Source organism: Pantoea sp. 9140 (assembly GCF_000745295.1).
Classification (GTDB): Bacteria; Pseudomonadota; Gammaproteobacteria; order Enterobacterales; family Enterobacteriaceae; genus Pantoea; species Pantoea vagans.
In genome coordinates, this window is the sequence record NZ_JQNO01000001.1 from 3,903,452 (window position 1) to 3,961,122 (window position 57,671).

Sequence of the window (57,671 nt, forward strand, 5' to 3'; positions counted from 1 at the left end):
AAACAGAAAGCCTGAGCGCTAACGACCTCAGAAACAGGCTTAAAGCAGAACACAGGAAGGTGACCGGGGAGGAGTGATGGTTTACAGGGTGGTCTTTGCACCGGAAGCGCAGGAACAACTGGCAGAGCTTTACCGTTATATCTTGCAAGAGGCAACACCCTATACCGCTCTGAACTTTACAGAAAACATCATCAGTTATTGTGAGTCTCTTTCACAGTTTCCACAGAGAGGAAACTGTCGTGATGATCTTCTGCCAGGACTGAGAATCACAAATTACCGCAGGCGGACAATAATCGCCTTCATGCTCTCTGATAAAGAAGTAACAGTATTAGGCATATGGCATGGCGGCCAGGAGTATGAAAATGACCTGTCCGGAGACGAAACTGCCTGAAATGTCAGAGCAGCCAGTCGGGGCGATCGGGTTCTATCATTAGATCGTTCCAATTATTGAGGGCAAATCAATGGTCAATTTTGGAGAGGCTATAGAAAAAGCGACAGAATATCTAAAAAATACAGATATTCCTGTTGTTATTACCCTTCAGGGACGTTTTTCTGAAGGATGATTTTTTGTTTTTGAATCTCGAGAATATCTTGAAACGGGGGAATTTACTGCTCAACTCGCCATTTATGGTTGATAAGGATACAGGTGAAATACATGAATTTGGAACGGCGTATCCTATTGAAAAATACTTACAGGATTATGAAGAAAAGAAAAATAATCTAAGTTAAACGAATCCCGACCTTATTGTCGGGATTTTGCATTATAAGTCAGTCTCTTACCCTTTATTAGCCGGGCTGATAATCAGCTGACCCTGTTTGGCAATGATGCTGACCGGCTGGCCTTTAATAAATCCCCACTGTTCCAGCCATCGTCCTTTAATGGTCAGTTGCGGCAAGGGGTTCGGTCTGCCGCCGTTAGGGCGGTAACCAACGATGCTTTTGCGTGCTTGGGGTACAGCGGGTTCTGACGTAGAATCTTTTCCAGCCATAATTAACTCCTACCTAGTTAGTTGTGGTCAGCGGGCTGTTGGTGTTCCACCACCTTCAGCCCGCGCTAATAATCTCTCGTTACGCGCTTCCTTTCCTGTTTTCTCCTGTTCAAATATACATCGTCCGCTTTGTAAACTCGCTGAAAGCTAAGTAATAGATTGCGAGGCGTCTCTGAAAAACAGATTGTTTTTCCGTTTACCATTTCGTTTGCATCCTCTTCCCAATATGCTCTTCAGCATCCGTAATCGGCTATTTAGTTCTATTAGCGTGGCGATTTCCGGCATCGCATAAGAGTGAAATGGAGATGACAGAGAAAGGGATGACAGGCATGATGACACCACAAACGACACCACGCGAGAGTCAGGCTATGAGCACTATCCATTTCAGGATTGATGACGACGTTAAACGACTTGCCATGCAGGCAGCCGAGCGCCAGAAGAAGACGCTGACTGAGGTTATGCGTCAGCGAGCGGAAGAGCTGGCTGCTGAAGAGCGGCACTATCAGGACAGTAAACATGATGCATGGCTGGAAGAGCAGATAGCGGCTGCATTCAGTCGTTATGATGCCGGTGAAAGTGAATTCATCAGTAACGATGAAATGGATACCCGCATGGAAGAGCTTAAAGCGCAGGCCGCGCAGGGAAAATTGTGATAGCAGCCGTTCAATGGGAAGAACAGGCGCAGGCGGACAGGGAAACAATATTTCGTTATCTGTATCGCGAGGCTGGCCTGCTGGTAGCCAGTGCAACAGACGATAAGTTTACCCGGTTGGCCAGTCTGCTTAGCGAAAACCCGCGGGCTGGCACTAAAGTCGGAACAGAAAAACAGCTTAAACTGGTGGTGCCACGCTTACCGTTCATCATCATCTATGTAGCTGAAACAGATGCGGTTCGCATCCTGCGTATACTGCACACGTCCCGAAAAATATCGGGCCGCTATCAAAGATAGTCCGCCACTTCAGCCTGTGTCAGATTGTCAGAATCATGAGCTACGGCAGAGAGTGCGGTGCCCTCAGGAGGCCGATGAAATCATCAGCCCCAGCCACCGCATCCATCACCCCGCAGGCGGCGTCGTCCGCGCAAAGCTCTCGCGCTCAAACAGCGTTTCCGCCAGCTTAACCAATGCCGGACGTTCGACACACCAGTTGGGCACCACGCGACGAAAATTGAGGTAGCCGATCATGCAGCCGGTGGCGATATCCGCCAGATTAAGCTGACCGTTGTTAAGCCATTTGCCCTCGGCGGCCTTTGCTTCCAGCATATCGAGACTACGCTGAATCTTTTCACGATTACGCAGCAGCACCTCTTCCGACTGCAAATCACCCGGTCGCATCTGCTCACGCACGATCACCAGCGCGGCATCACAAACTCCATCCGCCAGCTTTTCCAGCTGACGGATGTTAAGTGACTCAAGCGGATCGGCAGGCAGCAGAGCCGGCTCCGCGCCGCGCAGTTCCAGAAATTCGGCGATGATGCTGGAGTCGAACCAGATTTGCTTATCGTCAGCGACCAGCGCCGGGACTTTGCCCAGCGGATTGTAGTGCGGCACATGGCTGTCATCGCTGTAAGGCGATGCGTTAACGAATTCAAACGTAATGCCTTTTTCCAGCATGATAATCGAAATCTTACGCACAAACGGGCTGGTATAGCTGCCAATCAGTTTCATCGGGTTCTCCGGATTCAGTGACTATTCGCCAGGAAACATAAAGGGATTGAGACTGCTGCGTGCGAAGCCTTCCTGCTCCATTTTTGCATCGAGTATCAGCGACGCCAGGTCATCGGCCACCGGTTCAATAGCCGGATCTTTCTCCTGATAGAGCATCTTCAGGTAGGTGCCGCAGTCGCCGCAGCTCTCTGCCTTCACCGCCGCATGCTCGCTGTCGAGCGACCAGTAATGCAGATCGCGGGACTGTTCGCACTGGGTACATTTGCTGCGCACCACGTGCCATTCACTTTCGCACAGATTGCAGTGCAGATAGCGCGCACCTTCATGACTGCCCATATGCACTACGCTGGCGACCGGCATGCTGGCGCAGACCGGACAGAACTGGCGCTGATCGCCCATCTCTGCGCGTGCTTTGCCCGGGATCAGGGCTGCCATCTGCGCCCAGTAGAGCGAAAGTGCCGCCCAGACAAAGGGGGCTTTATCGCTGCTGACTTGGGCATATTCGCCGGTAAACAGCGCGCTGGCCAGGGTTTCCAGCTCGGTGGCGGACGCCTTCTCCAGATTCTCCAGCACCGCCAGCGCCTGACCGCTCATCTCCGGCTTCAGCTCGGCAATCAGCGAGTGCAGCAGCCGTTGCCAGTGTGCATCGCGCGGCAGGGTATGGATGTTCAGCGGCGGCTTGCCCTCGCTGGCGCTCTGCGTCAGTCGGGCATGCAGGTCGATGTGCAGCGGATGGTCATACAGCACAATCTCCTGCGCTTCAGCGATCACCGCCGCAAAGCGCAGATAGTCGCCGAGTGGATTTTTCGCCGCCAGGTCGCGCAGTCGCGCGGCACGACGGCTGTATAAATTTTTCAGCCGTGGAAAAAGTAACGGCGGAATCATCTCCGCCGTTGTCTTTTCGCCTTTCTCCAGCTGGTCCTGCGGGATTATGCGAATACTCATCAGGGGCGTTTTTCCTGTTTTATTGGCGGATTACGCTGCTCACGGTACCATCGAGGATGATGCTGTCTGGCCCATTCGGCGCTGACCCAGCCTTCCACCATCGCGGTCAGTGTGCCTTTGACCCACAATGCAGCATAAATATGCACCATAATGACGATGATCAGCGCCACCGCCGACACCGAATGCACAACCAGCGCCAGACGAATCAGCGGAATGACAAAGGCATCAGCAAAGTAGGGTCGCCAGATCACAATGCCGCTGGCAAGCAGCAATACTAAGCTGATGATAGCAGCCCAGAACACACACTTCTGACCAAAGTTATATTTACCGGTATCACCGACCTCTTCGTTCAGCGCAATCCGGTGAATATTTCTGGCCCAGTAAAGGTCATCGCGATTAATCAGGTTGTGTTTCCAGTAACGTAAAAACATCAGCATAAAAGCGACAAACATCACCACGCCGACAAAAGGATGCAGAATACGCGCCAGTTGTGGCGTGCCAAAGATCTGCATCAGCCAGTTAAACGACGGAAAGAAAAACCCTAATCCGCTTAACGCGGCCATGACAAAGCAAATCGCGACGATCCAGTGATTGATGCGTTCAGGTGCGCGATAGCGCACCAGATGATCGGGTTTCTTCATTATTGATGCTCCTCAGGCTGATCGTCGTTGTCGTCGTGCTCTTCAGTGACGCGATTCGGGCCAACGCCAACATAGTGGAAGATTGAGGCGGCAAACGTCGCGGCAAAACTGACCGCTGCCAGCGGTTTCCAGATCCCCTTCCAGAAGGTCACGGTCGGGCTGATGCCCGGATTCGCAGGCAGGCCGTGATAGAGCTGAGGCTTGTCCGCATGATGCAGCACATACATCACGTGGGTGCCGCCCACGCCTTCCGGGTTGTAGAGGCCAGCCTGCGCAAACCCGCGTGACTTCAGCTCCGCCACACGTTCCTCCGCCAGCGTCAGCATGTCGCTTTTGCTGCCGAAATGAATGGCACCGGTCGGGCAGGTCTTCACACAGGCGGGTTCCTGACCGACGCTGACGCGATCCACGCACAGGGTGCATTTGTAGGCGCGGTTATCCTCTTTATTCAGCCGTGGCACGTTGAACGGGCATCCCGCGATGCAGTAGCCGCAGCCGATGCACTGCTCCGACTGAAAATCGACGATGCCGTTGGCATACTGAATGATGGCGCCTGCCGACGGGCAGGCTTTCAGGCAGCCGGGATCGGCGCAGTGCATGCAGCCATCTTTGCGAATCAGCCAGGCCAGCTTGCCGTTCTCTTCGACTTCGGAAAAGCGCATCACCGTCCAGGATTTGGCGGTCAGGTCGGTGGGATTGTCATAAACCCCGATGTTGTGGCCGACCTCATCGCGGATGTCGTTCCACTCAGAGCAGGCGACCTGGCAGCCTTTGCAGCCGATACAGGTGGTGACATCGATAAGTTTCGCCACTTCGCGCTGGTGATCGCGCGCCTGCGGCGGTGGGGTAAAGCCATTGGTCGCAGAGCGACGGATAATATCTTGTGATTGATAAGCCATAGTCATCTGCCGTTACGCTTTTTCCACTTTCACTAAAAATCCCTTGTACTCCGGGGTCTGCGAGTTGGCGTCGCCAACCGAAGGCGTCAGCGTATTGGCGAGGAAACCTTTACGCGTGGTGCCTTCAAAGCCCCAGTGACAGGGAATGCCCACGGTATCAACCGGCCTGCCGTCAATCATCAGACGCTGCAGACGACGTGTGACCACTGCTTTGGCTTTGATATAGCCTCGACGTGACGTGACTTTGACGCTGTCTCCGGCCTGAATGCCTTTCTCCTCTGCCAGCTCAGTGCCGATCTCGACAAACTGCTCCGGCTGCGCGATTGCATTCAGCAGGGCATGCTTGGTCCAGTGGCGGAACAGCTCGGTGATGGAGTAGGTGGTGGCGACGCAGGGATAGTCGGCGGCCTCACCCAGTTGCGCGGCGTCGCTACTGAACAGACGGACCACCGGACTGTGACGCTGCTGCGGATGCAGGGGATTGTCGGCGAGCGGACTTTCCATCGGTTCGTAGTGTGCCGGGAACGGGCCGTCGGCCATTTTATCGAGTGCAAACAGGTGGCCTAGACCATCGGGCTGCATGATAAACGGACCGGCCTGCTTCTGCGGCGACAGCGTCACCGGGTAATCCGGTACGTCGATGCCGTGCCAGCGTGTGCCATCCCATTCAATCAGGCGGCGCTGCGGATCCCAGGCTTTACCCTGTGCATCCGCGGAGGCACGGTTATAAAGAATGCGGCGGTTAGCGGGCCAGGCCCAGGCCCAGCCTGAGACGGCCCCCAGTCCCGACGGATCGGCGTTGTCGCGTCGTGCCATCTGGTTGCCTTCCGGCGTCCAGCTGCCGCTGTAGATCCAGCAGGAGCTGGCAGTGGTGCCATCGTTACGCAGCTCAGAGAAGCCGTTGAGCTGCTGACCTTTTTTCAGCAGCAGTTTGCCGCTGGCGTCATAAATGTCGGCCAGCGCCTGCCCGTTGTTCTCCTTCGCCACCTCTTCCGGCTCAGGATTGAACGGGTCGTGGTAGTCCCAGCGCATCGCCATCAGCGGCTCAGGGGCTGCACCGCCTTCAAGGCGGTAGAGCGCGCGCAGACGCATAAACAGGTTGCCGAGGATTTTACCGTCGTGCAGCGCTTCAGCAGGTGGCTCGGCGGCTGCCCAGTGCCACTGCAGCCAGCGCGACGAGTTCGCCACCGATCCCGACTCTTCCGCGAAGCAGGAGGAGGGCAGGCGGAACACTTCGGTCTGAATGGCCGACGGATCGACGTCGTTGAACGCGTCATGATGCTGCCAGAAGCTGGCGGTTTCGGTACGCAGCGGATCGATCACCACCATATATTTGAGGCGGGAAAGGGCCCGCACCGCTTTGTTTTTGTCCGGGAAGGCGGCCAGCAGGTTGAAGCCCTGGATCAGGCAGCCGTTCAGAGCACCCTGCTCCATCATCTCCGCCTGCGCCATGCAGTCATAGGCCTTGTCCCACTTCGGCAGCCAGTCGTAGCCCCACTGATTCTCCGCCGTGGCGTTATCACCATAGAAACTCTTCATCAGGCTGACGAAAAACTTGTCGGTGTTCTGCCAGTAGTTGACCTGGTCCGGCAGCGCCGCCACCGGCGTGGCCTGTTGCAGGTAAGTCGCCAGCGTGGTCATCTTCTCGGACGGCAGCGGCAGATAGCCCGGCAGGCTCTGCGCCAGCAGGCCGAGGTCGGTGTAACCCTGCACGTTGGAGTGACCGCGCAGCGCATTGATACCGCCACCTGGCATACCGATGTTGCCCAGCAGCAGCTGGATCATCGCCGCCGTGCGGATAATCTGCGAACCGTTGGTGTGGTGGGTCCAGCCCAGCGCATAGAGGATGGTTGCGGTGCGATTAGGCACGCAGGTGGAGGCGAGCTGCTCGCACACCGTAATAAAGGCGTCCTGCGAAGTGCCGCACATCCGCGTCACCATTTCCGGGGTGTAACGGCTGGCGTGGGTTTTCAGCAGGTTCAGTACACAGCGTGGATGGCTGAAGCTCTCATCGCGTCGCGCATGGCCGTTTTCATCCAGCTCATAGTGCCAGCTCTGGCGATCGTACTGACGGGTTTCCGCATCGTAGCCGCTGAACAAACCGTCGCTGAAGCTGAAGCCTTCGCTGACAATCAGCGCTGCGTTGGTAAAGGCGCGAACATACTCCTGCTGAATCTGATTGTGCTGCAGCAGATAGTTGATCACCCCCATCAGGAACACCACGTCGCTGCCTGCTCGCAGGGGTGCATAGAAGTCGGCGACCGCTGCAGATCGGTTAAAGCGCGGATCGACCACGATAACCTGTGCATTATTATGGATCTTGGCTTCAATCACCCATTTAAAGCCAACCGGATGCGCCTCGGCGGGGTTGCCGCCCATGATCATCACCACGTTGGCGTTTTTGATGTCATTCCAGTTGTTGGTCATCGCTCCGCGACCAAAGCTCGGGGCCAGCGCCGCTACGGTCGGGCCGTGACACAGGCGCGCCTGGTTTTCCAGCGCCAGAATACCCAGCGCGCGGGCAAATTTCTGATCGAGCAGGCCGGTTTCATTACTGGCGGCGGAGGAGCAGAGCATCGACGTGGTCGGCCAGCGGTTTACCGTTACGCCAGCGGCGTTGGTCGTCTGGAAATGAGTATCGCGATCCTGCTTCATCAGGCGGGCAATGCGGTCAAATGCCTCATCCCAGCTGATGCGCTGCCATTTATCGGAACCCGGAGCGCGGTATTCCGGGTATTTCAGGCGCTGTTCGCTGTGAATAAAGTCGAGCACGCCTGCGCCTTTCGGGCAGAGCGATCCGCGACTGACCGGATGGTCAGGATCGCCTTCGATATGGTAAATTGAGGCACGGGCATTTTTTGCACCATCGCCCAGGCTGTAGATCAGCATGCCGCAACCGACTGAACAGTAGGTGCAGTTATTGCGTGTTTCTCTGGCACGAATGAGTTTGAATTCTCTGACGCTGGCTAACGCTGTGGTGGGGGCAAAACCGAGTAATGCCGCGCTGGTGCCCGCCAGCCCGCCAGCACAGATTTTGAAAAAACTCCGTCTGTTAATCTGCATTTTATCGTTCTTCTTTATTGGCTCCATTGCGAAGCCTTGCAAAATAGCAGTCCTGGTTGACTGTAAGTTGACCAGGGTCAACACGTTAGTCATTAGTAATTCTTTTTCTCAATTTTGTTAAAAATCCTCGACGGTGAATTTACGCTGCAAGCAGATTTTCAGACGGCGCAGATAATTACTGTTGTTTTATGCTTACTGATGTTAACGCGTAAAAGAGAACTATTCGCATTGTGTCCGTCAGCAGGCGCGGCTACGCCTTTTGGGGGAGAAAACCGCATGAATTGCCCCGCTGTTTATTTGCGCTGAATGGGGCTAAAAGGCAGAATCAGAGCGCGTCAGTGCTCTGCCGACTCGGGCACTGAATTACATAATTTATTAACAACAGGTCATACTTTTTGAAAGCTATCCAGCCTGACTCAGGCGAAGATTTAACAATTCAGGCCGGCGTCAGCAGGACGCAGGTGTGGCAGCGTAAAGACCTGACTGATGCGCAGGATGACTGGCTGGCGGATGAAGTGCCGGTGGCGCTGGTCTATAACGGCATCTCGCACGTGGTGATGATGACTACGCCCAAAGATCTGGAGGCGTTTGCGCTGGGCTTCTCGCTGTCAGAGGGCATTATCGACGCGCCGGGCGACATTTTCGGCATGGACATCGTGCCGGGCTGTGACGGCATTGAGGTTCAGATTGAGCTTTCCAGCCGCCGTTTTATGGCGCTGAAAGCGCAGCGTCGCGCGCTGGCAGGCCGGACCGGCTGCGGTGTGTGTGGCGTTGAACAGCTGGATCAGATTGGCAAGCCGCTCTCTCCGCTGCCGTTTACCCAGACCTTCGCGCTGGAGCAACTGGATCGGGCGCTGGGCCAGCTGAAAGATTATCAGCCGGTCGGACTGAAAACCGGCTGCACCCATGCGGCCGCGTGGATTCAGCCCGATGGCCAGCTGGCCGGTGGGTGTGAAGATGTGGGTCGCCATGTGGCGCTGGATAAGCTGCTGGGGTATCGCAGTCAGGCTGAGTGGGGACCGGGCGCGGTGCTGGTCTCCAGCCGCGCCAGCTATGAAATGGTGCAGAAGTCCGCCATGTGCGGCGTCGAGATCCTGTTCGCGGTTTCAGCCGCGACCCGCCTGGCGGTTGAGGTGGCTGAGCGCTGCAATCTGACGCTGGTCGGCTTCAGTAAACCTGGCCGCGCCACGGTCTACAGCCATCCTCAGCGACTGCGTTAAACCACCATCACTTCTGGGAGCGTCTGCTGCAATGCTTCAAGGGCGGCACCGTTGTCGCCGCCGCTGTCGGTAATCAGCAGAGAGATTGTCTGCGGCGGCGCGTAAACCGTGCGGCTGACCACGCCCAGTTTGGTGTGATCGGCCAGCAGATAGCAGGCTGCAGATTGCTGCACCATCGCTCTGGCAATGGCCGCTTCGTGCGGATGAAAACTGCTGGCACCCCGATTTGCCTCAATGCCGACCGGCGACAGCAGCGCGACGTCGGCGCGATAGCGGACGATCTCGCCTACGGTGATTTCGCCGCGCGTCTGGTGCGCACCCGCTGACATCATCCCGCCCAGCAAAATAATCTGGTTATTCAGCGGCCGATCTTCTTCTCCGGCGCTCAGCGCCAGCGCGGCCTGCAGGCTATTGGTGATTATCGTCAGGCCGGAAAGGGCGTGCAGCTCCTCTGCCAGCAGGGTAGTAGTGCTGCCCGCATCCAGAAACAGCGTCTGTCCCGGCTGCAGCAACTGTGCAGCGGCGCGGGCGATGGCGCGCTTCTCGCGGGTCTGCTTACTGCGGCGTTGTGTCAGCGGCGGTTCAGCCGCCGTTTCAATCGCCACTAATCCGCCGTGAACGCGACGCGCCAGACCCAACGCTTCCAGCTCAATGATATCGCGGCGCGCGGTTTCGCGAGACACCCCCAGCTCCCTGATGATGCGTTCGGTACTGACCTGATTAAGCCGGGTCAGTAAGGCACGGATGCGATGAAGGCGCGTTTCCTGCAGCATAGAGATTTCCTTATAAAGCGCGAAGAGCACGGATGATACGCCACTGACGCGAAAGATGCCGTCTGAATCAGAGGGAAGCTTAGCGCGGGGATCGGCCAGCGTCATGTGTATTTTATTGTATTTGTGTATTTGGTTGCATTTTAGATTCAGGCAGGCATGATACAGGGGTCAGCTCTTCCTCCTTTATCCTTGTCACGGGAGTCATTATGGCCACGCGTTCCACCATTATGGATACCAACAGTTTCCGCGCCGAACATGCTGATGCGCTCGACAGCGAAACGCGCAAACTGACCGATAAACGCAGCAAAGTGCTTGGCGAATCCTATCGCCTCTTCTATCGCAAACCGGTTCATCTGGTGCGGGGTGAAGGGCAATATCTGTGGGACGCGGCGGGCGATAAATATCTCGACGTCTACAACAACGTGGCGAGCATCGGCCATTGCCATCCGGCCGTGATTGAGGCGGTGACGCAGCAGATGAAAATGCTGAACACCCACACCCGTTACCTGCATGAAAATATACTCGACTACAGCGAAGCGCTGCTGGCGACCACGCCTGCGGCGATCGATCGCGCGATGTACATGTGCACCGGGTCGGAAGCCAATGACCTGGCGATCCGCGTGGCGCGCGCTTTCAGCGGCGGTACCGGAATTATCGTCAGTAAAGAGGCCTATCATGGCACCAGTGAGCTGACCTCTGGCGCTTCTCCGGCGCTGGGTAGTGGACAGCCGCTGGCACCTACCACGCGGCTGGTGATGCCACCGGATGCGTATCGTGTGGATGCGCCGGACCTGGGTGACTGGTTCGCTGATCAGATTCAGCAGCAGATTGATGATATGGCGGCGCATGGCATTAAATTTGCTGGTTTCCTGGCGGACTCGATCTTCTCTTCGGACGGGGTGCTGCCGAATCCGCGCGGCTTCCTGAAAAAGGCGGTCGATGTGGTGCATGCCAACGGCGGTATCTTTATTGCTGATGAAGTCCAGCCTGGCTTTGGCCGTACCGGCGATGCGTTCTGGGGCTTTGGCCGCCACGATGTGGTGCCTGATGTGATTACCACCGGTAAGCCGATGGGCAATGGTATTCCGGTGTCCGGGCTGCTGGCAAAAAGCGACGTGCTGGCCGCCTTCAGTGACTCGATTCCCTACTTCAATACTTTTGGTGGTAATCCGGTGGCGATGGCGGCGGCGCAGGCAGTGCTGAACGTGATCACCGAAGAGGGATTACAGGAACACAGCCGCGTGGTCGGCGCGAAGCTGCTGGCGGAGTTGCAGACCCTGATGGATCGCTATGAGTGCGTGGGCGACGTGCGCGGTGCCGGACTGTTTATCGGCTTTGAACTGGTCACCGATCGTCACAGCAAAACGCCGGATAAAACCCTGGCGCTGAACCTGATCGAGAAGCTGCGTGAACATCGTGTGCTGACCTCGGTCGCTGGCCCGTATGGGAATGTACTGAAACTGCGTCCGCCATTGGCTTTCCAGGAAAGCGACATCGACTGGCTGGTTGGCGCACTCGACAACTCACTGCGCGAGCTGGGTCAGTAAGGCACAGGGCAGGGCAGACGCGGCATCCGGGCAGGCAGCGTGCTTGCTGCTGCCCTGGCTTAAGCGCGCCGCGTGCGCTGTCGGATAAGTCAGAAAAGCCTGAGTCAGCAGCAGCACACTGAAAAAACAATGGGTTGCTTTTGCCGGGTTTCGCAAATCCTTATGGTTAATAGGGCATTGATTACCCTTTTACGCTACATGAATTTAACTATAATGATTCGACTGCTTACGCGGCACGTCCCGAATTCGTCGTGCTGCTCACACTAAATGGAGAGGAAGAACATGAGTTATTCACTGCCATCCCTGCCTTACGCATACGACGCACTGGAACCGCATTTCGACAAGCAGACGATGGAGATCCATCACACTAAACACCACCAGACCTACGTGAACAACGCGAACGCAGCGCTGGAAGGTACTGAATTTGCTAATCTGCCGGTAGACGAGCTGATCACCAAACTGGATCAGCTGCCAGCAGACAAAAAAGGCCCACTGCGTAACAATGCTGGCGGCCACGCTAACCACAGCCTGTTCTGGAAAGGCCTGAAAACCGGCACCACGCTGCAGGGCGACCTGAAAGCGGCTATCGAGAAAGATTTCGGTAGCGTGGAAAAATTCCAGGAAGAGTTTGAGAAAGCTGCCGCCACCCGTTTCGGTTCTGGCTGGGCATGGCTGGTTAAGAAAGGCGACAAACTGGCTGTGGTTTCAACCGCAAACCAGGACAACCCACTGATGGGTGAAGCGGTTGCCGGCGTTTCTGGCTTCCCGATCATCGGTCTGGATGTGTGGGAACACGCTTACTATCTGAAATATCAGAACAAGCGCCCTGACTACATCAAAGCGTTCTGGAACGTGGTTAACTGGGACGAAGCGGCAGCCCGCTTCGCATCTGCTAAATAAGTTAACCAAACGTAAACGTAATGAAGATAAAACCGGTGAAATCTATTTCGCCGGTTTTTTTTGTCCTTATTTTGTGCATTGCCAAAATGAAATGAAAATCGTCAATTATCGGTTTTAATGTTATTCCACATTAACTTTCTGTTGATATTGACTATGTTATGTTCAGTGACATTCCTGCTTAACTCACTGTGTGTCGCTGACTATGTCAATTATAACTACTCACGAAAATACGACCGAATCCTCTGCTTCACTTTTTTTCCAGTTAATCAGTGGCAAATACATTCCGGATAAACTCTGGAACAGTAAACGTTTTCGTCTGAAATTTGTGTTAAGAACCTTAATATCGCCGCTGACCACGCTGCATTATCTGGATGCACTGTCGCATCTGCCGCAACTCCCGTTGCTGATGAGCACTCAGGGATTGCTGCCAGCCAAGCTGCACCGGCCCTATCTGCGTTCAGGCATGAGCATTGCTGCGCGTGCGCAGGCGATTCTCGACCACTACACGCTGATGAACAATCTCGACAATCCTGTGCTGCGTCAGCTGCTGCAGAGCGCTTCAGAAAATCCGCTGGCCGCGCTGACCGGAAAAAATGGCGAAGCTTTTTTACTCTCCTGCAGTTCCGGTTATTTTGATCGTGAAGGGGAAGTGACGCTGGTATTGCGTTATAACGACGAAATTATTGCTTCACTCTCATTTTCGATTCTTAACGAGAATAACCAGCGCACCTTATTAATTGGCGGATTACAGGGGCCGCGGAAACATATTAATAATGAGATGATCCGCGAGGCGACCAAAGCGGCTCACGGTCTCTTCCCGAAACGCCTGTTAATGGAAGCGGTATTTATTGTGGCGAAGCAGTGCGGCGTGGAAAGTATTCAGGCAGTAGGCGATGAGACCCATGTATTTCGCAGCCTGCGTTATCGCCACAGCAAAGGGGATAAATTCTTTGCCAGCTACAGTGAATTCTGGCTGTCGCTGAGTGGTGAAGCGCGCAGGGATGGGATGTTTACGCTGCCGCTGAGCCTGCCGCGTAAAACGCTGGAGGAGATTGCCAGTAAGAAGCGGGCAGAGTATCGCCGCCGTTATGAACTGCTGGATGCGCTGGCGGAGCAGGTTTATGCCGCCGCCGGCGAACGCAAAGCCGATGTCGATCAGGCTGCTGCCTGATCGACCCGTCAGAATGCGGTTTTAGCGAAGCCCGTCATCGCTTTAAGACCCATCTCACGTCCCAGCGCGGTCATTGGATGCACCACCACCAGGCCGCGCACGCTTTTCTTCAGCGCACCCAGATTTGCCTGCTCTTTTTTAGTAATTTCGCGGCTGAAGCCCATCTTCTGCAGCTTCTGCGCTTCGGCACTCAGTTTTTCAACCCGCTGACCGCGCAGACGCTCGATCTCAATGACCAGCGCTTCTTTCTCTTTCAGCAACGCGCCCAGTTTCTCGACATCACCTGATTCCAGTAACTGCGGCTCTTTGCGGTTCAGTGCGTCCAGCTTATCGCTGAGAAGTTTAATTTCGTTCTTTTCTTGCTCTTTCATGACAACAACTCGTTGAGGAAAACAGGCCAAGGATACACCAAATCTGACGTATATTCCCGGCCAGGTTAAGACGAAAAAGGCGTCGTGATGACGCCTGACAGGATTAGCTACCGGACTTTTTAAACGCCTGCTTCATACTGATGCGGGCGATCAGCTCGGTGAGCGACAGGACCATGGTGGATCGCACCATCTGCAGATAGCGCTGCTGCTGCATGCTGCGCAGCTCAGCATCGTCGGTGTGAAACACCGGCGCAGGTGGCCAGGCGGTGACGCAGTGCAGCTCACCAAACGGGCCCAGGATCTCATCGTCGGTAAAACGATAATCGCCGCTGTCGTGATTCAGCTCTTCGCGCAGCGCCAGCAGCAGTTCACCATCTTCATATTCGTGGCGACTGATGACGCCAAGTCCGTAAATCAGCTTCAGGCGAACCGAGAGTTCGCCCAGAGGACCATCGCCCAGCAGCAGCGGTTCTACCGCATATTTCACCGCATAGTCATCTTTACGAAACACTTGCAGCACCAGCAGATTGACGGCCTCAGCCAATAGCTCAACGGCGGCGATCAGAAAGCTTCTCACCGAACGACCGGCGTTCAGGCGCTCAAGCACCCGGTTCTCAAAAGCCTGCTTCTCTTCCATTATTGCCTGCATGGGTTCAATACCGCCGTCGGGCGCAGGTGAACTGCGCCCGGCTTGCATCACTAACACGCGCGCATTATGCCATAGCGTGCCAGGCGCTCACCACAGAAGCCACCACTTCGCTGTCAGCATCCAGCCCTGAAATCTCAGCCAGGGTCGCCTGTGGGCCTTTTTCAGCCAGCAGTGTAGCCAGCTCCTGCGCCTGGGGGTCCTGATCGCTGCGATAGTGCATTGCGGCGGCAATGCCCTGCACCAGGCTGGCGTGCGGCAAACCATACTCCAGCGTGCCCAGCGTCGGCTTGATCAGGCGATCGCCCGCGCTGAGTTTACGCAGCGGCTGACGGCCCACGCGCTCCACATCATCTTTCAGATACGGATTCTCAAAACGACCCAGAATCTTCCGGATGTAGGCCGCATGCTTCTCCGCGTCAAAACCGTAACGCTTGATCAGCACCGCGCCGCTCTCTTCCATTGCGCCTTTCACCACGGCCCGGATTTTTTCGTCGAGGATGGCGTCGCGAATGGTCTGGTGACCGGCCAGCTGGCCGAGGTAGGCGGTAATGGCGTGACCGGTGTTCAGGGTAAAGAGTTTACGCTCAACAAAGGCCATCAGATTATCAGTCAGCTCCATGCCCGGAATGGTCGGCAGGTCGCCTTTAAACTGAGTTTTATCGACGATCCATTCGCTGAAGGTCTCAACGGTCACTTCCAACGGATCGGTGCTGCCTGCTTCAGACGGGGGCACGATGCGATCGACAGCGGAATCCACAAAGCCGACATGCTGCTCCAGCCAGGCGTGATACTGCTCCGGCAAGGCTTTCAGCACGTGCTGTTTCAGCTGGCTGGTGCCGCGCACCATATTTTCACAGGCGATGATATTTAACGGACGGGTGTTGCCGTTGTCGCTGCGTTTTGTCAGCCCTTTAGCCACACTGCCGGCAATACGCTCCAGAATCTGCGGACCCACGGCGGTGGTGACCAGATCGACTTCAGACACCAGGGTGATGATCTCATCGCTGGTGCTGTTGACCGCACTGACGCCTTTAACGGTTTCCACTTTGGCCTGCTCGCCAACCACATGAACGGGATACTCATGACGCGCGTTCAGTGCATCCAGCACCGTCTGATTCACATCAGCAAAAACCAGTTCGATACCTGCATCAGCCAGTAATTTGCCGATAAAGCCGCGACCAATGTTTCCTGCTCCGAAATGTAACGCTTTCATAATTTTTGACCCATATCAAATGACGATGGGGCGGGCAAACCCGCCCCAGGAAATCGGGACGGGCATGACCGCCCCAGGGAAAATAATTGCTATAAATTACGCGATTACAGGCTTACCTGACAGCAAATCCAGCACTTCCTGGACGCTGGTGGTATTCGCCAGCTTCTCAATCACGCTGTCATCATCCAGCGCGTTGGTCAGGCTGGTGATCACCTGGATGTGCTCGTTGTTGCGGGCCGCAATACCAATCACCAGGCGCGCCACATCGTCCGGCTCTTCGCCGAACAGAACGCCTGCCGGATACTGACAGAACACTACGCCGGTTTTCAGCACGCGATCTTTCGCTTCAACCGTGCCGTGTGGTACTGCGATCGACTCACCGAGATAGGTCGGCGTCAGTTTTTCACGCGCCAGCATCGCATCAATATATTCAGGTTCAACGTAACCACCTTTGACCAGCTGTTCGCCGGCAAAGCGAATCGCCTGCTCTTTGTTGCTGGCGGTCAGACCGAGGAAGACATTATCCGCGCCCAGTTTAAACAGGTGCGCATTGCCTTCATCGTAGCTGTCTGAGAGCGCGGTATTCACCGTCTCACGATGTACGTCGCTGCGGTTCGCCGCCACCAGACGTTCGGTCAGGGTGCTGTAGAGCGCGCTGTCGAGGAAGTTATTCAGCGAGATATGCTGGGCATGTGGCGCCTGGCGAATCGCGCGTTCAGTCAGGTCACGATGCGTAATCACCAGATCGACATCACCCGGCAGGGCGTTGATGGCGGTGTTGGTTACCGACACATTGCTCAGACCGGCGTCCTGCACTTTCTTGCGCAGCACGCCTGCACCCATGGCGCTGGAACCCATACCGGCGTCACAGGCCACGATGATTTTACGCACGTGATGCAGCTCGACGCTCATGGCATCGCTGGCGACGGCGCCGCCCGTTGTGCTCTGGCCTTTAGACTGCGCTTTCATCTCATGCATGCGCTGGGTCGCGGCTTCAATATCGTCATCTTCTTTGACTTTGCTGGTTTTCAGCAGGATAGCGGAAACCACGAAGGAGACGGCGAAGGCTGCAGCGATAGCGGCGATGTTGGCGAAGTAGGCACCTTTTGGCGTCATTGCCAGCACGGCCAGGATAGAACCTGGTGAGGCAGGAGAGACCAGGCCACCGTTCAGCACGGTCAGCGTGAAGACACCGGTCATACCGCCCAGGATAACCGCCAGCAGCAGGCGAGGGGCCATCAGCACATACGGGAAGTAGATCTCATGGATGCCGCCGAGGAAGTGGATAATCGCCGCACCGCCCGCAGACTGTTTAGCACTGCCACGGCCAAAGAACATGTAGGCCATCAGTACGCCCATACCCGGACCCGGGTTGGCTTCGATCAGGAAGAAGATCGACTTACCCGCTTCGCTCGCCTGCTGGATACCCAGCGGTGAGAAAATACCGTGGTTAATGGCGTTGTTCAGGAACAGGATTTTCGCCGGTTCCACGAAGATGGAAGTCAGTGGCAGCAGGTTGTTCTGCACCATCAGATTCACGCCCGCGGCGAGAATGTGTGACAGACCTTCAACCAACGGACCGATTGCCAGGAACGCCAGCAGTGCCAGGATCATCCCGATAATACCGGCCGAGAAGTTGTTAACCAGCATCTCGAAGCCGCTTTTGATTTTGCCGTCAATCGCCCGGTCAAACGACTTAATTGCCCAGCCGCCCAGCGGACCGGCAATCATCGCACCGAGGAACATCGGCATATCTGCACCGACAATCACACCCATGGTCGTAATCGCGCCAACCACGCCGCCGCGATCGCCGCCCACCAGACGCCCACCGGTAAAACCGATCAGCAGAGGCAGCAGGTAGGTGATCATCGGGCCAACCAGTTTTGCCAGCGTTTCGTTAGGGATCCAGCCAGTTGGAATAAACAGTGCGGTGATGATACCCCAGGCGATAAACGCCCCGATGTTCGGCATCACCATATTACTCAGAAAGCGACCAAAGCTCTGTACTTTGACCTTCACTGATGAGGACATAAACCCACCCCTTATTGAGACGCGCTGCAATAGGAGAGCGCGCTTGTTTTTGTTTAGCCACCCCGACGCAAAGCCGGTGGTATTACTGTATGCACGCGGACTCTATCACGCGAATTTGACGCTGCGTAGCGCATGGAGCAAGTGTGATCTGTGTCACTGATTGAGGGTGGTGGAAGGGGTGGTTTGCGTGATTTTGATCACATTTTTGTCGGCATTAATGATCGTTTTGCCTGGATTCTGGCCGGACTGGCAGGTTATCTGTGAGATGAATCACACTTATCGGCAGGGTATTTGTTATATAAATGTGACTTAGATCACAAACTATTTTTGGTCGAAAATGCGCCAGATCACACTTCATTATCCAGGTGACAGGAAGAGAGATGAAAAGGGGAATGAGCCGGGCAGACGAATAACGCCTGCCCGTTAAACGGTTTTACTGCAGACCACCCTGGACGGCAGCCTGTGCCTGAGGAAGTGCCTGCGAATTGGCTGATAAAGTGCTCATCAGCGCGTTATATTGTGAAGCCTGATCCTGCGTCGGGAACTGCACGCCACCATCATTGAAGCTGACACGGTTTCCCTGCGTTTGCAGGAAATCGCCGGCCTGTACGGCACCCTGACTCAGCGCCTGGAGTTTTGGCAGCAGCGGAATCAGCTGATTGGCAGGCACCGTCACCACTTTGTTGTAGGCGGTGTCATAGACTTTTTTCAGGTCATCCGGCTGCTTCAGGGCCGCTTTGCTGCTGTCCGCCTGCATTTTTGCGCTTTCAATCTGCTGGGTAACGATCACCAGTGCGCTGTTCGCCTGACGCAGGGAATCACGACGGCTAAGATAATCCTGCGGAACGCGAATGGCCGAAAGCTCATCCACCACCGGACGCATACCCTGCTCAACGGCCTTGTTCGCCTGCTGTGAGAAGCCATACATGATGGCGTAATCGCTGGCGAAGTTGCCAAAGCTCTGCTTCTGATTCTCGCTGAGGCTGGGCAGATGCTCGCCGCTGCGCATGACGGTGTTCTGGAGGAAATCGATAAATGCTTTGCGCTGCTCGCCTTCTTTATCACCGCACGCGGTGAGTTGCAGCACAATCAGCGCGCCAGCGAGCATCATGCCGCCGCGTGCCATAAGGCGTGTAAGTCCTGAAGCCATGGGTTCAACTCCTGTCGGTGATACTGTCGGATGTCCAGGTAAGAATGGCCTAAAGAATAGAACAAACCCGCATCACGGCACAATGTGAAACCACCTGTGAAACAGACGCTTTCTGAAACGCCGGTTAAAGAACGGGATTGTCTGCGTGTCAGGGCAAGCAGCTTTGCCTGCCATTGCGGGCAAAGCGTGTAGCTGAAAGGCACACTTAGCGACATGACGCGCGCTGGCGCGGCCTTAAAACACTACCGCCTGACCATCTTTGCGACTCTCGCTGGCTGCGATATAGAAGCCCTGCGGATCGCGTACGATTACCTGTGCGCCACCAAAGTTGTAGTTACTCAGAGGGTCTTCCAGCACCACATTGTGCCCCATACGGCGCAGCGTGCTCAGGGTATTGCGATCGAGAGTGGATTCAAACACCACCTCACGTCCCTGTACCACGCGCCAGCGCGGCGCATCAATCGCGGCCTGCGGATTCTGCCGGTGCAGCATAATCCGCAGCGCCAGCTGAACGTGTCCCTGCGCCTGCATCGGGCCGCCCATCACGCCAAACGCCATCAGCGGCTGGCCCTGCTGATCCAGCGCAAAGGCCGGAATGATGGTATGGAAAGGCCGTTTACCGCCCGCCACAACGTTGGGATGCTCCGGGTCGAGTGAAAAGCCTGCGCCACGGTTCTGCAGGCTGATGCCGGTATCGGGTACGACCACGCCAGAGCCAAAGCCCATGTAATTGGACTGGATGAAAGAGACCATCATGCCGCTGGCATCCGCTGCCGCGACATACACCGTGCCGCTTTGCTGCGGTGATCCAAAGCGGAAATCTCCTGCTTTATCAGGGTCGATTAATGCTGCCCGCTGGCGGATGTACTCTTTGCTCAGGAGTAATTCAGCCGGAAATTCAAGGTGATCCTCGTCAGTGACATAACGGTCCAGATCAACCAGCGCCAGTTTCATCGCCTCAATAGAAAGATGCAGCCACTGCGGTGAATCGGGTGCATAGCGATTGATCTCCCACGCTTCCAGAATGCCGAGCGCAATTAAGGTCGCGATCCCCTGACCATTCGGCGGCAGCTCCTGCACCGATCCGCCAGCAAACGGATGCGACAGCAGGGTAACCCAGTCAGCACGATGGTTTTTTAAATCCTCCAGCGTCAGCGCCGCGCCATGTTCGCGGGCGAAGGCCGCCATTTTCTGCGCCAGTGCGCCGCGATAAAAACTTTCACCCTCAGTCTCAGCAATCTCCTGCAGGGTGCGGGCCTGCGCCGGGTTGCGGAACAGCTCACCCGTACGCGGTGGACGGCCCTGCGGCGCAAAGCAGCTGCTGAAGCCAGGCTGATCGCGCAGCTTGTCATAGCCACGCTGCCACAGCTGACCAATCAGCGGAGAGACCGGAAAGCCGTCGCGCGCATAGTCAATTGCCGGTTGCGCCAGGGTGGTCAGCGGTAAGGTGCCGAAGCGCTGCGCCAGCGTCACCCACGCCGAGACGGCGCCCGGCACAGTGACAGACTCCCAGCCGGTTTCAGGCATCGCGCTCAGAGCGGCAAAGCGTTCGGGACGCCAGGCGGCGGGCGCCCGACCTGAAGCATTTAAGCCATGCAACTCGCTGCCGTCCCAGACAATCGCAAACGCATCACTGCCGATGCCGTTTCCGGTCGGCTCCAGCACGGTTAAGGCGATGGCGGTGGCGATAGCCGCATCCACGGCGTTCCCACCCTGTTGCAGCATCCGTAAACCCGCCTGTGCCGCCAGCGGTTGCGAGGTTGCGACGGCATTGCGGCCCATCATCGGCACGCGATGAGAGGGATAGCCGACGTTAAAATCTGTTTCACGCATCGCTTTTCCTTAAAGAGGTCAGGAGTGAATTTTCCCGTCATCAGCACGTGATTCCACCGCTGCACGTTTAGCGCGCAAAGGGCTCGTTTTTAGCCGCCAGCTGCACCGTTATGAGGCGCCAGCCGTTTCGTTAGGATGACTGTTGATTCATCTGAAGATACAGGGGCGTTAAGAGTAAAAGATTTCTCCGCACTGCACTGTGAGCCGCCGCGCGCCAGGGTTCAGGCGCTAACCAGGACTATTCTTAAATTAATCAGAACCGTGAATATAAGTGTTCAGGAAGTAAACCATTGGCGTATATTTTGCACTCACAAGGTGAAGAGGTGTAGTGCTTCACAGAAATGACAATATGCCAGAGAAAAGCTTGATGGCATCCACATAAATCGCAAACACCATTTGATTTTTTTGCACGCTATGCCAGCACAAAAATCAACTGCCTCAGCAGGTTAGAGGTGCTGGAACATTTCCGGCAAACCATAGTGAAAAAAATAATTATAAATTGCGCGGCAAATAGTCAGGTCTCTATCCATACTTAGTCTCCCGGCATTTGTTGCATTGACCTGACATCATTAAAGCAGTGCACCGCAGGCTGTGTCCCGTAATGGTTTTTCTCATAACAAAAACAAACCCTTGCGGGATCCAGCCTGAAACAGGCCCGGTTTCAGAGTCCTGACTTCAGGCTCGTACCTCTCTACTTTCACGTGCTTCATAGTGAGTTTTTAAGGAGTTCTCTATGGAATTAAAAGACCCGATGTTTGAATTGCTCAGCAGCCTTGAGCAGATTGTTTTGACACGTGATGATCGCGCCGCCGAGTTACTTATTCAGCGTCAGCAACCCGCCCAGCCAGAGCCGCAGCGTCTGCGTGAAATGACCGGCATGCAGGTTGATGAATTTGCAAAAGTGATGGGCGTGAGCGTCTCTTCCGTGAAAAGCTGGGAAGCGCGGCGTACCCGTCCTTCCGCGACGGCGCAGAAATTAATGAAGTTATTGCATGCCAATCCCTATCTGGGACGGCAGTTGCTTGAATAATCAGGCATCACGAGAAGAACCCGCCGCTGGCGGGTTTTTTTATGCGCGCATTTCGCTGTATTTAGCGGCCTGTTTCACAAACCAGCTCGCTGGCACGTTGTAGGGAGGCTCCCGCAGTTGGGCAAGGCCGCTTTCAATGATCGTTGACGCCTGTTGCCATAACTGCGCATCACCCTCCTTCAGCAGCGCAATCTGTATCTGTTTTTCCACCAGATAGACCCGAGCAAAGTCAGGATCAAAACGCACAATCGCGCGGGTATTGTCGATGATGTCAGCCAGTTTGATCGTCTGCGCCTCAGGACTGGCGCTGGCCGTATGGCGAAAGTGCGCCAGTTTACGGGCCGCCCGATTTTTTGCCGCTGTGGGTGTGCTGTCGGTCAGCATCTCCACCAGGCTGGCCACGTGCGCACCAAACCGGGCTTCGATATCCCCCAGCGTGGCAGAGGTATCTTCTACGGTGTCGTGCAGCCAGGCGGCGGCTAACATGGCATCGTCATGAGTGACGCTGCGCACCAGCTCCACTACCGCAGCCGGATGAACAATGTAAGGCTCATCGGTATATTTGCGGCGCTGACCGGCACCGGCATGTGCCTCAGTGGCGAAACGACGCGCCCGTTCTTCCAGTGAATCCTGCATGCTATTTCTCCTGACAAAAAGTTTGCTTGCAATTATCTAGCGCGCTATCTATATTAATCATCATGAACTGTGATCAAGATGACAAAAAAGTGAAAACGATGCCACTGTTGGTCGATCAGCAACTCTGTTTTGCGCTTTATTCTGCCAATCTGGCGATGAATAAAGTCTATCGACAGTTGCTGAGCCAGCTCGACATTACCTATCCGCAGTATCTGGTGATGCTGGTGTTGTGGCAGAAAGATGATGTCACGGTGTCAGAGATTGGCGAGCAGCTTTTTTTAGACTCGGCAACATTAACGCCACTGCTGAAGCGGCTGGAAAGCGCAGGTCTGATTAACCGACAGCGCACCCGGCAGGATGAACGCCAGGTTGCGGTAACGCTAACAGAGGCTGGCCGCGCGCTGTGCGTTAAGGCTGAAGCGATTCCTGAAGCGGTTAAATGTGCCACAGCCTGTGACGATGATGCCCTGCTGGCGCTGAAATTACAGCTCGATGGGTTGCGTGATAACCTGAATCAATCACGATAAATATTGCCGACGGATGCGCTGCATCCGTTGAACCTCACCGCCTGATTACGGTTAAATAAGTAGCAGGCGATTAAATAGCGTAACGGAGAAATGTCATGTCTTTAGAACAAGTGGTTTACCGCGCCAAAGCCAAAGCAACCGGTGGTCGCGATGGTCGTGCAACCTCTTCTGACGGTGTACTGGACGTTAAACTGGGCGTGCCAAAAGAGATGGGCGGTGCAGGCGGCGAAGTGACTAACCCTGAGCAGCTGTTTGCTGCAGGCTACTCTGCCTGCTTCCTGGGTGCGATGAAGTTTGTTGCTGGCCGCGACAAAATCGCGATGCCAAAAGATGCGTGGATTGAAGGTGAAGTCGGTATCGGTCCTATCCCTGATGGCTTTGGTATCGAAGCGACCCTGAATATTCATCTGCCAGAGATGGATGAAGCAGAAGCGCAGAAGCTGGTTGATGCGGCGCATATCGTTTGTCCTTACTCAAACGCTACCCGCAACAACATCGACGTTACGCTGAACATCATTCGCTAAGCGTGCCGCGGGCCTGAACCATCAGGCCCGCATTTTTCATTCATCACATCCTCTCTCCTGCTGTTTTCTGCGTCAGCCAGCCAACAGTCACTCTCCGCCATGTACAAAAAATGTGCTAATCCGGTCGACAACGATTATTTTCTGGTCTATCAACCGCGGCCATGTTTTACTGAGCCACCTCGCGTTATAGCCAGTAAATCCGTTCAGAATTTTCCTTCATCTTGTCCGGTCCGCTTATTCAGCGAACTCTGCCGCGTTTCGGCAGTCACATAAAAGATTTAGTCAAGCGCTTCACACCGGAGAAACTCCTTTTTTCATGAATTATATTAAAACCCTGACTCAGCAGAAGTTATCGCTACTGCTGGCGCTCTACCTCGGTATCTTACTGAACTTACCGATTTTCTATCGTCGTTTTGACGGTTTTCTCAGGCAATCCACGGTAACGAACTGGCTCACTGCCGTCACCGAGGTCGTGGCCATTGTGCTGCTGACGTTCTTTCTGATGCGTCTGCTGTCGCTGGGCGGAAAGTGGTTTTATCGCGTGCTGGCCACGATGATTGTTCTGATCTCTGTTGCCGCCGCCTATTACATGGCGTTTTTTAACGTTGTAATTGGCTACGGCATTGTGGCGTCGGTGATGACGACCGATACCGATCTTTCTAAAGAAGTGGTTGGCTACCATTTCATCCTGTGGATGGTTCTGGTCAGCGCGCTGCCGCTGCTGATGATCTGGCGCAACAGGCTGAGCATGACACTGAATGAACAGCTGCGTACGCCAGGGCAGCGCCTGAAACCGACCCTGATTATGCTGCTCTGCGTAGCCCTGGTCTGGCTGCCGATCCGTTATTTCGACAAGCTGCAGAAGCATAATGAAGAGATCACTAACATCGATCTGCCGAGCTACGGCGGTGTGGTCGCCCACTCGTATCTTCCTTCCAACTGGCTGGCGGCTGTGGGACTGTTTGCCTGGACCCGCGTGGATGAGTCGCTAAATAGCGAGGAGCTGCTGGATCCGGCGAAGAAGTTTACCTACGTTGCGCCTGCCGGTCTGGACGATACCTATGTGGTGTTTGTGATTGGCGAAACCACCCGCTGGGATCACATGGGAATGCTGGGTTATGAGCGCGACACGACGCCTAAGCTGTCGAAAGAGAAGAACCTGGTCGCGTTCCGCGGCGAGTCCTGTGATACCGCGACGAAGCTGTCGCTGCGCTGCATGTTCGTACGCGAAGGCGGTACCATGGATAACCCTGGCCGCACGCTGAAAGAGCAGAATGTGTTTGCGGTGATGAAAGAGCTGGGCTTCACCTCTGAGCTGTTTGCGATGCAGAGTGAAGTCTGGTTCTACGACAACGTCAATGCCAACAACTTTGCTTTCCGTGAGCAGATTGGTTCAGAGAAACGCAATCAGGGCAAAGCGGTCGATGACATGCTGCTGGTGCCGGAGATGAAAGCGTCACTGGATCGTTTTCCGAAAGGTAAGCATCTGGTGGTGCTGCACACCAAAGGTTCGCACTATCTTTATTCACAGCGTTATCCGCGTAGCTTCGCGAAGTATCAGCCGGAGTGTATGGGCGTCGATGAGACCTGCAGCAAAGCGCAGTTGATTAACGCTTATGACAACTCGGTGCTGTATGTCGATAGCATGCTGGATAGCGTGCTGGATCAGCTGCGTGATAAGAAGGCGATCGTCTTCTATGCTGCTGATCACGGTGAGTCGATCAGCGAAAATATGCACCTGCACGGTACGCCGCGTGAGATGGCACCGCCGGAGCAGTTCCGTGTGCCGATGATGGTCTGGGCGTCAGATAAGTATCTGGAAGATAGTCAGAACCGCAGCAACTTCGAGCGCCTGCAGGCGCAACAACGTGTGGGCCGCACGCATCGTCACGTTGAGTTGTTCGATACCATCCTGGGCTGTCTGGGCTACACCTCGCCAGATGGCGGCATTAACCCGGCCAACAACTGGTGTCAGGCACCGGCTAAAGGTCAGGCTAAAGCGCTGTAATAGTGAGCGAAAAGGGCAGGGCAGGTGGTTAATTTCCGGTAACCGCGTGCTTTCCAGGCGATTGGCGGCAAAAGCATAAAAAGCGGTTGACGCTGATCGGGGGTAGCAGTAACATGCGCCCCCATCGGCGAGTAGCGCAGCTTGGTAGCGCAACTGGTTTGGGACCAGTGGGTCGGAGGTTCGAATCCTCTCTCGCCGACCATATTTAAGAAACCTGTCTGAAAAGACAGGTTTTTTTTCGTCTGTAGAAAAGTGATTTGCAGGCAAAGAATTAGCGCTGTGCGGGCTTCAGGCGGCTGACAGGTTTAAACCCGAGTGAATCTGACCGCAGCACATGAACACAAGGCAGAGGGAACACAGGCAGAGGAGGAAAGCGTCCCACGCCAGGGACGGCGTGGGCCGAGCGTCCAGGGATGGTTTAAGCGCCTTTCCGATCTGCCCGTGTTCCCAAAGCAGATCTCAATTTGACCGCTGAGCATGCCAGGGATGGCGATTACGCACCTCATCCCTGTGGTGCGCCCGTTGCCGGGCCAACGCGTTGCGTTGTTCAAAAACGCTCCCGGCGTTTTTATCCGGGCGGCGCGATGCTTTGCTGCAGGCGTATGCTCCCTTCGCTTCACGTCTGGCAGACGCATTTGAAACTTACAAAGCACTTCAGACGGCTGAAAGATTTAAACCCTGGGAATCTGACCGCAGCGCATAAACACAAGGCGGAGGGAACACGGGCAGAGGAGGAAAGCGTCCCACGCCAGGGACGGCGTGGGACGAGCGTCCAGGGATGGTTTAAGCGCCTTTCCGATCTGCCCGTGTTCCCGAAGCAGATCTCGATCTTAACGCCACTCCCGCTTACCACATTTTGTTTTGTTGCCCGCCTCGCTGCCTTCCAAAAAGTTCCAGTAAACTCCATCCGCCGCGCATTTCGCTTACCCGCCGTTATTATTACCCCTTTCCCGCTGTCAGGCCTTGCCCTGTAAGAGTTACGATCATAATTCGCGACACATTCTTCTTATGACCGAAAGCGGCAACATGCTGATTTCTTATGCTTCTTTCCCAGCATATTCCGCTGGTTGAACGTCATAACGCACGGTGAATCGTTCAGTTATTCAACATTTGCCGGTAAAAGTTTTAAGTTTTTTAGCGGTGAGAATCACTAGCGATAGAGCTGCTATCCAGCACAATGCACGGAATTCAGACCAGCTACGCTGTGTATTGTATGGCTTTCAGACAGAAACGGTTTTTATTACCGTTGCATGCTATTCCTCACACTCTGTGTAAATAAGTAACCGTTGTATTGACGTTCTTTGCAACTGTTGACAAATTGATGCGTCAATAAACGCGCAGTTACGGAATTTTCTGAATGCACAATCTGCGTCAGAAAAAACATAAAAAAACGCAGCGCGCGTTAACCACCTGTTCGGTGGTACGCCTGAACCGCATAAAAAAATCAGAGGTCGGGCAATACACACAACATCACATCACAATGGAGCAAAAGCATGATCAACTCCCTGGCTAAATCCGGGATGCTGAAGGTCGGTCTCAGCCTGATTGCTATGACTGTCGCCGCCGGTGTTCAGGCAAAAACCCTCGTTTACTGTTCAGAAGGTTCTCCGGAAGGCTTTAACCCGCAGTTGTTCACCTCGGGCACCACCTACGATGCCAGCTCACGTCAGATCTACAACCGACTGGTTGAGTTCACTATTGGCACCACCGAACTGCACGCTGCGCTGGCAGAGAAGTGGGATGTCAGTGAAGACGGTAAAACCTACACCTTCCACCTGCGTAAAGGTGTGAAGTGGCAGACCACCAAAGATTTCAAACCGACGCGCGACTTCAATGCGGATGATGTGGTGTTCACCTTTGAGCGCCAGCTGGATAAAAACAACGCCTACCACGGCGTCTCCGGCGGCAGCTACGAATACTTCGAAGGCATGGACATGCCAAAGCTGATCAGCAAAATCGAAAAAGTGGACGAGAATACCGTTCGCTTCGTGCTGACCCGCCCTGAATCTCCGTTCCTTGCTGACCTCGGCATGGACTTCGCCTCGATTCTGTCGAAAGAGTATGCAGACAACATGCTGAAAGCGGGCACCCCGCAAAACGTCGACCTGAACCCGGTCGGTACCGGCCCGTTCCAGCTGCTGCAGTATCAGAAAGATTCGCGCATCCTTTACAAAGCTAACCCGGATTACTGGGGCACCAAGCCAAAAATCGATCGCTTAGTCTTCTCCATTACCCCGGATGCGTCGGTGCGCTACGCCAAGCTGCAGAAGGGCGAATGTCAGGTCATGCCATATCCGAACCCGGCTGACATTGCGCGTATGAAGCAGGACAAAAACATCAACCTGTATGAGCAGGCTGGCCTGAACGTCGGCTATCTGTCGTACAACGTTGAGAAAAAACCGCTGGATAACCTGAAAGTGCGTCAGGCACTGACCATGGCGGTCAACAAAAAAGCGATTATCGACGCCGTTTACCAGGGTGCAGGCCAGCCGGCTAAAAACCTGATCCCACCAACGATGTGGGGCTATAACGACGACGTAAAAGACTACGCCTACGATCCTGAGAAAGCCAAAGCGCTGCTGAAAGAAGCGGGCATGGCAGACGGTTTCTCCATCGACCTGTGGGCAATGCCGGTTCAGCGTCCGTACAACCCGAACGCACGCCGCATGGCTGAGATGATTCAGAGCGACTGGGCGAAGATTGGCGTCAAAGCCAAAATCGTCACCTACGAGTGGGGCGAATATCTGAAGCGTGCCAAAGCGGGTGAGCACCAGACCGTCATGATGGGCTGGACCGGCGATAATGGGGATCCGGATAACTTCCTGGCCACCCTGTTCAGCTGCTCAGCGGCCAAAGATGGCTCTAACTACTCGCGCTGGTGTGATAAATCCTTCGAGGATCAGATTCAGCCCGCTCGCGCCACCGCCGATCAGGCGAAGCGTATCGAGTACTACAAGCAGGCTCAGGTTGTAATGCATGACCAGGCACCGGCGCTGATGATCGCGCACTCAACGGTATACGAACCGGTCAGCAAAAAAGTCTCCGGTTACAAAGTCGATCCGCTGGGCGGACACTACTTTGCTCAGGTAGACATTAAAGAATAATTGTCACCTTTTCCGGGGCGACTGCGCGTCGCCCCGGCTTTATCTCCCTGTTTTACTGGAAACGGTAGAGGCGCAGCCTGTCTGCGTCGCGGTCGGGCCTACCCGATCGTCAGATGTAAGCAATAACAACCCTCGCGGCGACGGTCGCGCGGACAAGAGAGAACCCGGATTATGCTGCAGTTCATACTCCGACGTCTGGGCCTTGTCATCCCAACGTTTATCGGTATTACATTACTCACCTTCGCTTTTGTTCACATGATCCCCGGCGATCCGGTGCTGATCATGGCGGGCGAGCGCGGTATTTCTCCTGAACGTCATGCACAGTTAATGGCGCTGTTAGGTCTGGATCAGCCGCTGTGGAAACAGTACCTGAACTACATTAATGGCGTATTACATGGCGACCTGGGCATTTCACTCAAGAGCCGCATCCCTGTCTGGGATGAGTTTGTTCCGCGCTTCAAAGCGACGCTGGAACTTGGCATCTGCGCCATGATATTTGCCGTGGCTATTGGTATCCCGGTTGGGGTGCTGGCGGCGGTAAAACGCGGTTCAATTTTCGACCACACCGCCGTGGGCATCTCACTGACCGGCTACTCCATGCCAATCTTCTGGTGGGGCATTATGCTGATCATGCTGGTTTCGGTGCAGCTCAACCTGACACCGGTTTCCGGGCGGGTCGGCGACACCGTCTTCCTGGATGACAGCATGCCGCTGACCGGCTTTATGCTGATCGACACCTTCTTCTGGGGTGAGCCGGGCGACTTCCACGATGCGGTGATGCACATGATCCTGCCCGCCATCGTGCTCGGCACCATTCCGCTGGCGGTCATTGTACGAATGACGCGTTCAGCAATGCTCGAAGTACTGGGTGAAGATTACATCCGTACGGCGCGCGCCAAAGGCCTGACGCGGATGCGTGTAATCGTGGTGCATGCACTGCGCAACGCCATGCTGCCGGTGGTGACGGTCATCGGCCTGCAGGTCGGCACGTTGCTGGCCGGGGCGATTCTGACCGAAACCATCTTCTCGTGGCCGGGTCTGGGGCGCTGGCTGATTGAAGCGTTGCAGCGCCGTGACTATCCGGTGGTGCAGGGCGGTGTGCTGCTGACCGCGGTACTGATTATTGTGGTCAACCTGCTGGTTGATCTGTTGTATGGCGTGGTTAACCCGCGCATACGTCACAAGAAATAAGGGGGCATCATGTCTGTTGTTGATCCTGGCAGCGTTACCGTTGCACCCAAGCCGATGACCCCGTTTCAGGAATTCTGGCACTACTTTAAACGTAACAAAGGCGCCGTCGTGGGCCTGGTCTACATCATCATTGTATTGCTGTGTGCCATTTTTGCCGATGTGCTGGCCCCGCATGCGCCTGCTGAGCAGTTCCGCGATGCGCTGCTGCATCCGCCGGTCTGGCAGGAGGGCGGTAACTGGAGCTACATTCTGGGCACCGACGACGTGGGCCGCGATGTGCTGTCGCGTCTGATGTACGGTGCGCGCCTGTCGCTGCTGGTCGGCTGTCTGGTGGTGGTGCTGTCGCTGATTTTCGGCGTGATCTTCGGCCTGCTGGCCGGTTATCTCGGCGGGGTGGTCGATGCCATCATCATGCGCGTGGTCGATATCATGCTGGCGCTGCCAAGCCTGCTGCTGGCGCTGGTGCTGGTCGCCATCTTTGGCCCCTCAATTGTTAACGCCTCTATCGCGCTGACCTTTGTGGCGCTGCCGCACTATATCCGTCTGACCCGCGCGGCAGTGCTGGTGGAGGTGAACCGCGACTATGTGACCGCCTCCGGCGTGGCCGGTGCCGGTATGCTGCGCCAGATGTTTGTGAATATTCTGCCTAACTGCCTTGCACCGCTCATCGTTCAGGCGTCATTAGGTTTCTCCAACGCCATTCTTGATATGGCGGCGTTGGGCTTTCTCGGTATGGGTGCGCAACCGCCAACGCCGGAGTGGGGCACCATGCTCTCCGACGTTCTGCAGTATGCGCAAAGTGCCTGGTGGGTCGTGACCTTCCCTGGATTGGTCATTCTGCTTACCGTGCTGGCATTTAACCTGATGGGCGACGGTTTGCGTGATGCCCTCGACCCGAAACTCAAGCAGTAAAGAGGCACCGAGATGGCGTTATTAAATGTAGACAAACTATCGGTGCATTTCGGCGACGATAAAGCACCGTTCCGTGCGGTTGACCGCATCAGTTATCAGGTTGAGCAGGGCCAGGTCGTTGGTATCGTGGGCGAGTCCGGCTCTGGCAAATCGGTCAGTTCACTGGCGATCATGGGGCTGATCGACTTCCCCGGCAAAGTGATGGCGGAGAAGCTGGAGTTCAACCAGCGCGATCTGAAACGCATCTCCGAACGCGAGCGCCGCCAGCTGGTAGGCGCAGAAGTGGCGATGATTTTTCAGGACCCCATGACCAGCCTGAATCCCTGCTACACCGTGGGCTTCCAGATTATGGAAGCGATCAAGGTGCATCAGGGCGGCAACAAACGCACCCGGCGTCAGCGGGCAATCGACCTGCTGAATCAGGTCGGTATTCCCGATCCGGCGTCACGGCTTGATGTCTATCCGCACCAGCTGTCGGGCGGGATGAGCCAGCGCGTGATGATTGCCATGGCAATCGCCTGCCGGCCAAAGCTGCTGATCGCCGATGAGCCGACGACGGCGCTCGACGTGACCATTCAGGCGCAGATCATCGAACTGCTGCTGGATCTGCAGCGGCAGGAGAACATGGCGCTGATCCTGATTACGCACGATCTGGCGTTAGTGGCAGAAGCGGCGCACCACATTATCGTGATGTATGCCGGACAGGTGGTGGAGAGCGGGAAAGCGACCGATATCTTCAAAGCGCCGCGCCATCCTTATACCCAGGCGCTGCTGCGCGCGCTGCCGGAGTTTGCGGCCGATAAAGCCCGCCTGGCGTCACTGCCAGGTGTGGTGCCGGGCAAATATGACCGCCCGGCTGGCTGTCTGCTTAACCCACGCTGCCCCTATGCGACTGACCTGTGTCGCCAGGAAGAACCGGAACTGCGCACCATTCCAGGACGTCAGTCCAAGTGTCACTATCCGCTGGATGATGCCGGGAGACCCACTTATGAATCATGAAACCACAAAAGATCAGTTCCTGCTGCAGGCGATTGATCTGAAAAAACACTACCCGGTGAAGAAGGGGTTGTTTGGTCAGGAGCGTCTGGTCAAAGCGCTGGATGGCGTCTCTTTTAATCTGGAACGCGGCAAAACGCTGGCGGTCGTCGGCGAGTCAGGCTGTGGTAAATCCACGCTGGGCCGGTTGCTGACGATGATTGAAACCCCGACCGAAGGGCAGCTTTACTGGCACGGTCAGGATCTGCTGAAGCACGATCCCCAGGCGCAGAAGCTGCGTCGTCAGAAAATCCAGATCGTATTCCAGAACCCGTATGGCTCACTCAATCCGCGCAAAAAAGTCAGCCAGATTCTGGAAGAGCCACTGGTGATCAATACCCAGCTGACCAAAGCGGAACGCCGCGAGAAGACGCTGGAGATGATGGCGAAAGTGGGCCTGAAAACCGAGCATTACGATCGCTATCCGCACATGTTCTCAGGCGGTCAGCGTCAGCGTATCGCCATCGCGCGTGGGCTGATGCTCGATCCGGACGTGCTGATTGCCGATGAGCCGGTTTCGGCGCTCGACGTTTCGGTGCGTGCTCAGGTGCTGAACCTGATGATGGATCTGCAGCAGGATATGGGGCTCTCCTACGTCTTTATCTCGCACGATTTGTCGGTAGTAGAACACATTGCCGATGAGGTGATGGTGATGTATCTCGGCCGTTGCGTCGAGAAGGGCAGTAAAGAGGCGATTTTTGCTAACCCGCGCCATCCTTATACCCAGGCTTTGCTGTCAGCGACGCCGCGTCTGAATCCGGACGACCGTCGTGAGCGTATTAAGCTGACCGGCGAGCTGCCCAGCCCGCTTAATCCGCCACCAGGCTGTGCTTTCAATGCGCGCTGCCACCGACGTTTTGGCACCTGCGTGCAGTTACAGCCGAAGCTGAAAAACTACGGTGGTCAGGAGATTGCCTGCTTCGCGGTCGATCAGGATGAGAACCAGCCGGTGGGTGTGGCAGAAAAGGTCAGCTGAGGATTGGCGGCTCAGGCCGTTGATTCGTTGATAGCTCAGGGAGCATACGCCCTTCGCAAAGACGCAAAACGCCTCCGTAGCCCGCGTTGCTTTGCTCCAGGCGTATGCTCCCCTCTCCTGAAGAGGGTTAGCCGTTTGTGCCTCTGATTAGGTAGTGCCATATTCCCTGCGTCCTCACCTCTCTTCTCAGCCAAAGGCGCCTTTCTGGCGCTTTTTTTTATCTCAATTCCGCTGTACACCCCACCGCTGGCGGACCAGCCATCTCGTTTCGGTTATTTCCCGTCTTTTTCCGTTATCAGATTTAACCTTTTTTTCTGCTGGCGATATTCGCAGCGAAAAAAGATAAACACTCCCCATCCCTTATGAGAGCGATCAGGCTTTTTTGCGCCTGCGGCAGTCCGATTGCGGCTTAACATTGCGCTTATCGTGTCCCGCCTGGTTGTGCCAGTGGTTGTCAGAGCGGCTAAGTCTTAAAAATTATTGAAACATCGCAGATTAATTTAACTTAAACATCACTTATTAATTATTGGGGCTAGTCATCTTATATTGGCTTTATTCCGCTGTAAGTGGATCTTTATGATTAAACTATTTTATTGAATCTGCTTTATTTGTAATCAGGTTTTTCTGACTGACATTAAAGGGATGTGTTATATTCCAGGAAAATTCCTCCCTTGTTGCAGGCCACGGCCAATGAAGAATAATTACGATGATTTGCAGCGTTTTAAAGAGAAAACGCAAACGCTCGACATCGACTTTAAAGATATGTCTGGCCAGGCGCAGGAAGCGGCGGAACACAGTAAATGGGCTTTGATTCGCCAGCTGGCGAAAGAGGACCATCAGACTTCACTGGGAGGCGGTCAGCGAATCGACCTGCCGCAGCCTCAGCCGCTGCGCGGGGATGAATTCACCGCGCCACCGCCTGAGTCACCGGCAAGGCCCGCCACACTCAGTGCGCAACCGACGACATCAGCCCGCAGCTTAATTCTCGATAGTCTGTCAGGCAGCAGCCTGCCCGCAGCCCGCACGGCTGAACGTGACCCTTCATCACTGTTTCCGCCACCGCCGCCGCCGCAAAAACGGGTTGCGGCTGAGCCTGTTGCTGTATCACATCCTGAGCGCGTCCGGCCCGCCCTCACGCCTGTCACACCCCATTCTGAACCGGAACGGTTTAGTGCCTTGTTCCGCTCGCGTGACAGCGAACCGTCGAATCTGCCGAAAGAAACTTTACTCAAACCGTTACTGGAGAAGATTGCGCTATGCCGTTAGTTTGTGTGTGCTCGCCGAAGGGAGGCGTGGGGAAAACCACGCTGGCGGCGAATCTGGCCTGGAGTCTGGCGCGTTCCGGTAGCAAAGTTCTGGCTATTGATTTTGATGTGCAGAATGCACTGCGTCTTCACTTTGGCGTGCCGCTGCATGATGGTCGCGGATTTGTGGCGCGCTCAGAAGAGCAGGCGGACTGGAGCCAGTCGATCCTCACCACTGGCGGCAATATCTTTGTCCTGCCTTATGGCGATGTCACCGAGCCACAGCGCGTACGGTTCGAAGAGAACCTGATGAAAGATCCCCACTTTATTAAGCGTGGTCTTGATACGGTACTTAATTATCCCGGTCTGGTCATTGTCGCTGATTTTCCGCCTGGTCCGGGCCCGGCCCTTAAAGCAATGACGGCGCTGGCCGATATGCATTTAGTGGTGATGTTAGCGGATACCGCTTCTGTGTCGTTATTACCGCAGATTGAAGAGAACCGGATGACCGGGAAACCGCTCAATAATAAGCAGGGACACTATTTTATCCTGAACCAGTGCGATAATCGCCGGAATATTAATCGCGATGTCACTGCATTTATGCAGCAGCGTCTGGGCGATAATTTACTGGGCGTGGTTCACCGTGATGAAAGTGTGGGTGAAGCCAATGCTTCCCAGCAGTCCGTATATGATTTCAGTCCTGCCTCAGCAGCGGCATTTGATATTGAACTGATCGCCAAACGGGTCAGCAGCATTCTGAATATCACCGTGGGAAATGGCGAAGTTCAGGCTTCCATCCGCACAAATCATTTTTAGTCGGCTACTGCAGGCGACTGACTTACACAGCTCTTCTCAGGGTGAATCATGAGTAAAATCGGGTTTTACCTGCTGCTGCTGGTGCTTGCACCCGTTGCCGCGGTGATCATCATTACGCCAATGGACAGCCAGAAACAGTATATTTTTGGTCTGATCAGCATTGGCATGATGTTTTTATTGGGTTTCAGCAAGAGCCGCAAAATAACCGTGGTGATGGTGATTCTCTCTGCCCTGATGTCCAGCCGTTATATCTGGTGGCGCACCACTGAGACGCTGCACTTTAATTCCGAAGTCGAGGCGATATTAGGGATTGGCTTATATCTGGCGGAGCTTTACGTCTGGCTGATCTTAATTCTCGGCTTCCTGCAAACCACCTGGCCATTAAAGCGCACCATTGAGCCGTTGCCGGACGATACTCGTCTGTGGCCGACGGTCGATATTTATGTGCCGTCTTACAATGAAAGCCTGGATGTGGTGCGCGATACCGTGCTGGCGGCGCAGTGTATCGACTACCCGCGTGACAAACTCAAAATCTATCTGCTGGATGATGGCAAACGCAGCGAATTTGCCCGCTTTGCGGCGGATGTCGGGGTCGGGTATATCACCCGCGACGACAACAAACATGCCAAAGCCGGGAACCTCAACCATGCGATGAAAATCACCAAAGGTGAGCTGATTTGCATCTTCGACTGTGACCACGTGGCGACCCGCACCTTCCTGCAGGCGACGGTGGGACCGTTTCTGAAAGATCCGAAGCTGGCGCTGTTGCAGACGCCGCACTACTTCTATTCGCCCGATCCCTTTGAGCGTAACCTGCGCGCTGCGCGCAGCATTCCCAACGAAGGCGCACTGTTTTATGGTCCGGTGCAGCAGGGTAACGATAACTGGAACGCCACCTTCTTCTGCGGCTCCTGTGCGGTAATCCGTCGTTCGGCGCTGGAAGAGATTGGCGGCTTTGCCGTTGAAACGGTCACTGAAGATGCACACACCGCCCTGAAAATGCAGCGCCTGGGCTGGGGCTCAGCGTTTCTGTCGATCCCGCTGGCAGCCGGTCTGGCGACCGAACGTCTGGGTCTGCACATCATCCAGCGAACCCGCTGGGCGCGCGGCATGACGCAGATTTTCCGCGTCGATAACCCGCTGTTTGGCCGTGGCCTGAAGTGGCAGCAGCGTCTTTGCTACCTCAACGCCATGCTGCACTTCCAGTTTGGTCTGCCACGCGTCGTCTTCCTGACCGCGCCGCTGGCTTACCTGCTGTTTAACCTGAATATTATCCACTCGTCGGCGTCGCTGATTTTTGCCTATGTGCTGCCGCACCTGGTGATGTCGCTTTACGTTAACTCGCGCATGAATGGCCGCTTCCGTTACACATTCTGGGGTGAGATTTATGAGACGGTGATGTGCTTCCATCTGGTGATCCCGACCATCCTGACGCTGCTGTCGCCGAAACATGGCAAGTTTAACGTGACCGATAAAGGCGGCGTGCTGGATCAGGGCTTCTTCGATTTCCACATCGTGCGTCCGCACGTCATTGTGGCGCTGCTGCTGGGCATCGGGATTGTCGCGGGCGTGGTACGTGCGGTGATGCATGACTATTTTGGCGTCGACCCTTACGTTATTGCGCTTAACGTCGGCTGGGCGATTTTCAGCCTGATCATTCTGATGGCGGCGATTGCCGTAGCGCGCGAAACCAAACAGGTGCGTAAAACCATCCGCGTTGACGTACAAATCCCGGCGATTATTCACTACGCCAGCGGCATTTCATCACGCACCCTGACCAGCAACCTGTCGATGGGCGGTGCACAACTTGATGCGCCGGATGGCCGTCATGAAATGGATGAAATTGAAGAGATTGATCTGTTGCTGAAATCCGGCGCGATCACCATCCCGGTGAGTAAGATTTCCGGCGATGACGAGAGCATCCGCCTGCGCTTTGAGGCGATGCCGCTGGCGCGCCGTCGCGAACTGGTGCGTGTGGTGCTGGCGCGTGCGGATGCCTGGATCCAGCCGGAGTATAAGCAGGACAACCCGCTGATTTCGCTGGGCACCATTATCCGCACCGTATTTGAGCTGTTCTGGCTGACCTGGAAAGGTCGCCACGATAAACGTAAAAAAGTCGACCCGGTTGCCGCGGCGGCGAAAGAGGATGGCGCGGCATGAAGATCCTGACGCACACGTTGCTGGCCAGTTCACTGACCGCCGCGTTATGGCTGACGCCCGCTGGCGCGGAAACGCCGACAGCGATTGATAACAGCAGTGCCGCGCCGGTAAACAGCGCGGCACCGATGCCACCTGAGGCTACTGCAACCCGCCAGTCAGCTGGTGCCGCCGTCAGTGCGCCGGTAAACGATGCGGCTTCGGCGTCGCCTGATGCTGCTGCAACCTCACAATCTGCTGGTGCCGCCGTCAGTGCGCCGGTAAACAGCGCGGCTCCGGCATCGTCTGATGCCGCTGGAACCTCACAATCTGCTAATGCCGCCGTCAGTGCGCCGGTAAACAGTGCGGCTCCGGCATCGCCTGAGGCTGCTGCAACCGCACAGTCAGCTGATGCCACTGTCATTGCGCCAGCGGAAAACCAGGCGCCGGCCAGCGGTGCGGCGTATGTGACGCCACCTGCAATGTCTGTTAATAATGCTGCCACACCGGATGCCGGTTCAGCGCAGGTGACGGCCCCGGTGAGTGTTGGCGGGTCAGCGACGCCGTCAGTGCCATCTGCGGCCCAGCCCGCAGAATCTGTACCGGCCTCTGCGTCACAGAGTGCAGTACCGGATGCCTCACAGACATCTGCGACCCCATCTTATGCTCCGGCTGCAGAAGCCGCCGCCGCACCTCAGGCGTCAGTAACCGGTGAAGCTTCACCCGCCGCGCCAGCCACCGCTCCGGGGACGAGCAGCGGAGCGGTAACCCAGGACAGCGGCGCACTCTCCGCGGTGCCGCTGCCGCAGGGGCTGAGCAGTGCCGATCCCGCGCTGGAGGCGGCCGCCAGTGCGCTGCCCTACGCGCCAGGCCAGACGACTGCACCGGTTGCAGAACCGCAGATGCCGATCACGGCGGCTATCAATCAGCCGATCAGCAGCGTCATCTCCGTAGCCCAGATGGGCCAGTCGCGCGGTATCACGCTGACCGGCGGCCAGTTACAGTCGGGCATCACCTTTACCCTGCCCGGCGATGAGGTCATTACCAATGCGCGACTGAATCTGACGCTGCGCGTCTCAGCCGCGCTGGCAGCTCGCAATACCTCGCTGCAGCTGATGCTGAATGGTCAGCCGCTCGGTACGCTGCCGCTGGGTGCCACGGACAGCGACGTCAGTGATTATGAGCTGGATATTCCGGCGGCGATGGTGGTGTCGAACAACAACCTCAGTTTTAAAATCAACGATGCGGACAAGCTGCTGTGTGAGAAGGAGAGCGCGCAGCAGTATCAGGTCACCATTCTGCCGAATACCGCGCTGCACCTTGAAGGGCAGAAGCTTAATATCGGTACGCGCCTGCGCAACTTCCCGCGTCCGTTCCTGGATCCGCAGCGGATGACGGCGTCCACCATCACGATGGGCTTTGCCAGTAACGTTTCACCTGATGCGGTCAGCGCGGCGGCACTGGTCGCTTCCTGGCTTGGCATTCAGAGTGATTATCGCGGCATCCGGTTCCCGGTGGTGCGCGGCGAACTGCCGGAAAACAACGGCATCCTGTTTGGTCATCCTGGCGATCGAATCGGCACCCTGACGTTCCCGGCCAGTCATGGCCCGATGCTGCAGGTGGTGGATAACCCCAGTAATCCGGTTTACAAATTACTGCTGGTCAGTGGTAACAATGACGAGCAGCTGCGTCAGGCGGCGAACCGTCTGACAACCCAGCCATTCACCACCGATGAGAGCCAGCTGCAGGTTCCTGTACAGACCATTGGCAACCGCAAACCTTACGATGCGCCACGCTGGATTAACACTGACCGCCCGGTCCGCCTGAGCGAACTGCTGCGTAAAGATCAGAGCCTGACCAGCAGCGGCATCTGGCATGACGCGCTGCGGGTTAACTTCCGTGCCGCGCCGGATCTGTTCCTGTGGGATGGCGACACGGTGCCGGTTAATCTGCACTATCGCTTCCCGTCTGAAAGCTGGATTGATGAGGACAACTCGTTCCTTAACGTCATGCTCAACGGCACCTTCCTGCGCAACCTGACGGTGAACAAGGTCGGTCTGCTGGAGAACGCCTGGCATCGTTTAGGCGGTGATGCGCGTCAGGAGCAGTATCAGCTGAATCTCGAGCCCTATCTGATCTATGGCGATAACCAGCTGGCGCTCTACTTCAATATCAAACCGCGCGCCGATGCACCCTGCGGTGTGCTCCTGAATAACAACATCAAGAGTCGGATTGAAGAGGACTCGTGGATCGATCTGAGCCATACCCGCCACTTCAGCATGTTGCCGAACCTCTCTTACTTTGTCGGTGCTTCTTTCCCGTTCTCGCGGCTGGCTGACTTTGGCCAGACCACGCTGCTGCTCCCGGAAACACCCAGTAATGCCGAGCTGTCGACGCTGCTGGATCTGGCGGCGCGGGCCGGAACCGCGACCGGCGTAGCGCTGACGCAGAATCAGGTGCTGTTTGGTCTGCCCACTGGCGGCACCCATCTGGCGCGCATCCAGCAGAGCGATCTGCTGGCAGTCAGCACCACCGGCAACAGCGCTTTCAATCAGGCGATGCTGGCGGCGTCACCTTATGATGCCACCAGCAGCACCTTTGGGGTGAAAGAGCCGGACACGCTGGAAAAATTACGCGGCTGGCTGACCGGCGACTGGAGTCGTCAGCAGCTGGATGCAGATCGTTACTTCTCTTCCAACGAAGCATGGCGGGGCTTTCTCAGCTACCGGTCGCCGTGGAATCGCGATCGGCTGGTGGTGATGACGGTGGCAACCAGCGACGATCAGCTGCTGCGACTGCACAACGATTTAAGTTCGGCGCAGATTAACGCCGCAGTGCGTGGCGACACCGCGATTATCACCGATGAAAACGGCATTCGTAGTTTCCGCGTCGGTGCACAGTTCCCCAGCGGCGAGATGCCCTGGTACATGATGGTGGTTTGGTATGCCAACCAGCACTCGGTGCTGCTGGCGGTGGCGGCGATGCTGCTCTCTGCGCTGGTGGGCAGTGCGGCCTGGGTGATGCTGAAGCGTCATGCCTGGCGGCGTCTGAACCCAAAGCAGAGCCATGATTCCGGCAGGAAGTAAGGACAATAATAATGAAAAAAAATCTGTTAAGTGCCGGTATCCGTAAAGCGTTACTGCTGGGAGGCGCGCTGGCTCTGTCGCCGCCGCTGCTGGCGGCGGAAAGCGCTAATCCGGCGTTGCAGGCCCTGTTCGATCAGGCTTCCTACTGGCATCAGAAAGCGCATGACGACCTGGCGAAAGCCTCGCTGCAAAAGGTGCTGATGGTTGAACCCGGCAACACTCAGGCGCTTTATCTGCTGGCCCTCTATTCACAGCAGGGTGGCGACACGGCTGCCGCAACGGAGTATCGCGCCCGTCTCAGCCAGGTCTCCCCCAGCGATCCGCACCTGAGCGAGCTGGATTATGCGCGCCAGATGCAGACCATTCCGCAGGCGCAGCTTTCGCTGGCGCGTCAGCAGGCGCGCAGCGGCAACATTCCGGCGGCGTTACAGACCTGGCGCAACACCTTCAGCGGTAATGAGCCGCCACCGAGCGTCGCGGCGGAATATTATCTTACGATGGCGGGTGACCGTACGCTGCTGCCGCAGGCGGTTGAGGCGCTGCGGCAGTTTGCGGCTCAGCATCCGCAGGACACCGGCGCACGGCTGGCGCTGGGTAAGGCGCTGACTTATCAGGAACCGACCCGTCGCGAAGGCATTGAGGTGCTGAGTTCGCTGGCGAGTGGTAATCAGGATGCCGATCGTTCACTGCGCCAGGCGCTGCTGTGGCTCGGTCCGCAGCCGTCAGACGCGGCCCTCTATCAGACCTGGCAGCAGCGTCATCCGCAGGACTCCGCCGTCATCGACTACTACCGTAAAAATGTCGGTGGCGCAGAAAAAGGAGCCGGATTCAGTGCGCTGAACAGCGGTGACGTCGGCGGAGCACAGACCAGCTTTGAAAAAGTGCTGGGAGCCAATCCCCAGGATGCCGATGCGCTAGCGGGCATGGGCTATGTGGCCCAGCGAGCCGGACGTTATCAGGAAGCGGCTGATTATCTGCAACGCTCTGCTCAGCAGGGCGGCGATCAGGGTTCCTCACGCCAGCAGCAGGCCGACGATGCCCGCTTTTATGCGCAGCTGGCCAGCGCGCAGCAGGCGCTGAAAAACGGCGACAGCGCGCAGGCGCTGACCTTAAGCGAACCGCTGGTCCAGGCTGACGGTGAAAAAGGGCTGGCCGCCAGGCTGTTCCGCGCCGACGTGTTGCGCCGCACCAATCAGCCTGAGCAGGCGGAGCAGATCTATCGCACCATTCTGCAAAGTGATGCGGATAACCGCAGCGCCAAAGAAGGGCTGTTCTACGTTCTGCGTCAGCAGAATCGCAGTGCCGAAGCCAGCACGCTGCTGGGGGCGCTGCCCGACAGCGTGCGTCAGAGCGTGACGCCACGGGCCAATGAAGCGGATGCGCTGCGTCAGCAGGCAAAGCGTCAGCTGGCGGCCGGTAACAATGCCGCTGCCATCGCGACGCTGCAGCAGGGTATTCAGCGCTATCCCTCTGATGGCTGGCTGCGGCTCGATTTAGCCCGGCTCTATCGTCAGCAGGGCGATACGCTGCTGGCGGCCAACGTGATGCAGCCGGTGATGCGCAACGGGGCCAGCACCAGCGAGCTCTATGCCGGTGCGCTGAACGCCAGCGAAAGCGGTGGCTGGCAGCAGGCCAGCGTGTTGCTGGCGCGCATTCCTTCCAATGCGCAGACGGCGGCGATGCGTGAACTGGCGCAGCGGGTGAATTTCAATCTGCAGATGGGCACGGCCGATCAATATCTTGCACAGGGCGCGACGGCCGCCGCCGCCAATACCCTGAAAGCGCTCACGGTCACGCCGCCCGCCAATCCGGTGGATGCCGGAAACCTGGCGCAGAAGCTGGCAAAGGCGGGCGATCTCAGCAGCGCGGTGTCGGTGGTGCGGACGAACCTGCAGCGTGGCGTGCAGGGCAATGCGGGCGATTATGCCGCACAGATGGCGGTGCTGAATCAGGCGGGCCTCGGCGGTGAGGCGCAGCGCTTCCTCAGCAACCCGGAGCTGCAGGCGCGCAGTACCCCGACCCAGCTCGCCGGTATCCGCAACGGTTATCTGATTAACGAAGTGGATCGCCTGCGGCAGCAGCGTCAGTACGCGGTGGCTTATGACAAGCTGATTGGCGCGCTGCAGCAGGATCCGCAGAATCGCGATCTGATGTTCGCGATGGCCCGTCTCTATCAGGACGGCAAGATGAACCGGGATGCGGGCGTAGTCTATGACTACCTGATGACCCAGGATACGCCGACCCAGGATGCGCGCGTCGGGGCCATCAACGTCGCGCTGGCGCAGAACAATGTGCCGCGTGCTAACGCGCTGAGCCGCGGCCTTAACACCACCACGCAGACGCCGGATCGTCTGCTGTTGCTGGCACGTGTCGCCGAAGCCAATGGCAACCATTCACAGGCGATGGCGTATCTGCGTTCGGCACGCGGGCAACTGACTGGCCTGCAGGGCGCGCAGTCTGGCAGTGTGCCGACCGTGGGCGGCCTGGTGCTGGCGGACAATCCGTTTATCAACCGCACCACCTCGCCGGTGGGACGCTCACCGTCCAGCTACGGCACCGTGCTGCCGTGGCAGGCCGTACCGGCGGGCCAGACTGCTGGCGTGACATCACAGGGCGAACCGGCTGCGGGCAGCACAACGGTTTCTCAGCAGTCACAGATTCTGCATGACGTCAACACCATGATGGATTCGCTGCAGGAGAAAACGGCTACCTGGAGTCAGGGCATGGTGCAGGTGCGCGGGCGCGACGGCGAGTCGGGCCTGAGCAAACTGACGGAAGCCAAAGCGCCGCTGACCTTCTCCACCGTGCCGTTTGAAACGGCGCGCCTCGACTTTACCGCCACGCCGGTCTCACTCACGGCAGGCAGTGGCGCCGCCGATGCCTGGCGTCGTTTCGGCACCAATGCGCTGAGCCAGGGCCGCGTTGTGGCCGCAGGCGGCGCGACGGTGAATGACCTGCCCACCGCGACCACCGATTCGCAGACCGCTTCTGGCGTCGAGTTGAATCTGGCGCTGAAGGGCGACAGCTATAAAGTAGATATCGGCAGTACGCCGCTGGGCCAGGATCTCAGTACGCTGGTCGGGGGTGTGCAGTGGTCACCGAAACTCACCGACTTCCTGACGCTGATCCTGACCGGTGAGCGTCGCGCGATTACCGACAGCCTGCTCTCTTACGTCGGCGCAGAAGATAAAGCCAGCGGCAAACGCTGGGGACGCGTCACGAAGAACGGCGCGAACGCCCTGTTAAGCTACGATAATGGCGATGCGGGCTTCTACGCTGGCGGCGGCGCGTACAGCTATCTTGGTGAAAATGTCGCCAGCAACAACAATCTGCAGGCGACTGCCGGAGCGTATGTTCGTCCGTTCCACAGTGACGACCACGAGCTGAAAGTGGGCATGAGTCTGGCGTGGATGGACTTCTCAAAAAACCTCAGCTACTTCAGCTACGGGCAGGGCGGTTACTTCAGCCCGCAGAACTACGCGTCGGTCTCGTTCCCGATAGAGTTCTCACGCAAGTTTGACGATCTCAAAGTGAATATTGGCGGTGCCGCCGGTTATCAGACCTACAGTCAGGATAAGAGCGCGTACTTCCCGGCGGATGCCAGCCTGCAGTCAGAGCTGGAATCTCTTGCCGCCAGCGGCAGCGTGAAAGACGCGTACTACTCTGGTGGCAGTAAAAACGGCATCGGCTATAACCTGCACGCCGGGGCGGACTACAAACTCAATAAAGATGTGACGATTGGCGGCCAGCTGGGTTATGACACCTTTGGTGACTACAACGAAAGCAGCGCCCGGCTCTATGTCCGTTACCTGTTCGGAGAGAAGTAATGAGTGAGCATTCGGGGGTATCACATCCTTATCAGCCGGGCTGGTTTGACCTGGTCAGCGTGCTGATTGACGGGATGATCGCCAACGCCGGTCAGCAGGAGGCGGAAGCCTTTCTCTACAGGATGGGTGAATCGCTGGCGACCCGCTATCCTTTGCCAGAGTCGCGCACCGTGCAGGATCTGGAGCGCGAGGCCAACCTGCAACTGGCGCGGTTTAACTGGGGCTTTGTGCAGCTTCAGCCGGAAGAGAAGGCGCTGCTGATTGCGTATCACGCCTTACCGGCAGGCGACAATCGCCATTCTCCGGCTGACTGGCAGGCGGCGTTTGGTGCGGTCATCGCCGGGCTTTTTTCAGGCTGGTTGCAGGGCCAGGGCGGCAGCAGAATGGTGCCGGTGACGCTTGAACTCAACGATGGCAGCACGCTGCACTATCGATATCAATAGGATCAGAAATGAAACGTAAGCCATTCTGGATGGGCTGGATCTGCACTGTTTTACTGCTGGCCTGCAGCGCGCAGGCCAATGCCAGCGGCTGGGATACCTTTAAAAGTCGTTTTCTGACCGCCGAAGGGCGGATCACGGATACCGCCAATAACAATGTCAGTCACACCGAAGGTCAGGGGTATGGCATGTTGCTGGCGGTGGCCAACAACGATCGCGCCACCTTTGATCGGCTGTGGCAGTGGACACGCACTCAGCTGCGTAATCCGCAGACCGATCTCTTCTACTGGCGCTATGTGCCGGGCAGTGACAACCCGGTTGCCGACAAAAATAACGCCTCGGATGGCGATGTGCTGCTGGCATGGGCGCTACAGCGCGCCGCACAGAAATGGCAGGTGGAGAGTTACCAGCAGGAGTCAGACCGCATTCAGCGCGCGATCATCAAGCTGGATGTCACGAGCTTCGGCGGCCATACCGTCCTGCTGCCGGGCGCGCAGGGCTTCAATAAAACCAGCTATGTGGTGCTGAATCCTTCGTACTTCCTGTTTCAGGCGTGGCGGGAGTTTGGCGAGCGCAGTCATCTGCAGGTCTGGGATAAGCTGATTAACGATGGTTTTGATCTGCTGGGTAAGCTGAGCTTTGGTAAAACCGGCCTGCCGCTGGACTGGATCGCGCTGAATGCGGATGGGTCGGTTGCGCCAGCGGTGGGTTACTCAAACCGCTTCAGCTACGACGCGATCCGCGTGCCGCTGAACATCTGGTGGTACGATCCGCACAGTCTGGCGCTGGTGCCGTTTCAGCGCGTCTGGCAGGGTTACAGCCGCATGCTGACCCCCGCCTGGTTCGATGTGCTGGCGAATGCACCAGCCCCTTACCATCTTGAGGGCGGTCTGCTGGCGGTGCGTGACCTGACGCTGAATGAGACCGGCTATCTGAGCGATAAGCTGGCTGCCGATCAGAACTACTTCTCTGCCAGCCTGCAGCTGCTGACCTGGCAGGCGTTTCAGGAGAAGCGCTGATCAATCGCAGAACGGCGGCGCTGGCCGCCGTTCTGGAGCTGATAACCCGGTGTGTCAGGCGCTGAGTCGCGCCTGACACACTCTTCTGCTATCCGGCAATAATGCGTTACTGCGGATAGGGCACCCAGTCGCCGCCGTTGAGCCTGATCCAGGGCTTGCCCTGATACATCATCACCACCGCCCCGTCGTTTTCCGACACCACCGGCGTCTGCGGCAGCTTGTCGGTCAATACCGACATATTCACATTCGGCGCATTAAATACCTGTCCATCCACCACCCGCGACACAATTTCTGAGATCGCCAGCAGGCTGGTCGGTGCATCAATATTGAGAGGCTGACCCTGATGCGGGGCTTTCATGCCGACAAACTTAATCCCCACCGGCACATGCGTAATGGCAGGGCTGGGAATATCCCGCAGGCCTGACATCTGCATCTTATCGCCTTCAAGTGCGGCACCATGCTCCGGCACCACCAGCACCATCACCCGGCGGCCCGACTTCTCCAGCTGGGTGAGGAAGACATCGATTTGATCAAACAGCAGCTGAGCGCGCGGCTTCCACGGGGCAGTCTGGGTGCTGCCCAGCTCACGGGTACCGTCGTGCAGCGGGATCAGGTTGTAGAAGGTGGCGCTGCGTGCATCGCTGCTCTTGCTGCGATCGTCAAGCCAGCGCTGCATCAGCTGCGCATCGTTAAGCACCGGCGAGCCGTCGAATGAGGTCAGCTCCGGGGCAATGCCCGCCTGCGACATCAGCGGTGCCTGAATATCGCCGCCCTCGCGCAGTTCCTTGAGATAGTTACCGAACACGCCGGTGTGATCCATCATCAGCTGCTCTTTAAAGCCCAGCTTCGCCAGATTATCGAACAGATAACAGCGAGAATCGGTGGGTTTGTAGAGTTCGCTGTGCGAAGTCTGACCGCAGCTGGCACGCAGCAGACGGATCCCCGCCGGTCCGCTGTAACTGGTGGCGGAGTTATAGTTGGTCAGCATGATATCGAAATGCTGCCACAGCGGATGATTACGCAGCTGGGAGGCATCCATGTCGGACCAGGCGAGTGAACAGATGTTGATCACCAGGATGTCGAACGGCTGCGAATCGGCCGGCAGGCTGTCAGGGAAATGGGTGACGCGCTTGCGCTCACTCTCATAAAAACGGCTGAGCCAGGCGGTCAGGCTGGCGCTGGTGGGCGCGGCTGACTGATCGAGGCCATCCGGCACCGCCGCCGCCTGGCTGGCAGCAGCCGGTGTCTGATTCAGCACCACCTGCGGGGTTGTCCCGCGGGTCGGCAGCAGCGACATCGCCGGACCCGCAATGGTCAGCACGTTGAGCCAGATCAGCATCAGTGAAACCAGCACGGTGATGCGAATCCACTGCGAAATAAACAGATAGAGCACCAGCAGAACAAACAGGGCACCCACCATTTGCCAGTTGATAAAACGGTCAGCCAGATCGAGCAGGTAAGCACCCGAGAAGCCCGCCAGCTGATCGCCCTGGCTGAGAATGCTGCTGAGTCCCGGCAGCCAGGTATCATGCCAGAACAGCGCGAAGCCAACAGGGATCGAGACCCAGTGGCGCAGGCGATGCAGGCGAACCGACGGCAGCGGGAAGAGCAGCCAGGCGAGAAACACCAGATTGCTCAAAGCATGAAAGTTGAGGTAGCCGTACCACAGCAGAGCAAATTTGACTAAAAAGTAGAAGTTCCAGCCGCCCAGTCCGCGCCAGCAGGACCACAAACGGGAAGAGTGGGCCGCAGCGGGTTGATCATTTTTCATTAATTTTTGCATCCGTTTTTGGAGATTGACGCTGCCAGTGACCTTCAGACTTCAGCGCGCGAGCAGGCAACAGCCGATTCAGCAGGCCGTTCCAGCGACGCGGCAGCCACTGATGCCAGACCGGCTTTAAAATCAGCAAAATAACAACGATCAGCAGCGCAATCTGTACCCAATCCATCAGGTTCATCGGGATTCATTCTCCGGCAGTAAAGTGATGGGCAGGGGGGCTGAGCGTTCCTGCGTTTCGTGCCGGCTCTCAACGGCAGCACGTGTTGTCTCTGATACCGGCGTCAGATCCTGAATCGCCATGGGCGTCAGTTTCTTAATATTGCTGACTTCCGCAAGAATCTGATTATCCTCGAACCAGACCATTCGGTTTGCAAACAGCTCGTCGTGAGGCAGTGAAAATATATATTTCAATGCTTTATCAAGATCGTTATAGCGGCAGGAGGAGAGAAACAGAATGACGCGATCTTCCAGTACCGTGACCAGATCGCCAAAGCGGCGCGGCTTACAAAGTGTCAGGATCTGCTGCGGTTTAAGCTGTGGCACCGGCCGCAACGCCACCAGCAGGCCCTTATCATTTTCCGGCAGCAAAGTATTACTGATCAACTGGCTGACTGACTGGCAGAAGGCGTCAAGCCGCAGGTAGCCTTTTTCATGCAGAGGCTGCAATGACGCGGTTAACGCCTCAAGACTGGCGGGAACGCGACGGTTAAACACCTGTCCCTGAACGCCTTCCAGCGTGGTCAGAAACCGCGACATGGGCGCGTTGGTCGGCACAATAACGTTTACCCCGCAGGCCAGCAGCAGACGCTCGTCGCTGTAACGCAGGCTGGCACCCATCTCGCGCACCACAATTTTCAGGCCGTTGCCGCGTCCGCGTCGCAGGCTGTGTACAAACTTCGCCAGTTCGTTGATCAGGTCGCTTCGGGTCAGGCTGAAAATAACCGTTGCGGCATTGGCCTGTTGAGCCCGTAACCAGACCTGCTCATTATCATCGAAGAGTTGCCACTGGCGTGAAAGTGGCGGTGCACCCTCAAGCACGATTTTGTCCGCAAGATAATGCTGCTCGTCATTAAGGCTCAGCGGTTCCTGGTTTTCATTTAACGTAAAGAAACGATCTTCTTCACAGCCCAGGCGTATTGCACGATCGGCCAGCAGGCGTTCTGCGGCATACCACCAGTTAATTCTATACTGCCAGCTATCCTGCTGAAAGCCCAAATGCGCCACGCCATCCAGCTGACGAAAATAACGCTGAAGATTATTACTCAGGTTTATTATGGTGGAACCGGACGTCACGATTAACAGCGTGAGTTTTCTTTTATGCAGCGTGTGGCGCATACCCTTTATCCACCGCGTTAATTCTGCGTCATCGAGCTTATCCCATTGCGCTGCGCTGCTGTTAAATATCACCAGGCCGTTTTTACTGCCGAGCGTGCGCAGAAAATCACTTTCCAGCTGCAGCAGACTCCGCTTGCTTTTGGAAAGAGAAAACAGCGGGATACGGTCAGGACCGCCGACCGGGTCGGGCGTCAGTAAATCACGCGGCGGCTGATCAGCGCTGATCAGCGTGACGGCCTGCTGATGTGAAATCACCTGTCGAATAAACGTGCGGGCGTCATCCTGACGTGCACAAGTGACCCAATAACAGCCAGGGGTTTGCAATGCCGTTAATTCAGGCTGAACATGCAACAGCCCTAGCGAAAAAGAATTTTTCATATTGAATTCGTTATTTTTCCAGTCCAGGCTAGCTTATTATAGACAGGCCTGGATGTAACCTGAGAAATTTGAACATTGCTAATGACAGGCTGGCTCACAATGTTCTGCAAATGCCGCGTTTCAGGAAATTTTTTCAACGCCCTTTTTTACGCGCAGGCGGTCATTCTGAATCTGACATTGTTTTATTTTTGGCGAAAAGTAATGAAAAACCAAAATCTTTATACCCCTGTCGCCACTGCGGGCGATCGTCAGGATGATATTAGCGCTTTGCGTGACGCCTTTTCTTTGCACTCTTTTCGCTATGTCGACATTGCACGTGAAGAGCGCCTGAAAGAGATTGTGTCGCGCTGGCCGCTGTTAGCGGAAACGCTCCCCAGCCAGCCTGAGCAACCTGACTGATGCCGCTGATAGCGCTTCAGGGCGTGCGGGGCGGCGTTGGCACAACCTCTCTTTGTGCCGGACTCGGCTGGGCGCTCGCGAGCCTCGGCGAGCGGGTCTTGCTGATCGACGGCTCGCCGGTCAGCCAGCTCGGCGTGCATTTTAATCTGCCCGCTCAGCAGGAGAGTGGCTGGATGCAGGCGCTGTGCGATGACGGGGAGTGGCAGCATGCCGCGCTTCGCTATCCCAATGGACCTGATTTGCTTCCACATGGTGTGCTTTCTCATCAGCATGAGTTGACTATTGCCCACCAGAATGAGGCGGTAGCCGCGCCGCTGCTCCAGGCATTGCCGGACCTGCAGGCGCGCTATCAGTGGATTATTTTCGATCTGCCCGCCGATCCCCTGCCGTGGCACGAAACACTCTATCCGGCACTGGACGGTATACTGTGCGTCACTCAGCCAGATGCGAATTGTCATTTACGTCTGAGTCAGCGCCATTTTCCGGCACGTACCCGCTTTATCATCAATCAGTTCAATGCCAACAGCCGTCTGCAGCAGGACCTCCATCAGCTCTGGATGGCTTCGCTGACAGAGCTGATACCGCTGCTGATCCACCGCGATGAGGCGCTGGCTGAATCGCTGATGATGAAGCAGCCAGTTGGTGAATATCGGCCACATGCGTTAGTCAGCGAAGAGATCATCACGCTGGCAAACTGGCTGCTGCTCAACCTGAATGGGGTGAGGTCGTGAACCCGTTGCGCTGGCTGTTGACTGCTCCCGCCTGGCAATCACTGCACAGCGGCTATACCACCGCGCGAGGCAATGGCGCTTCCCGCTTTGCCAGTGCACTCCACCTGTTCTGGTCTGTTCTGGGGCTGATGCTGCTCCGTTTCGAAAGCCCGGCCTGGCAGCGTGTTATTCAGCAGCGCCGCCGCCTTTATCCGCACATTTCTCCGGAGCGTCCGCGTCCGCTGGATATTTTGCGTTATCTGATTCAGACACTCTGGCTGATTGTGATCCGGCTACCGGGTGCGGGCGGGCGCGACGGCGTTAATCGCCTGAGCGTGCTGACTGGCTGGCGGCACCACGGTTATCGCTGGCTGGATAATCTTGTCGCCCGCTCGCAAACCCACAGCATTGATACGCGTCTTGAACAGCGGGTGAAGCGTCTGTCACCGCTGATGCGACGCAGCCTTTTCGTCGTCGTTGCCCTCTTTGCCTCACTGCTGGCACTGCTCTGTATCAGCCAGCCCTTTGGTCTGATGACCCAGTTTATTTTTGTCGTACTGCTCTGGGGGCTGGCGATGCTGGTACGGCGCATCCCGGGGCGTTTCCCCACGATGATGCTCATCGTGCTGTCGCTGACTGTGTCGTGCCGCTACCTCTGGTGGCGCTATACTTCGACGCTGAACTGGGACGATCCGCTGAGCCTGATCTTTGGTCTGCTACTGATTGCAGCAGAGACCTACGCCTGGGTGGTGCTGGTGCTGGGCTATTTCCAGACGCTCTGGCCGCTTAATCGCCAGCCGGTTTCTATGCCGGCGGATCGTTCGCAGTGGCCATCGGTGGACCTGCTGGTGCCGACCTATAACGAACCGCTCAGCGTTGTCAGACCGACGCTCTATGCTGCGCTGGGCATCGACTGGCCGAAAGACCGCCTGACTATCTATCTGCTCGACGACGGCAACCGGCCAGAATTTCGCGACTTTGCTGCCAGCGTGGGTATCAACTATGTCGTGCGTCCCTCTAACGAACATGCCAAGGCGGGCAACATCAACCACGCGCTGAAAAAGTACTGCCGCAGCGACTTCGTCTCGATCTTTGACTGCGACCATGTGCCGACACGCTCATTTTTACAGATGGCCATGGGCTGGTTTATCAAGGATCCCCGGCTGGCGATGCTGCAGACGCCACATCACTTCTTTTCACCCGATCCGTTTGAGCGCAATCTCGGGCGGTTTCGCCGTACGCCTAATGAGGGGTCGCTGTTTTACGGGCTGGTGCAGGACGGTAATGATACCTGGGACGCCACCTTCTTCTGCGGCTCCTGCGCCATTCTGCGTCGCACCGCGCTGGAAGAGATTGGCGGTATTGCCGTCGAAACCGTCACTGAAGATGCCCATACCTCGCTGCGTCTGCACCGGCGTGGCTACACCTCGGCCTACATCCGCATTCCTCAGGCGGCAGGACTGGCAACCGAAAGCCTGTCAGCGCATATCGGGCAGCGTATCCGCTGGGCACGCGGCATGGTGCAGATTTTCCGCCTGGACAACCCGCTGTTTGGTAAAGGGCTGAAGTGGGTGCAGCGGCTCTGTTATGCCAACGCCATGCTGCACTTCCTGTCCGGCATTCCAAGGCTGGTCTTCCTGCTGGCACCGCTGGCATTTTTACTCTGCCACGCCTACATCATCTACGCGCCTGCGCTGGCGATCGCGATTTATGTTTTACCTCACATGCTGCATACCAGCCTCACCAACTCGCGTATCCAGGGGCGCTGGCGTCATTCTTTCTGGAGCGAAGTCTACGAGACGGTGCTGGCCTGGTATATCGCCCGCCCGACTACCGTAGCGTTGTTCAATCCCCACAAAGGCAAGTTTAACGTTACCGCCAAAGGCGGACTGGTTGAGGAGCAGCATCTGGACTGGGTGATCACCAAGCCCTATATGCTGCTGGTGCTGCTCAATCTGGCGGGTGTGCTGATGGCGTTCTGGCGCATACAGCATGGCCCGGCAAACGAGATACTGACGGTATGCGTAAGCCTGATTTGGGTGATTTACAACATGATTATTCTCGGTGGCGCGGTGGCGGTGTCGGTTGAAGCTCGACAGATCCGCGAGGCGCATCGGGTAGAGATTGCCATGCCCGCAGCCATCGCACGTGAAGATGGTCATATGCTGCCCTGTACGCTGCGTGACTACTCTGACGGCGGTGTGGGGCTGGAGATGCGCGAACCGGATGCGCTGCGGGAGAATGAAAAAGTCTGGCTGCTGCTGCGTCGTGGACAGCAGGAGTTCAGCTTTCCGTGCCAGGTTCAGCGTGTCTTTGGCCGTCGGGCGGGTGTCCGTCTGCATCAGCTGACCACCCAGCAACATATTGATTTTATCCAGTGCACCTTCGCCCGTGCTGATACCTGGGCGCTGTGGCAGGACGGTTTTCCGGAGGATAAGCCAGTGCAGAGTCTGGCCGACATCATGATCCTCGGCTTTAAAGGTTATCTGCGCCTGGCGGAATATGGCCCGCCGCAGTTACGTCGGTTGTTTAACCTGCTTACCGCTGGGGTAAGCTGGCTGGCTTCGCTGTTGCCGCAAGGCATCGGACGCGTGCCCGCTTCAAAAAATCTGCATTGAGTTGATGATATGACGACAACAGGAATAAACAGGTGGGTCGCTGCACTGCTGCTGGGCTCGGCAACGCTGAGCAGTGCCGTGGCGCAGGAGAGTGCACCGGTCATGGCTACCGGAGAAACGGCGGTGCAATCGTTGCCGCAGCAGCCTGCCGCGCCGCTGCGTAGCAGTCAGCTGAGCTTTGCTAAGCTGGCCCCGCCGCCGGGCAGCATGACGCTGAGCGGAACGCGCCCCAGCGGGCAGATCGAGTTTGGGGTGCGCAGTGATGAGGTGGTGACACGTGCGCTGCTTAATCTCAGCTACCGGCCGTCGCCTGCGCTGCTGCCCACGCTGTCGCAGCTGAAAGTCTATCTCAATGATGAGCTGGTGAGCCTGATCACCCTGACGCCGGAACAGCCTGGCAAACAGAATCAGGTGCAGTTGGCGATCGATCCCCGTTTTATCACCGACTTTAACCGCGTGCGTTTTGAGCTGGTCGGTCACTACGCCAACATCTGTGAAAATCCGGCTAACAGCACCATCTGGCTCGATATCGGCAAAGAGAGCGGTCTGGATCTGACGCTACAAAAGCTACCGCTGAAAAATGACCTGTCTCATTTCCCGGAGCCCTTTCTTGATACGCGCGACACGCGACCGCTGACTCTGCCGATGGTGTTTGCTGCCCGGCCAGACGTTAACCAGCAGCGTGCCGCCGCGATCCTGGCCTCATGGTTCGGCAGCAAAGCCGCCTGGCGCGGACAGCATTTTCCGGTGCTCTACAATCAGCTGCCGCAACAGCAGCATGCGGTGGTGTTTGCCACCAACGATGCACGCCCGGATTTCCTGAAAAATTTGCCGCCGGTGATGAAGCCGACCGTGGCGATGGTAAGCCAGCCTGACAGTCCTTATGAAAAAATGCTGCTAATCCTGGGACGCAACGACGACGATCTGCTGACGGCGGTGCAGGGGATTGCGCAGGGTGAGCTGCTGTTGCGCGGCGACAGCGCGACCGTCGACCGCGTCACACTGCTGGCACCGCGTCAGCCCTATGATGCGCCAAACTGGGTGCGGACCGATCGCCGCACCACATTTGCTGAGCTGACGCAGTATGAAAACCAGTTACAGTCCGACGGTCTGCAGCCCAACCCGATCAGCCTGACGCTGAACCTGCCGCCCGATCTCTTCCTGGTACGGGCGCGCGGTATCGATATGGATCTGAGCTATCGCTATACCTCGCCTGTCCACCCGGATGGCTCACGGCTGGCCGTTAACCTGAATAATCAGTTTATTCAGGACTACCCGCTGGTGCCGAAAAACACCGCCGGACAGCAACTGCTGCATATTCCGCTGATTCAGGGAATGATGGACAAGAATCATGAGCTGCTGATCCCGGCGCTGCGGCTGGGCGTGGTAAACCAGCTGCGCTTTGATTTTGACTATGCCAATACCTTTATGGGTGGCACCGCCGACGGGCGTTGTGAAACCGTGACGCCGGTAGGACACCATGTTGTGGTGGACGACAGTTCCAGCATCGACTTCTCTGGTTATCGCCACTACATCGAAATGCCCTCATTGCAGAGCTGGGCGAATGCGGGCTTCCCGTTCAGTCGCTACGCCGATCTGGCCCAGACGCTGGTGCTGGTCCAGCCCAATCCCGATGCACAGCAGGTCAGTACGCTGCTGAATGCGCTGGGCAATATGGGCGCGCAGACCGGCTATCCGGCGCTGCGCGTGCAGCTTACCGATGACTGGGGTACGGCGAAAAAGCAGGATGCGGATCTGCTGATGATCGGCGATATCCCCAAAGATCTTCAGGATGACCGCCGGATCACGGCGCTGGTTGATGCCACCGCCAGCTGGCTGAAAACCCCGGCGCGCAGGGTTTCTCAGCCTGTTCAGCCACTGAGCGAGGCTGAAAGAGCAGCGGAAAGCACTACGGCTATTGGGTCACGCGGCCCGCTGGCGACCGTGATCGGTTTCCAGTCGCCGTTTTACGATCAGCGCAGTGTGGTGGCGCTGCTCGCCGATGGCAGTCCGCGCAGCTGGCAGTTGCTTGATGAGGCGCTGGCTGACAGCGGCAAACGCCAGGCGATTTCAGGCTCCACGGCGATTATCCGTGAATCGGGCGTCAACAGCCTGCGCGTTGGAGAGACCTACTTTGTCGGCCATCTGCCGTGGTGGGAGCGTCTCTGGTCGCTGCTCTCTTCACATCCCTTCTGGCTGGCACTCTGTGCGCTCTTTGTGGTGGTGCTGTTCGCGCTGATGACATGGCGTCTGATGCGAATTATTACCCGTCGTCGTTTACTGGATGAAGATGAATAACGCTCAGTTATTGCGGACAGGCATGCTGCTCGGCGCACTAAGTGCGCTGACGGGCATGGCCGTCGCCGCTGACGGATCGGAAGTCTCGCCGGTCGACTGGCTGCTGACCCAGGTCCGTACCGGCGAGTCGACCAACAAATACGATCTGGTACAGCAGTCGCTCTATCGGCTGGAGAAAATCGATCCCGATAATCCCCAGGTGCTGGCGGCACGTCTGCGGCTGGCACTGCACCAGGGCGATATCGCCAGCGCGCAGTTGCTGCTGGATCAACTGAAAAAGGTTGCACCTGATTCGGCAGAGACGCGCGAATCAGCTGTCGGCCTGGCGCTGACCTCATCCGATGGACGGCAGCAACTACAGCAGGCGCGTCTGCTTGCCACCTCGGGGCGACTGACCGAGGCGAAAAGCGCTTATGATGCGCTGTTTAACGGCGTCTTCCCCGATCCCAATACCGCCCTGGAGTACTGGCGGCTGCTGGCGCGCCTTCCCGGCCAGGAGAGTGTGGCTTATCAGCAGCTTCAGGCACTGGAACAGCGCTATCCGGGCAATATCGGGGTTGAGCTACAAATTGCACGCATGGCGTTTAATCAGCAGCAGCCAGAAAAGGCGATAGCGCAGCTGAAAAAGCTGGTAAACAGCAACGGCGGGCGTGCCGCTGCTGCCGACCTCTGGCTGCAGCAGATCACCAGTCAGCCGATCAGCGACAGCAGCGTGGCGCAGCTTAAAGCCTATCTGACCGTGTTCACTGAGGGCGATGCGTACCAGCAGGGCGCAGAGGCGCTCGCGAAGCAGCAGACGACACTGGCCGATCCCGCTTATCGGGAAAGGATGCGGGCGCTGGCGCTGGTCGACGCAGGCGATGTGAATAACGCGATAACGACCCTTAACCGGGCGCTGAAAGCGAATCCCGATGATGCCGAATTAATGGGCGCGATGGGACAGACCCAGGCCCGCGCGGGCCATCGTGAGACTGCGATTCTGTGGCTGGAACGCGCCATCAAAGCGGGCCAGCAGAGCACGCTAATCGGCAAATGGCAGTCACTGTTGCAGAGCAATCGCTACTGGCTGGCGATTGAGCAGGGCGATAAAGCGCTGGCACAGCACGATATTGATGCTGCCGAAAAGCACTATCGCGCGGCGCAAACGTATGACAGCAGCGACAGCTATGCCCTGATTGGCCTGGGCGATGTGGCGATGGCCCGCAAAGAGACGGCGGCGGCTGAACAGTTCTGGCAGCGCGCGCGACGGCTGGATGGCACTAATATCACCGCGGTGCGTCGGCTGGCGGGACTGTATCAGACGGTGTCGCCCGCCCGCGAGATGGATTTCATCAATACCTTACCTGCTGCACAGCAGCGCGCACTGGCCGACACGATCCGGACGCTGCGCAGCGACAGCCTGCGCGCGGAAGCGGATGCCCTGGCGCAGCAGGCGCGCTGGTCGCAGGCCGCAGAGAAATATCGTCAGGCGCGCGAGCTGTCACCGGATGACGTCTGGCTCAGTTACCGGCTGGCAGGCGCACTGCGTAACAGCGGAGCCGGACAGCAGGCGGATGCGGTAATGCGCGCACTGCCGCAGCAGCACCCTCAGGACGCCACCGCGCTTTATGCGACCGCACTCTGGTTCTCAGGCAATGATAACAACAGCGAGGCGATGGCCACGCTGCATCGGCTGCCCGACGCGCAGTGGAGCAGCGATATGCGCGAGCTGGCTGACCGCCTGAAGCAGGATCAGATCTTTGCCCAGGCTGAGGCGCTGCGCGCCGCCGGGCAGGAGCAGGCAGCGGTGACGCTGCTTGAGCAGCAGCCGGTTTCTACCCGGCGAGACCTGATGCTGGCCGACTGGGCGCTGGAACGTGGTGAAGCGCCGCAGGCGCTGGCGGAATATCAGCAGGTGCTGTCGCGCCAGCCGGATAACGGCGATGCGGCGCTGGGGCGAATCGAAGCGCTGGTTGCCCTGCAGCGCAACAGCGAAGCCCGCCAGGCCCTGGCGCAACAGCCGCCCGTACAGGCGAGTGTCAATGCGGATCGCCGTGTTGCGCTGGCGTGGCGGGCGGTGGGTGAAACCACGCGGGCTGCTGCGCAGTTTACCGATCTGAAACAGCGCGCCGCCGCGCTGCCGCCTTCGCAGGATAAGACACTGGTGTTTCGTGATGCGGCACGGCTGGAGGGCGCGCAGCAGCAGCCTGAACAGGCACTGGCAGACTATCGTCAGGCGATGACGGCCAGCGGTATCGATAGCAGTGGCAATATCAGCCGTGCAACCCGCAACGATCCCCAGGATGACTGGCTGAAGCGCAGCCTGCGCAGCGACACGGCCGATCTTTATCGTCAGCAGCAGACCACGCTGACGGTGCAGCAGGACTATTCACGCAACAGCGGCACCGGCGGCATCTCTGATTTTACGGCGCACACCACCATGCTGCAGGCGGAACGTCCGTTTGCTGATGGCCGGGGCTTTGTCCGTCTTGATCGGGTGGATGTCTCCGCAGGCACCTTTACCACCCAAAACGGCAACATCGACGCTCTGTTTGGCAGCTGTGACGATGCGAATTCCGGCGGCTGCAGTCGTCAGACCCGC

General features: G+C 56.9%; 46 protein-coding genes, 1 tRNA gene and 1 pseudogene (2 of these 48 running past the window's edge). 31 read left to right on the forward strand and 17 right to left on the reverse strand.

Annotated features, from left to right (window positions below; translation table 11 throughout):
• From FA92_RS18120 to FA92_RS23675, 3 genes and pseudogenes are all read left to right on the forward strand, one after another.
• Positions 1–77 carry the 3' portion of a type II toxin-antitoxin system ParD family antitoxin gene (locus FA92_RS18120; RefSeq protein WP_033784381.1) on the forward strand. The gene continues 202 nt to the left of window position 1, outside the view, so the window shows 77 of its 279 coding nt (coding positions 203–279); the start codon falls outside the window, past its left edge; its stop codon occupies positions 75–77.
• The gene (locus FA92_RS18125; RefSeq protein WP_033784382.1) at positions 77–391 is read left to right on the forward strand and encodes a type II toxin-antitoxin system RelE/ParE family toxin; all 315 of its coding nucleotides are present in this window, start codon (positions 77–79) and stop codon (positions 389–391) included. The genes FA92_RS18120 and FA92_RS18125 overlap by 1 nt, the downstream gene beginning before the upstream one ends.
• A gap of 70 nt (positions 392–461) precedes the next feature.
• Positions 462–729, forward strand: a pseudogene (locus FA92_RS23675) (YrhB domain-containing protein).
• A gap of 47 nt (positions 730–776) precedes the next feature.
• Here the strand turns inward: FA92_RS23675 and FA92_RS18135 are convergent.
• Complete coding sequence (locus FA92_RS18135) at positions 777–989, reverse strand: SymE family type I addiction module toxin (protein ID WP_033784383.1); 213 nt, start codon at positions 987–989, stop codon at positions 777–779.
• A gap of 368 nt (positions 990–1,357) precedes the next feature.
• Between FA92_RS18135 and FA92_RS18140 the strand changes: the two genes are divergently transcribed.
• Positions 1,358–1,642, forward strand: a complete 285-nt coding sequence (locus tag FA92_RS18140; RefSeq protein WP_033784384.1) for a damage-inducible protein J — start codon at positions 1,358–1,360, stop codon at positions 1,640–1,642.
• The gene (locus tag FA92_RS18145; RefSeq protein WP_033784385.1) at positions 1,639–1,938 is read left to right on the forward strand and encodes a type II toxin-antitoxin system RelE/ParE family toxin; all 300 of its coding nucleotides are present in this window, start codon (positions 1,639–1,641) and stop codon (positions 1,936–1,938) included. Before FA92_RS18140 ends, FA92_RS18145 begins: the two co-directional genes overlap by 4 nt.
• 105 nt (positions 1,939–2,043) lie before the next feature.
• On the opposite strand, the gene FA92_RS18150 is transcribed toward FA92_RS18145, so the two are convergent.
• Genes FA92_RS18150 through fdnG form a run of 5 tightly spaced genes read right to left on the reverse strand, consistent with a single transcriptional unit; the run spans position 2,044 to position 8,203 of the window.
• The gene (locus tag FA92_RS18150; protein ID WP_033784386.1) at positions 2,044–2,655 is read right to left on the reverse strand and encodes a glutathione S-transferase; all 612 of its coding nucleotides are present in this window, start codon (positions 2,653–2,655) and stop codon (positions 2,044–2,046) included.
• 21 nt (positions 2,656–2,676) lie between these two features.
• Complete coding sequence (fdhE, locus tag FA92_RS18155; RefSeq protein WP_033784387.1) at positions 2,677–3,600, reverse strand: formate dehydrogenase accessory protein FdhE; 924 nt, start codon at positions 3,598–3,600, stop codon at positions 2,677–2,679.
• Positions 3,600–4,241, reverse strand: a complete 642-nt coding sequence (gene fdoI, locus FA92_RS18160; RefSeq protein ID WP_013359617.1) for a formate dehydrogenase cytochrome b556 subunit — start codon at positions 4,239–4,241, stop codon at positions 3,600–3,602. The genes fdhE and fdoI overlap by 1 nt, the downstream gene beginning before the upstream one ends.
• Positions 4,241–5,140, reverse strand: a complete 900-nt coding sequence (gene fdxH, locus FA92_RS18165) for a formate dehydrogenase subunit beta (protein WP_033784388.1) — start codon at positions 5,138–5,140, stop codon at positions 4,241–4,243. Before fdxH ends, fdoI begins: the two co-directional genes overlap by 1 nt.
• 12 nt (positions 5,141–5,152) lie before the next feature.
• Positions 5,153–8,203 carry a formate dehydrogenase-N subunit alpha gene (gene fdnG / locus FA92_RS18170; protein WP_072008990.1) on the reverse strand — a complete coding sequence of 1,017 codons (3,051 nt, stop codon included), beginning with the start codon at positions 8,201–8,203 and terminating at the stop codon, positions 5,153–5,155.
• Between the two features lie 395 nt (positions 8,204–8,598).
• On the opposite strand from fdnG, the gene fdhD reads away from it, so the two are divergent.
• On the forward strand, positions 8,599–9,423 hold the full coding sequence (gene fdhD / locus FA92_RS18175) for a formate dehydrogenase accessory sulfurtransferase FdhD (protein WP_033784389.1): 825 nt from the start codon (positions 8,599–8,601) through the stop codon (positions 9,421–9,423).
• On the opposite strand, the gene FA92_RS18180 is transcribed toward fdhD, so the two are convergent.
• On the reverse strand, positions 9,420–10,196 hold the full coding sequence (locus FA92_RS18180; protein ID WP_033784390.1) for a DeoR/GlpR family DNA-binding transcription regulator: 777 nt from the start codon (positions 10,194–10,196) through the stop codon (positions 9,420–9,422). The genes fdhD and FA92_RS18180 overlap by 4 nt on opposite strands.
• 206 nt (positions 10,197–10,402) lie before the next feature.
• On the opposite strand from FA92_RS18180, the gene FA92_RS18185 reads away from it, so the two are divergent.
• The 3 genes from FA92_RS18185 (at position 10,403) to FA92_RS18195 (ending at position 13,814) form a co-directional block, all read left to right on the forward strand.
• A complete protein-coding gene (locus FA92_RS18185) occupies positions 10,403–11,743 on the forward strand; it encodes an aspartate aminotransferase family protein (RefSeq protein WP_013359622.1) in 1,341 nt (446 codons plus the stop codon).
• Positions 11,744–12,025: 282 nt separating this feature from the next.
• Entirely contained in the window at positions 12,026–12,643 is a 618-nt protein-coding gene (gene sodA, locus FA92_RS18190) for a superoxide dismutase [Mn] (protein WP_013359624.1), read from the forward strand.
• Positions 12,644–12,845: 202 nt separating this feature from the next.
• Positions 12,846–13,814 (forward strand): VirK/YbjX family protein, encoded by a 969-nt coding sequence (locus FA92_RS18195; protein ID WP_013359625.1) that lies wholly within the window; start codon positions 12,846–12,848, stop codon positions 13,812–13,814.
• A gap of 8 nt (positions 13,815–13,822) precedes the next feature.
• Here the strand turns inward: FA92_RS18195 and FA92_RS18200 are convergent, their stop codons facing one another.
• The 6 genes from FA92_RS18200 to FA92_RS18225 form a co-directional block, all read right to left on the reverse strand.
• Positions 13,823–14,185, reverse strand: coding sequence for a YibL family ribosome-associated protein (locus tag FA92_RS18200; RefSeq protein ID WP_013359626.1), 363 nt, complete (start codon positions 14,183–14,185; stop codon positions 13,823–13,825).
• Positions 14,186–14,288: 103 nt separating this feature from the next.
• Positions 14,289–14,882 (reverse strand): mannitol operon repressor MtlR, encoded by a 594-nt coding sequence (gene mtlR / locus FA92_RS18205; protein ID WP_013359627.1) that lies wholly within the window; start codon positions 14,880–14,882, stop codon positions 14,289–14,291.
• 16 nt (positions 14,883–14,898) lie between these two features.
• Entirely contained in the window at positions 14,899–16,047 is a 1,149-nt protein-coding gene (gene mtlD, locus FA92_RS18210) for a mannitol-1-phosphate 5-dehydrogenase (RefSeq protein ID WP_033784391.1), read from the reverse strand.
• 96 nt (positions 16,048–16,143) lie between these two features.
• Entirely contained in the window at positions 16,144–18,078 is a 1,935-nt protein-coding gene (locus FA92_RS18215; RefSeq protein WP_033784392.1) for a PTS mannitol transporter subunit IICBA, read from the reverse strand.
• 433 nt (positions 18,079–18,511) lie between these two features.
• Positions 18,512–19,228, reverse strand: coding sequence for a DUF3053 domain-containing protein (locus FA92_RS18220; RefSeq protein ID WP_013359631.1), 717 nt, complete (start codon positions 19,226–19,228; stop codon positions 18,512–18,514).
• A 234-nt stretch (positions 19,229–19,462) separates the two neighbouring features.
• Complete coding sequence (locus tag FA92_RS18225; protein ID WP_033784393.1) at positions 19,463–21,061, reverse strand: gamma-glutamyltransferase family protein; 1,599 nt, start codon at positions 21,059–21,061, stop codon at positions 19,463–19,465.
• A gap of 733 nt (positions 21,062–21,794) precedes the next feature.
• Between FA92_RS18225 and FA92_RS18230 the strand changes: the two genes are divergently transcribed.
• Positions 21,795–22,091, forward strand: coding sequence for an HTH-type transcriptional regulator (locus tag FA92_RS18230; protein WP_010257438.1), 297 nt, complete (start codon positions 21,795–21,797; stop codon positions 22,089–22,091).
• A gap of 39 nt (positions 22,092–22,130) precedes the next feature.
• Here FA92_RS18230 and FA92_RS18235 read toward each other — a convergent pair whose 3' ends face one another.
• On the reverse strand, positions 22,131–22,727 hold the full coding sequence (locus FA92_RS18235) for an HD domain-containing protein (protein ID WP_013359633.1): 597 nt from the start codon (positions 22,725–22,727) through the stop codon (positions 22,131–22,133).
• A gap of 62 nt (positions 22,728–22,789) precedes the next feature.
• Here FA92_RS18235 and FA92_RS18240 point away from each other — a divergent pair, with 62 nt between their 5' ends.
• The 16 genes from FA92_RS18240 to FA92_RS18320 all read left to right on the forward strand — a co-directional run bounded on the left by FA92_RS18240 (position 22,790) and on the right by FA92_RS18320 (position 45,572).
• Positions 22,790–23,254: a MarR family transcriptional regulator gene (locus FA92_RS18240; RefSeq protein ID WP_033784394.1), complete on the forward strand. Its 465-nt coding sequence runs from the start codon at positions 22,790–22,792 to the stop codon at positions 23,252–23,254.
• Positions 23,255–23,349: 95 nt separating this feature from the next.
• Positions 23,350–23,778, forward strand: coding sequence for an organic hydroperoxide resistance protein (locus FA92_RS18245; RefSeq protein ID WP_013359635.1), 429 nt, complete (start codon positions 23,350–23,352; stop codon positions 23,776–23,778).
• 316 nt (positions 23,779–24,094) lie between these two features.
• On the forward strand, positions 24,095–25,786 hold the full coding sequence (gene eptB / locus FA92_RS18250) for a kdo(2)-lipid A phosphoethanolamine 7''-transferase (protein ID WP_013359636.1): 1,692 nt from the start codon (positions 24,095–24,097) through the stop codon (positions 25,784–25,786).
• 125 nt (positions 25,787–25,911) lie between these two features.
• Positions 25,912–25,988, forward strand: a tRNA-Pro gene (locus FA92_RS18255).
• A gap of 1,291 nt (positions 25,989–27,279) precedes the next feature.
• A complete protein-coding gene (gene dppA, locus FA92_RS18265; RefSeq protein WP_013359637.1) occupies positions 27,280–28,890 on the forward strand; it encodes a dipeptide ABC transporter periplasmic-binding protein DppA in 1,611 nt (536 codons plus the stop codon).
• A 171-nt stretch (positions 28,891–29,061) separates the two neighbouring features.
• A complete protein-coding gene (gene dppB, locus FA92_RS18270) occupies positions 29,062–30,081 on the forward strand; it encodes a dipeptide ABC transporter permease DppB (RefSeq protein WP_013359638.1) in 1,020 nt (339 codons plus the stop codon).
• A 9-nt stretch (positions 30,082–30,090) separates the two neighbouring features.
• The gene (gene dppC, locus FA92_RS18275) at positions 30,091–30,993 is read left to right on the forward strand and encodes a dipeptide ABC transporter permease DppC (RefSeq protein ID WP_013359639.1); all 903 of its coding nucleotides are present in this window, start codon (positions 30,091–30,093) and stop codon (positions 30,991–30,993) included.
• Positions 30,994–31,005: 12 nt separating this feature from the next.
• Positions 31,006–31,992, forward strand: a complete 987-nt coding sequence (gene dppD, locus FA92_RS18280) for a dipeptide ABC transporter ATP-binding protein (RefSeq protein WP_033784396.1) — start codon at positions 31,006–31,008, stop codon at positions 31,990–31,992.
• Positions 31,982–33,004, forward strand: coding sequence for a dipeptide ABC transporter ATP-binding subunit DppF (dppF, locus tag FA92_RS18285; RefSeq protein WP_033784397.1), 1,023 nt, complete (start codon positions 31,982–31,984; stop codon positions 33,002–33,004). Before dppD ends, dppF begins: the two co-directional genes overlap by 11 nt.
• A 690-nt stretch (positions 33,005–33,694) precedes the next feature.
• Positions 33,695–34,270: a cellulose biosynthesis protein BcsO gene (gene bcsO, locus FA92_RS18290; RefSeq protein ID WP_033784398.1), complete on the forward strand. Its 576-nt coding sequence runs from the start codon at positions 33,695–33,697 to the stop codon at positions 34,268–34,270.
• Positions 34,261–35,064 carry a cellulose biosynthesis protein BcsQ gene (gene bcsQ, locus FA92_RS18295; protein WP_033784399.1) on the forward strand — a complete coding sequence of 268 codons (804 nt, stop codon included), beginning with the start codon at positions 34,261–34,263 and terminating at the stop codon, positions 35,062–35,064. The genes bcsO and bcsQ (FA92_RS18295) overlap by 10 nt, the downstream gene beginning before the upstream one ends.
• Positions 35,065–35,112: 48 nt before the next feature.
• Complete coding sequence (gene bcsA, locus FA92_RS18300) at positions 35,113–37,224, forward strand: UDP-forming cellulose synthase catalytic subunit (protein WP_051926540.1); 2,112 nt, start codon at positions 35,113–35,115, stop codon at positions 37,222–37,224.
• A complete protein-coding gene (gene bcsB, locus FA92_RS18305) occupies positions 37,221–40,286 on the forward strand; it encodes a cellulose biosynthesis cyclic di-GMP-binding regulatory protein BcsB (RefSeq protein WP_033784400.1) in 3,066 nt (1,021 codons plus the stop codon). Before bcsA (FA92_RS18300) ends, bcsB (FA92_RS18305) begins: the two co-directional genes overlap by 4 nt.
• An 11-nt stretch (positions 40,287–40,297) precedes the next feature.
• Positions 40,298–44,113 (forward strand): cellulose biosynthesis protein BcsC, encoded by a 3,816-nt coding sequence (locus FA92_RS18310; RefSeq protein ID WP_033784401.1) that lies wholly within the window; start codon positions 40,298–40,300, stop codon positions 44,111–44,113.
• Positions 44,113–44,556: a cellulose biosynthesis protein BcsD gene (gene bcsD, locus FA92_RS18315; RefSeq protein ID WP_013359647.1), complete on the forward strand. Its 444-nt coding sequence runs from the start codon at positions 44,113–44,115 to the stop codon at positions 44,554–44,556. Before FA92_RS18310 ends, bcsD begins: the two co-directional genes overlap by 1 nt.
• An 8-nt stretch (positions 44,557–44,564) precedes the next feature.
• Positions 44,565–45,572 carry a glycosyl hydrolase family 8 gene (locus FA92_RS18320; protein WP_033784402.1) on the forward strand — a complete coding sequence of 336 codons (1,008 nt, stop codon included), beginning with the start codon at positions 44,565–44,567 and terminating at the stop codon, positions 45,570–45,572.
• 106 nt (positions 45,573–45,678) lie between these two features.
• On the opposite strand, the gene bcsG is transcribed toward FA92_RS18320, so the two are convergent.
• The 3 genes from bcsG to bcsE are packed head-to-tail and all read right to left on the reverse strand — an operon-like array spanning position 45,679 to position 49,065.
• A complete protein-coding gene (bcsG, locus tag FA92_RS18325) occupies positions 45,679–47,343 on the reverse strand; it encodes a cellulose biosynthesis protein BcsG (protein ID WP_033784403.1) in 1,665 nt (554 codons plus the stop codon).
• Positions 47,333–47,530 (reverse strand): cellulose biosynthesis protein BcsF, encoded by a 198-nt coding sequence (gene bcsF / locus FA92_RS18330; RefSeq protein ID WP_013359650.1) that lies wholly within the window; start codon positions 47,528–47,530, stop codon positions 47,333–47,335. The genes bcsG and bcsF overlap by 11 nt, the downstream gene beginning before the upstream one ends.
• Positions 47,527–49,065, reverse strand: coding sequence for a cellulose biosynthesis protein BcsE (gene bcsE / locus FA92_RS18335; protein WP_013359651.1), 1,539 nt, complete (start codon positions 49,063–49,065; stop codon positions 47,527–47,529). The genes bcsF and bcsE overlap by 4 nt, the downstream gene beginning before the upstream one ends.
• Before the next feature lie 201 nt (positions 49,066–49,266).
• Here bcsE and bcsR point away from each other — a divergent pair, with 201 nt between their 5' ends.
• The 5 genes in view from bcsR to bcsC are tightly spaced (at most 9 nt apart) and all read left to right on the forward strand, a layout consistent with a single transcriptional unit that may run on beyond the window.
• Positions 49,267–49,464 (forward strand): cellulose biosynthesis protein BcsR, encoded by a 198-nt coding sequence (bcsR, locus tag FA92_RS18340; protein ID WP_033784694.1) that lies wholly within the window; start codon positions 49,267–49,269, stop codon positions 49,462–49,464.
• Entirely contained in the window at positions 49,464–50,195 is a 732-nt protein-coding gene (gene bcsQ, locus FA92_RS18345) for a cellulose biosynthesis protein BcsQ (protein ID WP_033784404.1), read from the forward strand. Before bcsR ends, bcsQ (FA92_RS18345) begins: the two co-directional genes overlap by 1 nt.
• Complete coding sequence (gene bcsA, locus FA92_RS18350) at positions 50,192–52,792, forward strand: UDP-forming cellulose synthase catalytic subunit (protein WP_033784405.1); 2,601 nt, start codon at positions 50,192–50,194, stop codon at positions 52,790–52,792. The genes bcsQ (FA92_RS18345) and bcsA (FA92_RS18350) overlap by 4 nt, the downstream gene beginning before the upstream one ends.
• Before the next feature lie 9 nt (positions 52,793–52,801).
• Positions 52,802–55,090 (forward strand): cellulose biosynthesis cyclic di-GMP-binding regulatory protein BcsB, encoded by a 2,289-nt coding sequence (bcsB, locus tag FA92_RS18355; protein ID WP_033784406.1) that lies wholly within the window; start codon positions 52,802–52,804, stop codon positions 55,088–55,090.
• A protein-coding gene (gene bcsC / locus FA92_RS18360) for a cellulose synthase complex outer membrane protein BcsC (RefSeq protein ID WP_033784407.1) crosses the window boundary here: on the forward strand, positions 55,083–57,671 show its 5' portion. 879 nt of this gene lie beyond the right edge of the window; 2,589 of the gene's 3,468 nt are visible here — the first part of the coding sequence; the start codon lies at positions 55,083–55,085; its stop codon lies off the right edge, out of view. Before bcsB (FA92_RS18355) ends, bcsC begins: the two co-directional genes overlap by 8 nt.

Bases quoted from the DNA above. Each gene is read 5' to 3' on its own strand.
- FA92_RS18125 (WP_033784382.1), top strand. From the start codon at position 77: ATGGTTTACAGGGTGGTCTTTGCACCGGAAGCGCAGGAACAACTGGCA.
- FA92_RS18135 (WP_033784383.1), bottom strand. From the start codon at position 989: ATGGCTGGAAAAGATTCTACGTCAGAACCCGCTGTACCCCAAGCACGC.
- FA92_RS18140 (WP_033784384.1), top strand. From the start codon at position 1,358: ATGAGCACTATCCATTTCAGGATTGATGACGACGTTAAACGACTTGCC.
- FA92_RS18150 (WP_033784386.1), bottom strand. From the start codon at position 2,655: ATGAAACTGATTGGCAGCTATACCAGCCCGTTTGTGCGTAAGATTTCG.
- fdhE (WP_033784387.1), bottom strand. From the start codon at position 3,600: ATGAGTATTCGCATAATCCCGCAGGACCAGCTGGAGAAAGGCGAAAAG.
- fdoI (WP_013359617.1), bottom strand. From the start codon at position 4,241: ATGAAGAAACCCGATCATCTGGTGCGCTATCGCGCACCTGAACGCATC.
- fdxH (WP_033784388.1), bottom strand. From the start codon at position 5,140: ATGGCTTATCAATCACAAGATATTATCCGTCGCTCTGCGACCAATGGC.
- fdnG (WP_072008990.1), bottom strand. From the start codon at position 8,203: ATGCAGATTAACAGACGGAGTTTTTTCAAAATCTGTGCTGGCGGGCTG.
- FA92_RS18180 (WP_033784390.1), bottom strand. From the start codon at position 10,196: ATGCTGCAGGAAACGCGCCTTCATCGCATCCGTGCCTTACTGACCCGG.
- FA92_RS18185 (WP_013359622.1), top strand. From the start codon at position 10,403: ATGGCCACGCGTTCCACCATTATGGATACCAACAGTTTCCGCGCCGAA.
- sodA (WP_013359624.1), top strand. From the start codon at position 12,026: ATGAGTTATTCACTGCCATCCCTGCCTTACGCATACGACGCACTGGAA.
- FA92_RS18195 (WP_013359625.1), top strand. From the start codon at position 12,846: ATGTCAATTATAACTACTCACGAAAATACGACCGAATCCTCTGCTTCA.
- FA92_RS18200 (WP_013359626.1), bottom strand. From the start codon at position 14,185: ATGAAAGAGCAAGAAAAGAACGAAATTAAACTTCTCAGCGATAAGCTG.
- mtlR (WP_013359627.1), bottom strand. From the start codon at position 14,882: ATGCAAGCCGGGCGCAGTTCACCTGCGCCCGACGGCGGTATTGAACCC.
- mtlD (WP_033784391.1), bottom strand. From the start codon at position 16,047: ATGAAAGCGTTACATTTCGGAGCAGGAAACATTGGTCGCGGCTTTATC.
- FA92_RS18215 (WP_033784392.1), bottom strand. From the start codon at position 18,078: ATGTCCTCATCAGTGAAGGTCAAAGTACAGAGCTTTGGTCGCTTTCTG.
- FA92_RS18220 (WP_013359631.1), bottom strand. From the start codon at position 19,228: ATGGCTTCAGGACTTACACGCCTTATGGCACGCGGCGGCATGATGCTC.
- FA92_RS18225 (WP_033784393.1), bottom strand. From the start codon at position 21,061: ATGCGTGAAACAGATTTTAACGTCGGCTATCCCTCTCATCGCGTGCCG.
- FA92_RS18230 (WP_010257438.1), top strand. From the start codon at position 21,795: ATGGAATTAAAAGACCCGATGTTTGAATTGCTCAGCAGCCTTGAGCAG.
- FA92_RS18235 (WP_013359633.1), bottom strand. From the start codon at position 22,727: ATGCAGGATTCACTGGAAGAACGGGCGCGTCGTTTCGCCACTGAGGCA.
- FA92_RS18240 (WP_033784394.1), top strand. From the start codon at position 22,790: ATGAACTGTGATCAAGATGACAAAAAAGTGAAAACGATGCCACTGTTG.
- FA92_RS18245 (WP_013359635.1), top strand. From the start codon at position 23,350: ATGTCTTTAGAACAAGTGGTTTACCGCGCCAAAGCCAAAGCAACCGGT.
- eptB (WP_013359636.1), top strand. From the start codon at position 24,095: ATGAATTATATTAAAACCCTGACTCAGCAGAAGTTATCGCTACTGCTG.
- dppA (WP_013359637.1), top strand. From the start codon at position 27,280: ATGATCAACTCCCTGGCTAAATCCGGGATGCTGAAGGTCGGTCTCAGC.
- dppB (WP_013359638.1), top strand. From the start codon at position 29,062: ATGCTGCAGTTCATACTCCGACGTCTGGGCCTTGTCATCCCAACGTTT.
- dppC (WP_013359639.1), top strand. From the start codon at position 30,091: ATGTCTGTTGTTGATCCTGGCAGCGTTACCGTTGCACCCAAGCCGATG.
- dppD (WP_033784396.1), top strand. From the start codon at position 31,006: ATGGCGTTATTAAATGTAGACAAACTATCGGTGCATTTCGGCGACGAT.
- dppF (WP_033784397.1), top strand. From the start codon at position 31,982: ATGAATCATGAAACCACAAAAGATCAGTTCCTGCTGCAGGCGATTGAT.
- bcsO (WP_033784398.1), top strand. From the start codon at position 33,695: ATGAAGAATAATTACGATGATTTGCAGCGTTTTAAAGAGAAAACGCAA.
- bcsQ (WP_033784399.1), top strand. From the start codon at position 34,261: ATGCCGTTAGTTTGTGTGTGCTCGCCGAAGGGAGGCGTGGGGAAAACC.
- bcsA (WP_051926540.1), top strand. From the start codon at position 35,113: ATGAGTAAAATCGGGTTTTACCTGCTGCTGCTGGTGCTTGCACCCGTT.
- bcsB (WP_033784400.1), top strand. From the start codon at position 37,221: ATGAAGATCCTGACGCACACGTTGCTGGCCAGTTCACTGACCGCCGCG.
- FA92_RS18310 (WP_033784401.1), top strand. From the start codon at position 40,298: ATGAAAAAAAATCTGTTAAGTGCCGGTATCCGTAAAGCGTTACTGCTG.
- bcsD (WP_013359647.1), top strand. From the start codon at position 44,113: ATGAGTGAGCATTCGGGGGTATCACATCCTTATCAGCCGGGCTGGTTT.
- FA92_RS18320 (WP_033784402.1), top strand. From the start codon at position 44,565: ATGAAACGTAAGCCATTCTGGATGGGCTGGATCTGCACTGTTTTACTG.
- bcsG (WP_033784403.1), bottom strand. From the start codon at position 47,343: ATGAAAAATGATCAACCCGCTGCGGCCCACTCTTCCCGTTTGTGGTCC.
- bcsF (WP_013359650.1), bottom strand. From the start codon at position 47,530: ATGAACCTGATGGATTGGGTACAGATTGCGCTGCTGATCGTTGTTATT.
- bcsE (WP_013359651.1), bottom strand. From the start codon at position 49,065: ATGAAAAATTCTTTTTCGCTAGGGCTGTTGCATGTTCAGCCTGAATTA.
- bcsR (WP_033784694.1), top strand. From the start codon at position 49,267: ATGAAAAACCAAAATCTTTATACCCCTGTCGCCACTGCGGGCGATCGT.
- bcsQ (WP_033784404.1), top strand. From the start codon at position 49,464: ATGCCGCTGATAGCGCTTCAGGGCGTGCGGGGCGGCGTTGGCACAACC.
- bcsB (WP_033784406.1), top strand. From the start codon at position 52,802: ATGACGACAACAGGAATAAACAGGTGGGTCGCTGCACTGCTGCTGGGC.